Origin of the sequence: Pantoea sp. SM3 (assembly GCF_000963995.1) — a bacterium.
In the GTDB taxonomy this organism is placed as follows: domain Bacteria; phylum Pseudomonadota; class Gammaproteobacteria; order Enterobacterales; family Enterobacteriaceae; genus Pantoea; species Pantoea rwandensis_B.
Genome location: NZ_JZRD01000022.1, coordinates 1 through 57,671, shown reverse-complemented (window position 1 = coordinate 57,671; position 57,671 = coordinate 1). Strand labels below are relative to the sequence as shown.

53 protein-coding genes and 1 riboswitch (1 of these 54 running past the window's edge) are annotated in these 57,671 nt (G+C 53.1%); of the genes, 30 read left to right on the top strand and 23 right to left on the bottom strand.

The features are described from left to right. Positions 1-802: the 5' portion of a glycine C-acetyltransferase gene (locus VI01_RS14385; protein ID WP_045815713.1), read on the bottom strand. 407 nt of this gene lie to the left of the window's left edge; the window shows 802 of its 1,209 coding nt (coding positions 1-802); its start codon is at positions 800-802; its stop codon lies off the left edge, out of view. Positions 803-1,033: 231 nt separating this feature from the next. Between VI01_RS14385 and rfaD the strand changes: the two genes are divergently transcribed. The 5 genes from rfaD to VI01_RS14360 are packed head-to-tail and all read left to right on the top strand — an operon-like array spanning position 1,034 to position 6,036. After that, the gene (rfaD, locus tag VI01_RS14380; RefSeq protein ID WP_045815712.1) at positions 1,034-1,966 is read left to right on the top strand and encodes an ADP-glyceromanno-heptose 6-epimerase; all 933 of its coding nucleotides are present in this window, start codon (positions 1,034-1,036) and stop codon (positions 1,964-1,966) included. A 17-nt stretch (positions 1,967-1,983) separates the two neighbouring features. After that, the gene (gene rfaF, locus VI01_RS14375) at positions 1,984-3,027 is read left to right on the top strand and encodes an ADP-heptose--LPS heptosyltransferase RfaF (protein ID WP_045815711.1); all 1,044 of its coding nucleotides are present in this window, start codon (positions 1,984-1,986) and stop codon (positions 3,025-3,027) included. 2 nt (positions 3,028-3,029) lie between these two features. Continuing rightward, complete coding sequence (gene rfaC, locus VI01_RS14370; RefSeq protein WP_045815710.1) at positions 3,030-3,992, top strand: lipopolysaccharide heptosyltransferase RfaC; 963 nt, start codon at positions 3,030-3,032, stop codon at positions 3,990-3,992. Further along, positions 3,993-4,901, top strand: coding sequence for a hypothetical protein (locus tag VI01_RS14365; RefSeq protein WP_045815709.1), 909 nt, complete (start codon positions 3,993-3,995; stop codon positions 4,899-4,901). It begins immediately after the preceding gene. Then, entirely contained in the window at positions 4,879-6,036 is a 1,158-nt protein-coding gene (locus VI01_RS14360; RefSeq protein WP_045815708.1) for an O-antigen ligase, read from the top strand. Before VI01_RS14365 ends, VI01_RS14360 begins: the two co-directional genes overlap by 23 nt. Positions 6,037-6,160: 124 nt before the next feature. Here the strand turns inward: VI01_RS14360 and VI01_RS14355 are convergent, their stop codons facing one another. Beyond that, a complete protein-coding gene (locus VI01_RS14355) occupies positions 6,161-7,060 on the bottom strand; it encodes a divergent polysaccharide deacetylase family protein (protein ID WP_045815743.1) in 900 nt (299 codons plus the stop codon). A 3-nt stretch (positions 7,061-7,063) separates the two neighbouring features. After that, the gene (gene envC / locus VI01_RS14350) at positions 7,064-8,365 is read right to left on the bottom strand and encodes a murein hydrolase activator EnvC (RefSeq protein WP_045815707.1); all 1,302 of its coding nucleotides are present in this window, start codon (positions 8,363-8,365) and stop codon (positions 7,064-7,066) included. 249 nt (positions 8,366-8,614) lie between these two features. Here envC and VI01_RS14345 point away from each other — a divergent pair, with 249 nt between their 5' ends. From VI01_RS14345 to cysE, 5 genes are all read left to right on the top strand, one after another. After that, positions 8,615-9,046, top strand: coding sequence for a rhodanese-like domain-containing protein (locus VI01_RS14345; RefSeq protein ID WP_034823789.1), 432 nt, complete (start codon positions 8,615-8,617; stop codon positions 9,044-9,046). A gap of 17 nt (positions 9,047-9,063) precedes the next feature. Continuing rightward, the gene (gene grxC / locus VI01_RS14340; protein WP_007885328.1) at positions 9,064-9,318 is read left to right on the top strand and encodes a glutaredoxin 3; all 255 of its coding nucleotides are present in this window, start codon (positions 9,064-9,066) and stop codon (positions 9,316-9,318) included. Positions 9,319-9,357: 39 nt separating this feature from the next. Next, the gene (secB, locus tag VI01_RS14335) at positions 9,358-9,822 is read left to right on the top strand and encodes a protein-export chaperone SecB (protein WP_034823785.1); all 465 of its coding nucleotides are present in this window, start codon (positions 9,358-9,360) and stop codon (positions 9,820-9,822) included. Then, the gene (gene gpsA / locus VI01_RS14330) at positions 9,822-10,841 is read left to right on the top strand and encodes an NAD(P)H-dependent glycerol-3-phosphate dehydrogenase (protein WP_045815706.1); all 1,020 of its coding nucleotides are present in this window, start codon (positions 9,822-9,824) and stop codon (positions 10,839-10,841) included. The genes secB and gpsA overlap by 1 nt, the downstream gene beginning before the upstream one ends. Before the next feature lie 67 nt (positions 10,842-10,908). After that, the gene (gene cysE / locus VI01_RS14325) at positions 10,909-11,724 is read left to right on the top strand and encodes a serine O-acetyltransferase (protein ID WP_034823780.1); all 816 of its coding nucleotides are present in this window, start codon (positions 10,909-10,911) and stop codon (positions 11,722-11,724) included. Here cysE and trmL read toward each other — a convergent pair. Genes trmL through cpxR form a run of 3 tightly spaced genes read right to left on the bottom strand, consistent with a single transcriptional unit; the run spans position 11,721 to position 14,301 of the window. Then, positions 11,721-12,194: a tRNA (uridine(34)/cytosine(34)/5-carboxymethylaminomethyluridine(34)-2'-O)-methyltransferase TrmL gene (gene trmL / locus VI01_RS14320; protein WP_038644069.1), complete on the bottom strand. Its 474-nt coding sequence runs from the start codon at positions 12,192-12,194 to the stop codon at positions 11,721-11,723. The genes cysE and trmL overlap by 4 nt on opposite strands. Positions 12,195-12,229: 35 nt before the next feature. Continuing rightward, positions 12,230-13,606: an envelope stress sensor histidine kinase CpxA gene (cpxA, locus tag VI01_RS14315; protein ID WP_034823776.1), complete on the bottom strand. Its 1,377-nt coding sequence runs from the start codon at positions 13,604-13,606 to the stop codon at positions 12,230-12,232. Next, the gene (gene cpxR, locus VI01_RS14310; RefSeq protein WP_007885339.1) at positions 13,603-14,301 is read right to left on the bottom strand and encodes an envelope stress response regulator transcription factor CpxR; all 699 of its coding nucleotides are present in this window, start codon (positions 14,299-14,301) and stop codon (positions 13,603-13,605) included. The genes cpxA and cpxR overlap by 4 nt, the downstream gene beginning before the upstream one ends. Before the next feature lie 150 nt (positions 14,302-14,451). Here cpxR and cpxP point away from each other — a divergent pair, with 150 nt between their 5' ends. The 5 genes from cpxP (at position 14,452) to VI01_RS14285 (ending at position 19,263) form a co-directional block, all read left to right on the top strand. Next, a complete protein-coding gene (gene cpxP, locus VI01_RS14305; RefSeq protein WP_038644071.1) occupies positions 14,452-14,964 on the top strand; it encodes a cell-envelope stress modulator CpxP in 513 nt (170 codons plus the stop codon). A gap of 200 nt (positions 14,965-15,164) precedes the next feature. Next, positions 15,165-16,067 carry a CDF family cation-efflux transporter FieF gene (gene fieF / locus VI01_RS14300; protein WP_045815705.1) on the top strand — a complete coding sequence of 301 codons (903 nt, stop codon included), beginning with the start codon at positions 15,165-15,167 and terminating at the stop codon, positions 16,065-16,067. 207 nt (positions 16,068-16,274) lie between these two features. Further along, positions 16,275-17,237 (top strand): 6-phosphofructokinase, encoded by a 963-nt coding sequence (pfkA, locus tag VI01_RS14295; protein WP_034823768.1) that lies wholly within the window; start codon positions 16,275-16,277, stop codon positions 17,235-17,237. A 147-nt stretch (positions 17,238-17,384) separates the two neighbouring features. Further along, positions 17,385-18,374 carry a sulfate ABC transporter substrate-binding protein gene (locus tag VI01_RS14290; RefSeq protein WP_034823765.1) on the top strand — a complete coding sequence of 330 codons (990 nt, stop codon included), beginning with the start codon at positions 17,385-17,387 and terminating at the stop codon, positions 18,372-18,374. A 130-nt stretch (positions 18,375-18,504) separates the two neighbouring features. Next, positions 18,505-19,263: a CDP-diacylglycerol diphosphatase gene (locus VI01_RS14285; RefSeq protein WP_045815704.1), complete on the top strand. Its 759-nt coding sequence runs from the start codon at positions 18,505-18,507 to the stop codon at positions 19,261-19,263. A 138-nt stretch (positions 19,264-19,401) separates the two neighbouring features. Here VI01_RS14285 and tpiA read toward each other — a convergent pair whose 3' ends face one another. From tpiA to fpr, 3 genes are all read right to left on the bottom strand, one after another. Then, positions 19,402-20,169 (bottom strand): triose-phosphate isomerase, encoded by a 768-nt coding sequence (gene tpiA, locus VI01_RS14280; protein WP_038644077.1) that lies wholly within the window; start codon positions 20,167-20,169, stop codon positions 19,402-19,404. 120 nt (positions 20,170-20,289) lie between these two features. Next, positions 20,290-20,880 (bottom strand): YiiQ family protein, encoded by a 591-nt coding sequence (locus VI01_RS14275; RefSeq protein WP_045815703.1) that lies wholly within the window; start codon positions 20,878-20,880, stop codon positions 20,290-20,292. A gap of 106 nt (positions 20,881-20,986) precedes the next feature. After that, complete coding sequence (gene fpr / locus VI01_RS14270) at positions 20,987-21,733, bottom strand: ferredoxin--NADP(+) reductase (RefSeq protein WP_038644081.1); 747 nt, start codon at positions 21,731-21,733, stop codon at positions 20,987-20,989. A 289-nt stretch (positions 21,734-22,022) separates the two neighbouring features. Between fpr and emrD the strand changes: the two genes are divergently transcribed. Beyond that, complete coding sequence (gene emrD, locus VI01_RS14265) at positions 22,023-23,219, top strand: multidrug efflux MFS transporter EmrD (RefSeq protein WP_038644083.1); 1,197 nt, start codon at positions 22,023-22,025, stop codon at positions 23,217-23,219. On the opposite strand, the gene glpX is transcribed toward emrD, so the two are convergent. The 3 genes from glpX to VI01_RS14250 form a co-directional block, all read right to left on the bottom strand. Then, on the bottom strand, positions 23,209-24,219 hold the full coding sequence (gene glpX, locus VI01_RS14260) for a class II fructose-bisphosphatase (protein ID WP_045815702.1): 1,011 nt from the start codon (positions 24,217-24,219) through the stop codon (positions 23,209-23,211). The genes emrD and glpX overlap by 11 nt on opposite strands. A 96-nt stretch (positions 24,220-24,315) precedes the next feature. Beyond that, complete coding sequence (gene glpK / locus VI01_RS14255; protein WP_045815701.1) at positions 24,316-25,827, bottom strand: glycerol kinase GlpK; 1,512 nt, start codon at positions 25,825-25,827, stop codon at positions 24,316-24,318. A gap of 29 nt (positions 25,828-25,856) precedes the next feature. Then, entirely contained in the window at positions 25,857-26,705 is an 849-nt protein-coding gene (locus VI01_RS14250) for an MIP/aquaporin family protein (protein WP_034823747.1), read from the bottom strand. A gap of 421 nt (positions 26,706-27,126) precedes the next feature. On the opposite strand from VI01_RS14250, the gene zapB reads away from it, so the two are divergent. Then, the gene (zapB, locus tag VI01_RS14245; protein ID WP_034823745.1) at positions 27,127-27,366 is read left to right on the top strand and encodes a cell division protein ZapB; all 240 of its coding nucleotides are present in this window, start codon (positions 27,127-27,129) and stop codon (positions 27,364-27,366) included. Positions 27,367-27,419: 53 nt separating this feature from the next. Here the strand turns inward: zapB and rraA are convergent, their stop codons facing one another. The 6 genes from rraA to priA form a co-directional block, all read right to left on the bottom strand. Continuing rightward, positions 27,420-27,905, bottom strand: coding sequence for a ribonuclease E activity regulator RraA (gene rraA / locus VI01_RS14240; RefSeq protein WP_034823742.1), 486 nt, complete (start codon positions 27,903-27,905; stop codon positions 27,420-27,422). 153 nt (positions 27,906-28,058) lie between these two features. Continuing rightward, complete coding sequence (gene hslU / locus VI01_RS14235) at positions 28,059-29,396, bottom strand: HslU--HslV peptidase ATPase subunit (RefSeq protein ID WP_045815700.1); 1,338 nt, start codon at positions 29,394-29,396, stop codon at positions 28,059-28,061. A gap of 5 nt (positions 29,397-29,401) precedes the next feature. Continuing rightward, positions 29,402-29,938, bottom strand: a complete 537-nt coding sequence (hslV, locus tag VI01_RS14230; protein WP_071845580.1) for an ATP-dependent protease subunit HslV — start codon at positions 29,936-29,938, stop codon at positions 29,402-29,404. 180 nt (positions 29,939-30,118) lie between these two features. Next, positions 30,119-31,009, bottom strand: a complete 891-nt coding sequence (gene ftsN / locus VI01_RS14225) for a cell division protein FtsN (protein ID WP_038644091.1) — start codon at positions 31,007-31,009, stop codon at positions 30,119-30,121. A 171-nt stretch (positions 31,010-31,180) separates the two neighbouring features. Further along, the gene (gene cytR, locus VI01_RS14220) at positions 31,181-32,218 is read right to left on the bottom strand and encodes a DNA-binding transcriptional regulator CytR (protein WP_038644093.1); all 1,038 of its coding nucleotides are present in this window, start codon (positions 32,216-32,218) and stop codon (positions 31,181-31,183) included. Positions 32,219-32,385: 167 nt separating this feature from the next. Next, on the bottom strand, positions 32,386-34,584 hold the full coding sequence (gene priA, locus VI01_RS14215) for a primosomal protein N' (RefSeq protein ID WP_045815699.1): 2,199 nt from the start codon (positions 34,582-34,584) through the stop codon (positions 32,386-32,388). Between the two features lie 360 nt (positions 34,585-34,944). Here priA and rpmE point away from each other — a divergent pair, with 360 nt between their 5' ends. After that, positions 34,945-35,160: a 50S ribosomal protein L31 gene (gene rpmE, locus VI01_RS14210; RefSeq protein ID WP_021506837.1), complete on the top strand. Its 216-nt coding sequence runs from the start codon at positions 34,945-34,947 to the stop codon at positions 35,158-35,160. A 76-nt stretch (positions 35,161-35,236) separates the two neighbouring features. On the opposite strand, the gene metJ is transcribed toward rpmE, so the two are convergent. After that, complete coding sequence (gene metJ / locus VI01_RS14205) at positions 35,237-35,554, bottom strand: met regulon transcriptional regulator MetJ (protein ID WP_034823729.1); 318 nt, start codon at positions 35,552-35,554, stop codon at positions 35,237-35,239. Positions 35,555-35,831: 277 nt separating this feature from the next. Between metJ and metB the strand changes: the two genes are divergently transcribed. The 3 genes from metB to metF all read left to right on the top strand — a co-directional run bounded on the left by metB (position 35,832) and on the right by metF (position 40,540). Beyond that, on the top strand, positions 35,832-36,992 hold the full coding sequence (gene metB / locus VI01_RS14200) for a cystathionine gamma-synthase (protein WP_045815698.1): 1,161 nt from the start codon (positions 35,832-35,834) through the stop codon (positions 36,990-36,992). Between the two features lie 2 nt (positions 36,993-36,994). Beyond that, positions 36,995-39,427, top strand: coding sequence for a bifunctional aspartate kinase/homoserine dehydrogenase II (locus VI01_RS14195; RefSeq protein ID WP_038644100.1), 2,433 nt, complete (start codon positions 36,995-36,997; stop codon positions 39,425-39,427). A 216-nt stretch (positions 39,428-39,643) separates the two neighbouring features. Next, positions 39,644-40,540 (top strand): methylenetetrahydrofolate reductase, encoded by an 897-nt coding sequence (metF, locus tag VI01_RS14190; RefSeq protein ID WP_038644102.1) that lies wholly within the window; start codon positions 39,644-39,646, stop codon positions 40,538-40,540. A 232-nt stretch (positions 40,541-40,772) separates the two neighbouring features. Here the strand turns inward: metF and ppc are convergent, their stop codons facing one another. After that, positions 40,773-43,424: a phosphoenolpyruvate carboxylase gene (gene ppc, locus VI01_RS14185; protein WP_045815697.1), complete on the bottom strand. Its 2,652-nt coding sequence runs from the start codon at positions 43,422-43,424 to the stop codon at positions 40,773-40,775. Between the two features lie 246 nt (positions 43,425-43,670). Then, positions 43,671-44,819 carry an acetylornithine deacetylase gene (argE, locus tag VI01_RS14180; RefSeq protein ID WP_045815696.1) on the bottom strand — a complete coding sequence of 383 codons (1,149 nt, stop codon included), beginning with the start codon at positions 44,817-44,819 and terminating at the stop codon, positions 43,671-43,673. 169 nt (positions 44,820-44,988) lie between these two features. Between argE and argC the strand changes: the two genes are divergently transcribed. From argC to oxyR, 5 genes are all read left to right on the top strand, one after another. After that, positions 44,989-45,993: an N-acetyl-gamma-glutamyl-phosphate reductase gene (argC, locus tag VI01_RS14175; protein ID WP_045815742.1), complete on the top strand. Its 1,005-nt coding sequence runs from the start codon at positions 44,989-44,991 to the stop codon at positions 45,991-45,993. Positions 45,994-46,008: 15 nt separating this feature from the next. After that, the gene (gene argB / locus VI01_RS14170; RefSeq protein ID WP_038644108.1) at positions 46,009-46,782 is read left to right on the top strand and encodes an acetylglutamate kinase; all 774 of its coding nucleotides are present in this window, start codon (positions 46,009-46,011) and stop codon (positions 46,780-46,782) included. A gap of 15 nt (positions 46,783-46,797) precedes the next feature. After that, the gene (locus VI01_RS14165) at positions 46,798-48,015 is read left to right on the top strand and encodes an argininosuccinate synthase (protein WP_038644110.1); all 1,218 of its coding nucleotides are present in this window, start codon (positions 46,798-46,800) and stop codon (positions 48,013-48,015) included. Between the two features lie 76 nt (positions 48,016-48,091). After that, the gene (gene argH, locus VI01_RS14160) at positions 48,092-49,465 is read left to right on the top strand and encodes an argininosuccinate lyase (protein ID WP_045815695.1); all 1,374 of its coding nucleotides are present in this window, start codon (positions 48,092-48,094) and stop codon (positions 49,463-49,465) included. A gap of 264 nt (positions 49,466-49,729) precedes the next feature. Further along, a complete protein-coding gene (gene oxyR, locus VI01_RS14155) occupies positions 49,730-50,647 on the top strand; it encodes a DNA-binding transcriptional regulator OxyR (RefSeq protein WP_034823715.1) in 918 nt (305 codons plus the stop codon). Here the strand turns inward: oxyR and sthA are convergent. After that, on the bottom strand, positions 50,630-52,030 hold the full coding sequence (gene sthA, locus VI01_RS14150) for a Si-specific NAD(P)(+) transhydrogenase (protein WP_038644114.1): 1,401 nt from the start codon (positions 52,028-52,030) through the stop codon (positions 50,630-50,632). The two genes, oxyR and sthA, sit on opposite strands and share 18 nt — an antisense overlap. Positions 52,031-52,224: 194 nt before the next feature. Between sthA and fabR the strand changes: the two genes are divergently transcribed. Next, on the top strand, positions 52,225-52,869 hold the full coding sequence (fabR, locus tag VI01_RS14145; RefSeq protein ID WP_034823706.1) for an HTH-type transcriptional repressor FabR: 645 nt from the start codon (positions 52,225-52,227) through the stop codon (positions 52,867-52,869). An 18-nt stretch (positions 52,870-52,887) separates the two neighbouring features. Further along, on the top strand, positions 52,888-53,244 hold the full coding sequence (locus VI01_RS14140) for a YijD family membrane protein (protein WP_034823705.1): 357 nt from the start codon (positions 52,888-52,890) through the stop codon (positions 53,242-53,244). Between the two features lie 36 nt (positions 53,245-53,280). On the opposite strand, the gene trmA is transcribed toward VI01_RS14140, so the two are convergent. Beyond that, positions 53,281-54,384, bottom strand: a complete 1,104-nt coding sequence (trmA, locus tag VI01_RS14135) for a tRNA (uridine(54)-C5)-methyltransferase TrmA (RefSeq protein WP_045815694.1) — start codon at positions 54,382-54,384, stop codon at positions 53,281-53,283. A gap of 111 nt (positions 54,385-54,495) precedes the next feature. After that, positions 54,496-54,677, top strand: a riboswitch (cobalamin riboswitch). A gap of 69 nt (positions 54,678-54,746) precedes the next feature. Between trmA and btuB the strand changes: the two genes are divergently transcribed. Both btuB and murI read left to right on the top strand, forming a co-directional pair. Beyond that, complete coding sequence (btuB, locus tag VI01_RS14130; RefSeq protein ID WP_045815693.1) at positions 54,747-56,624, top strand: TonB-dependent vitamin B12 receptor BtuB; 1,878 nt, start codon at positions 54,747-54,749, stop codon at positions 56,622-56,624. After that, a complete protein-coding gene (murI, locus tag VI01_RS14125; RefSeq protein WP_045815692.1) occupies positions 56,569-57,420 on the top strand; it encodes a glutamate racemase in 852 nt (283 codons plus the stop codon). Before btuB ends, murI begins: the two co-directional genes overlap by 56 nt. Positions 57,421-57,671 lie beyond the last annotated feature (251 nt).

The window sequence follows — 57,671 nt, the reverse complement described above, 5'->3', positions numbered from 1 at the left end:
AACGCTGGCGTAGCCATTCAACCACCTCTTTTTTCGCAGCCACATAGCCACCGGAAGCACCACCTAGCGCTTTGCCTAATGTGCCAGTCAGGATATCTACGCGATCCATTACGCCGCAGTATTCATGGGTGCCACGCCCAGTTGCACCGACAAAACCGACCGCATGGGAATCATCAATCATCACCAATGCGTCAAATTCGTCGGCCAAATCGCAAATGCCTTGCAGATTGGCAATCACGCCATCCATCGAGAACACACCGTCTGTGGCGATCAGAATATGGCGTGCACCTTTATCACGCGCTTCCTCTAACCGAGCGCGTAACTCAGACATATCGTTGTTGGCATAACGATAGCGCTGGGCCTTACACAGGCGTACGCCATCGATAATTGAGGCATGATTGAGTGCATCAGAGATGATGGCATCTTCCGCACTGAGCAGCGTTTCAAACAGACCGCCATTGGCATCGAAGCAAGAGGAAAACAGGATGGCATCTTCCATGCCGAGAAAGGCCGCCAGTTTTTGTTCCAACTGCTGATGGATATCTTGTGTGCCGCAGATAAAGCGCACGGATGCCATGCCGAAGCCGTGGGAATCCATGCCTTCTTTAGCGGCCTGAATAAGTGCGGGGTGATTCGCCAGACCGAGATAGTTGTTGGCGCAGAAGTTAATCACCGGAGGACTATTAGCGACATGGATCTCAGCCTGCTGCGCCGACGTGATGGTACGTTCTTGTTTGAACAATCCATCGCTACGTGTTGTCTCAAGCTGTTGACGGATTTGCGAATAAAACTGACTGGACATGATTCTGCTCCTCAGATAGCAAAATTTTGGCACATATTACTGATCAGGACGCATCGTGCCGACATTTCCGCCAGAGAAATCTTCGTTTTGCAGCATAGTTCACGCGATGGATGCAAATTGTGCAGCGGTTACGGAGTCATCTGGCTGCCTGCCGCGGGCTGAAATGTTATGATGTTAGGCATTCGTGCGTGAAACCTCCTGTTTCACCCCAACTGTTTAAAGGCAAAGCATATGATTATCGTAACCGGTGGCGCTGGCATGATTGGCAGCAACATTGTTAAAGCGCTGAACGATCGCGGTCTTACCGATATTCTGGTGGTGGATAATCTGAAAGATGGCACCAAATTCGTGAATCTCGCAGATCTGGATATCGCAGACTACATGGACAAAGAAGAGTTCCTCTCTTACATCATGTCCGGCGAAGATCTGGGTCCAATCGAAGCGGTATTCCACGAAGGTGCCTGCTCGGCGACCACAGAGTGGGATGGCAAGTACATGATGGATAACAACTATCAGTACTCGAAAGACTTGCTGCATTTCTGCCTGGAACGCGAAATTCCTTTCCTTTACGCCTCTTCAGCGGCCACTTACGGTGGCCGCAATGAAAATTTCATTGAAGAGCGCCAGTACGAGCAGCCGCTGAACGTCTATGGCTACTCAAAAATGCTCTTCGACCACTACGTGCGTCAGATTCTGCCGGAAGCCGATTCTCCAGTGTGTGGGTTCCGCTATTTCAACGTTTACGGCCCACGCGAAGGTCACAAAGGCGGTATGGCGAGTGTGGCTTTCCACCTCAATACTCAGATCAGCAACGGTGAAAATCCAAAGCTGTTTGAAGGCAGCGACGACTTCCGCCGCGATTTCATCCATGTTGACGATGTTGTTGCGGTAAACCTGTGGTGCTGGGAAAACGGTGTATCTGGTATCTACAACTGTGGTACAGGCCGTGCGGAGTCTTTCCAGGAAGTCGCCGATGCAGTACTGAAGTTCCATCAGCAAGGCCAGATTGAATACATCCCGTTCCCTGAGAAACTGAAAGGCCGCTATCAGGCATTCACTCAGGCGGACCTGACCAATCTGCGCGCAGCGGGTTATGACAAGCCATTCAAAACCGTTGCTCAGGGTGTGGGTGAATACATGACCTGGCTCAATCGTAAAGCATAAGGAAACCGGCACCAGCGATGAAAATTCTGGTCATTGGCCCTTCCTGGGTCGGCGATATGATGATGTCGCAAAGTCTCTATCGCACGCTCAAGGCTGAGCACCCGGATGCGGTCATTGATGTGATGGCACCGGCATGGTGTCGGCCACTGCTGTCACGGATGCCGGAAGTCAATCAAGCGCTGGCGATGCCACTGGGCCATGGTGCTTTGGCACTGGGTGAAAGGCGGCGTTTGGGGAAATCCCTTCAGGTCAGCGGTTATGACCGTGCTTATGTGCTGCCGAATTCGTTCAAATCAGCGCTGGTGCCGTTCTTTGCAGGTATTAAGCACCGTGTCGGCTGGCGCGGTGAGATGCGCTATGGCGTGTTGAACGATGTGCGTGTGCTGGATAAAGCCGCGTTTCCGCTGATGGTGGAGCGCTATGTTGCACTGGGCTACGACAAACCCATCGCCTCCGCTCAACAGTTGCCGCAGCCATTACTGTGGCCACAGTTGCGTGTCGATGAAGACGAGAAGCGCATGACGGCAGCACAGTTTTCTTTGTCGGCCGATCGTCCTGCTATAGGGTTCTGCCCTGGTGCCGAATTTGGTCCAGCGAAACGCTGGCCGCACTATCATTACGCTGCGCTTGCTGAACAACTGATTGGCGAAGGGTATCAGGTGGTGTTGTTCGGTTCCGCGAAAGATCGCGAAACCGGTGACACTATCGTTCAGACGTTATCGGAATCAGCGCGGGTACACTGCAAAAATCTGGCCGGCGATACGCAATTAGAACAAGCGGTAATCTTAATCGCACATTGTGCGGCTATCGTCAGTAATGATTCCGGGTTGATGCACATTGCCGCCGCACTGAACCGTCCTTTGGTCGCCTTGTATGGCCCAAGTAGCCCGGATTTCACACCACCGCTGTCTCATCAGGCGCGCGTAATTCGTTTAATCTCCGGCTATCACAAAGTACGCAAAGGTGATGCCGAAGAGGGTTATCACCAAAGTCTCATTGATATTCAGCCGGCTCGAGTTCATCAGGAACTCAGCACGCTGCTGCATTTGGTGCAGGAGTAGCCATGCACGTTTTGATTGTAAAAACCTCCTCAATGGGGGACGTGCTGCACACGTTACCGGCGCTCACTGATGCGATGCAGGCGATTCCCGGCATTCGTTTTGATTGGGTTGTCGAAGAGAATTTTGCACAGATCCCCAGTTGGCATCCGGCAGTGGATAAAGTGCTGCCGGTGGCGATTCGTCGCTGGCGTAAACATTGGTTTGGCAGTCAGCAGCGTGAAGAGCGCGTCTTGTTCAAACGTGAGCTGCAATCGCGCCAGTATGATTTGGTGATTGATGCCCAAGGGTTGATCAAAAGCGCTGCGCTGGTGACGCGCCTGGCTAAGGGCGTAAAGCATGGACAAGATAGCCGCAGCGCGCGGGAACCCTTTGCCAGCTGGTGGTATGACAAACGCCATGAAATTAATAAACAGCAACACGCGGTTGAACGCACGCGTGAGCTATTTGCGAAAAGCCTGGATTATGCGAAACCGGAGACCCAGGGTGATTATGCCATTGCGGGACATTTCCTTTCTACGCTGCCCAACGATGCGCATCAATACCTGGTGTTTTTGCATGCGACCACCCGCGATAACAAACATTGGCCAGAGGCGCACTGGCGCGAACTTATTGAACGGGTACAGCCGACAGGTCTGCGAGTGAAACTGCCGTGGGGTGCTGAACATGAGCATCAGCGTGCATTAAGAATGGCGGAAGGTTTTGACCACGTTGAGGTGCTACCCAAATTAGCGCTGGAGCAAGTGGCACAGCAGTTGGCGGGGGCACGCGCTGTCGTTTCGGTCGACACGGGTTTGAGTCACCTGACCGCCGCGCTGGACCGCCCGAATATTACGCTGTTTGGTCCAACTGATCCGGGGCTGATTGGGGGGTATGGGAAGAATCAGCATGAGCTACGCGGTGCAGGTGGCACAATGCAGGCTATATCCGCCGTGAGCGTAATGGAAAAATTGCGGGAATTGCTTTGAATGGGATCAATATTTAAACAAATCTATCGTTATACCCATGAACGAGCTTATCGGCACAATGAAAATTTTTGGCCTCATATCAGAATTCAACGTGGAGCAGAAGACCATATTGAACGGCTAGTCTGGCGAAAAAATGAAATAAAAATTGAAGCATTAGATTCATTACGTAAAACCGTTACCAATGATATGACGATACTGGCAACTGGCCCGTCAGTGAATGATCTTGATTTTGAATTACTTTCAGAAACGACATTTATTGGTGTTAATGGCGCTTATCACCTACGAGATAAAGTCGTATTTTCATATTATGTTATTGTCGATCGCGGTTTTGTTGAGAATCGTTTTGATATTGTCGGAAAAGTACTGGGCGACCCTGAGTTGACGCTCTTTACAACAGTTCATTGCCTCAATGATATATTGAATTGCATTGGAGTCGATAAGATAAAGTGTCGTTTGGCTATTATTGAAGATCTGAGTTATAAGATATTTCGAAAATCAGTAGTACCTGCTGAGTATGCTTTGAATTTCAATGATAATAAAGGATTATCAGTCTATCCAACTGATCCATTATCAGGTTTTTCATGGGATATCCGACAAGGTATTTTTGATGCGGGTACAGTGGCCTATTGGGCGTTGCAAATAGCCGTATGGCTCAGTTCAAATCGTATACTGTTAGCAGGGGTTGATATGAATAATTTTTCATCCCCACGGTTTTATGAAAATGAAAATAATAAGCAGAAAAGCTTTTTAGGGGAAAACTTTACTCAAGTGATAAAGCCCGCATTCTTGAATGCCAGCATCGAGCTTAATCATGCAGGGATAAAGGTTTACAATTTGTCTACGAATAGTGGACTGACAGAGGAAATTTTCGAGAAGGCGACGCCAGATGTCATTTTTAAAAAAAACTGAAAGTTTAGAATTTATTGCATCTATTTCTTTTATGGCATTTTTATTTTTAATGACCATATTTACAGGTGTTGGAAAAGTAAATAATTTATTTCATCTGTCGATTACAACGATGATGATATTTTTGTTTTTCCAGCGAAAAAAGCTTAGTCTTCCCGAGCCATATCCCTGGAAGTCAATAGGCGTTATTGCACTATTCCTCATTTATTACAGTATTACGAACTTATGGACAAGTGTTCCAGAGAATATAATTTCAACTCTGAAGCATACCGTTTATCTTCTTTTTTTCGTTTGTATGTTTGATTACTGTATTAAGCGTTATGGTTTGCTGAAGGTTTATGGATGCATTTTTTCCGGGTGTTTTATTGTCCTTGTTTTGACATTTATGTTGGTAGACAAGAGCACGCTACTGACGAATAGACTTGAAAACGGTTTTTTTGCCGCGCCGAAAAATGTCATTGATCTCGGTGGATATTTTGCTCTTGGTATTTTAAGTGCACTGATTATTGCCCGTGAGTCAGGCCGACACTGGATTTACATACCTGCATCGTTGCTCTTTATTGGCTTGATATTGACGCAAAGTCGAGGTCCGTTATTGGCTTTAATGGTTTCTTTAGCTGTTTTACTTGCTAAATATAAACATGTTCACCTTAAACATGTTTTGTATATCATGATTTCAATCGCTACTATTTTATTATTCTTCTACTTTACCGATTATGGCAGTGATTTTTATGCGCGCATTGTTTCCTCTTATGCGCAGAGTTTTATCAGATTTGGAATCTGGAATCATGCCATTTCAGATGCAATGATTCATCCCTATTTCGGTTGGGGGTTTGATAAGCAGCTGACATTTGTAAACAGTATTGGCCAACATGTTATAACCACACACAGTATTTATGTATCGGCTTTCTTAAAAGGCGGTGTGGTGGGTGTGCTATTTATGGCATCACTCATCCTGGTTGGCTTGTATCATGCGTATAGAAAGTATCATCAAGGCATGGGGTTAGAAGCCTCAATTTATCTCTTCTCTTTGATGTTTTTTGTTACTCAGGGGATGTTTGTGATTGGTGGACCTGGAGAAACATGGGTATTATTCTGGTTGCCATTAGCGATAGTATTGTCATCCCGTAAGGCCTAGATCCTAAATAAAAACCACTACCAGATCGCTTGCTATCTGGTAGTGTCATTTTAGACTGAAATGTTTTTCATCATCACTTTATAAACCTGATCAACGTTAATGTTTCAAAACGTTGATGAAGGGGTTAGAAAAGTAAACCTAACTGATTAATTAACTTACTACCTGCCACATTTTCAATCACTATTTCAACAGCTCGACTTTGCGGCACGGGTGTCAGTGGTTTACTAACCTTACACACGCCTGGAGCACGGAACTTCGTTCCCGGAGATTTATCGGTTGTCGGCGGTGTTTTGCCCTGATGCACAGGCTCATTCAGCAACTGACTCGGACGTACCAGCGTAATATCGGCTGGCAGTGATGGCAGCATCTGTTGCAGCACACGAACGGTGGTGGGATGTGGATGACCAATCGCAATGGCATAGCCATCGCGCTGTGCCAGTTTTACGGCACGGGTAAACTGTTCACGGATCGCTGCTTCATTCTGGCTGTCATCAAGGAATACCCGGCGTTTCAGCACCTTAACATGCGTACCTTGTGCTGCGGGAATGGACTGGCTATTACCAATCGTCATGCTATCGAGAAAGTAGTAATTGTACTGATTTAGCACTTGCATCACTTTCTGCATGCCGGGCAGGCTAGAGGTCATTTTGCTGCCCATATGGTTATTCAAACCTACGGCGAAAGGCACTTTACCCGAGGCATCCCGCACAATGCGTGCGATCTCTTCACTGCTCATCTCTGGAGTTAAGGTATCTTTTTCCAACGGTTGTTTACTGAGTGGTGCCATTGGCAAGTGAATCAACACCTCATGACCGCCCTGATGTGCTTTTGTCGCCATCTCACGAGCATGAGGTGCATTCGGCAGTACAGCGACCGAAATCGCAGCGGGCATTTGCAGCACTTTATTCTCTTCAACCGGACGATAACCGAAGTCATCAATCACAATTGAGAGTTTACCTGCCTGAGCCGATAGTGTGAAAAACAGTGCGCAGAACGCCATTGAGAGCTTTTGAGGCTGAAACAACACTTATCTTCCTAACCACGGTAGTGGATTGACGGCCTGTCCCTGACGTCGGATTTCAAAGTAGAGCGAAGGCGTGCCGCGGCCGCCACTGGTACCCACAAGGGCGATAGGCTGTCCTGCCTTCACCTGAGTACCCACGCTCACCAGCGCACTTTGGTTGTAGCCATAAAGACTCATATCGCCTTTACCATGTTCCAATACCACAACCAGACCGTAGCCTTGCAGCCAATCGGCCATCAGTACGCGTCCATCGGCGATGGCTTTCACTTCGGTACCTTCTGGTGCATCAATCACCAGACCTTTCCAGCGCAGTTCACCCTGCATGGATTCACCGAAGCGGTGTTCAATACGTCCATTCACCGGCCACACCGCCTGCCCACCAGGCTTACCGAGGCCTCCGGTGCGTGCCATCAACTCACGTTCGCTTTGTGTGGGTTGATAACTTGATCCCTTGGCTTTTGCCTGCGCCTGACGCTGGCGTACTTTTTCTGCCTCGCGTGCTTCACGTTCGGCACGCTCACGCGCTTCGCGTTCGGCTTTGGCAATTTTATCCTGCAGACGGCTTTCGTTTTCTCGCATCTCAACCAAATCGGCCTGATCTTTTTCCAGCGAGCTTTCCAGTACCGTCAGGGTTTTCTTACGTGCCGCACTGGCGGTTTCCAGTTTGGCCTGCTGCGACTGCTGTTGGGCTAGCAGGGATTTTTGTTGTTCCTGCTTACCTTGCAATGCCTGACGCTGTTCGGCCAACTGTTGCTGAGTTTGTTTGAGATCGTCGATGTTTTTCTGGCGTGCAGCATTAAGGTAGCCGAAGTAGGCAAGAATGCGTTCACTGCGCTGTGCTTCTTCACCGCCCAGCAGCAGCTGTAACCCATTATGCTGGCCTTGTCGGAAAGCCGCATCCAATTGCTGAGCCAGCAGTTTTTCCTGCTGAGCCTGCTGTTTTTCCAGACGAGAAATGGAGGTGGTAATTTGCGTGATTTCGCCGTCGAGCGCGGTCAAACTATTGCGCGTTTCCCGAAGCTGCCGGCTGGCTTGCGCAATCACTTTTTCCTGACTTTGCAGTTGATCGAGAAGTTTGCTGCGCTGTAGTTTCTGCGCTTTAACGCTTTTCTCTTTGTCAGCGATATCCTGCTGAATGGACTTGAGCTGAGTTTTACTGTCATCCGCACTGTGCGCGTAAACGGGCAATAACAGTGCGCCCGCGCAGAGCAAGCTCAGGGAGATTTCGGACCAGCGAAATAACAACGGATGCGCTGGGCCGTTGTGACAGGTCCTTGTGTGTGTAACGGTCGCTTTTCCCTTCATAGTCGATAATTATTCCACGATGAACAGCCGCTTACCAGTTATCCCGGGCGGGTTTTGCTTTACGAAAGATGTCGGTGCCGAGCTTAGCGGCATAAACCTTGACTCAATTTTGCGATTAGAACACTTTTTTTGGAAAATGACGCACAAATCGTAACTCTGCCCGCTTCGCGACTGTACATGCTAAGTGGCGCAGGTATACTCAGAACCCTTGTTTTAGCTTATTAGCCCGGTCTGGAGTCGTTACCCCCCATGCAAGAAATTATGCAGTTTGCAAGCAATCACACCATCCTTAGTCTGGCATGGGTTGTTTTACTCGTTCTGGTGATTGTGACCACCGTTAAAGGAATGTTCTCTAAGGTAAAAACCATCAGCCGTGGTGAAGCAACCCACCTGATCAACAAAGAGGATGCGGTGGTTGTAGACGTGCGTTCGCGCGATGATTATCGCAAAGGGCACATTTCAGGTGCGGTGAATATTGCAGCGGCTGACATCAAAAAAGGGAGCTTTGCCGAACTGGAAAAGCACAAGTCCCAGCCCATAATTGTGGTATGTGCCACTGGTCAGAGCGCAGGTGAGTCAGCCGCTAAATTGAGCGCTGAAGGTTTTGAAAAAGTCTCCGTGCTGAAAGATGGCGTGAGCGGCTGGAGTGGTGAGAATCTGCCGCTGGTACGCGGTAAATAATTCCCAGAGGTAACCGCATGGCTAATGTTGAGATTTACACCAAAGTCACATGCCCTTATTGCCACCGGGCAAAAGCATTGTTGGATCAGAAAGGTGTTTCGTTCCAGGAGATTCCTATTGATGGGAACGCGGCGAAACGTGAAGAGATGATTCAGCGAAGCGGGCGTACGACAGTTCCCCAGATTTTTATTGATGCGCAGCACATTGGTGGCTGTGACGATCTTTACGCGCTGGATGGGCGTCAGGGACTGGATCCCTTACTCCAGGCATAATTTTTCGGTCAGACAATTTAACTCACAGGATTTAGTAACATGTCAGAACATAGCACAAACGAAATGCAGTTCCAGATTCAACGTGTTTATACCAAAGATGTTTCTTACGAAGCGCCAAACGCGCCTCAGGTTTTCCAGAAAGAGTGGGAACCGGAAGTGAAACTGGATCTGGACACCGCTTCATCTCAGCTGGCTGATGAAGTCTATGAAGTTGTTCTGCGCGTTACCGTGACAGCAACCGTTGGTGAAGACACCGCATTCCTGTGCGAAGTTCAGCAGGCGGGTATCTTCACCATCGGCGGTATCGAAGGCACTCAGATGGCACATTGCCTCGGTGCATACTGCCCGAACATTCTGTTCCCGTATGCACGTGAATGCATCACCAGCCTCGTGTCTCGTGGTACTTTCCCGCAGCTCAATCTGGCGCCAGTTAACTTTGATGCCCTGTTCATGAACTATCTGCAGCAGCAAGGTGAAGGCGAAGCGCCACGTCAGGATGCCTGATGACTACCCTCAACGCTTCGATTAGCGTCATCGGTGCCGGCTCGTACGGCACCGCATTGGCCATTACGTTGGCTCGTAACGGCCATCCGGTTCTGCTTTGGGGCCACAATCCGCACAGTGTGGCACAGCTCCAGGCTGACCGATGTAATGCCGCTTTCCTGCCTGATGTACCTTTCCCTGACAATCTTGTTCCTGAAGCCGATTTGGCAACGGTGGTGAGTGCCAGTCGTGATCTGTTGGTGGTGGTGCCCAGCCACGTGTTTGGTGATGTTCTCACCCAACTGAAGCCGCATCTGCGTGCAGATTCCCGAATTGTCTGGGCAACCAAAGGCCTCGAAAAAGAGACTGGCCGTCTTTTGCAGGACGTTGCGCGTGAAATCCTCGGCGATCAAATTCCGCTGGCCGTGGTTTCCGGCCCAACTTTCGCGAAAGAGCTTGCAGCGGGCCTGCCTACAGCGATAGCGCTGGCTGCCACTGACGCACAGTTCGCTGAAGATCTGCAGCAAAAAATGCATTGCGGTAAAAGCTTCCGCGTGTACAACAATCCAGACTTCATCGGCGTGCAACTGGGTGGCGCGGTGAAAAACGTGATTGCGATTGGTGCCGGTATTTCCGATGGCATCGGTTTTGGTGCCAACGCACGTACCGCGTTAATCACACGTGGATTAACGGAGATGAGCCGCCTCGGTGCTGCTCTGGGTGCCGATCCCACCACCTTTATGGGCATGGCTGGGCTGGGCGATTTAGTACTGACCTGTACCGATAATCAATCCCGTAATCGTCGTTTTGGCATGATGCTGGGACAAGGCGAGAGCGTGGATGAGGCGCAGCGCATTATCGGACAAGTTGTAGAAGGGTATCGAAACACCAAAGAAGTCAAAGCATTGGCGGCGAGAATGGGTGTTGAAATGCCCATTACCGAGCAGATTTATCAGGTACTGTATTGCGAAAAATCGGCGCGAGAGGCAGCATTGAGTTTACTTGGCCGTGCAAGGAAGGACGAAAACAGCCAAAGCTGAAGCAGGATGCTCAGCTAAATCACCTGCAGCGCCTCTCAGGCGCTTTTTTTATCGGGAGCACAGAGCAATGTCGTCAGAAGAGTTAGAACTGGTCTGGAACAACATCAAAGCTGAAGCCAGAGCGCTGGCTGATTGTGAACCCATGCTGGCCAGCTTTTATCACGCGACTTTGCTCAAGCACGAAAATCTTGGCAGCGCACTAAGCTACATGCTGGCGAACAAACTCGCCAACCCGATCATGCCAGCCATTGCGGTACGTGAAATCGTTGAGGAAGCGTATCGCGAAGATCCAGAGATGATTGTCTCTGCAGCTTACGATATTCAAGCCGTGCGCCAGCGCGATCCTGCCGTTGATAAGTATTCAACGCCGTTGCTGTATCTGAAAGGCTTCCATGCATTACAGGCTTATCGCATCGGCCACTGGCTCTGGAAAGAGGGCCGCCGCGCGTTAGCCGTCTATTTGCAGAACGAAATCTCCGTTTCCTTTGCAGTGGATATTCACCCAGCAGCCCGTATTGGTCGCGGCATCATGCTCGATCATGCTACCGGTATCGTGATTGGTGAAACCGCCGTAGTGGAAAATGACGTGTCGATTTTGCAGTCGGTAACGCTTGGCGGTACCGGAAAAACCAGCGGCGATCGCCATCCGAAAATCCGTGAAGGTGTGATGATTGGTGCAGGTGCCAAGATTCTCGGTAACATTGAAGTAGGGCGCGGCGCGAAAATTGGTGCGGGTTCGGTGGTACTACAACCGGTGCCGCCGCATACCACGGCAGCCGGTGTGCCTGCGCGTATTGTTGGCAAACCCACCAGCGATAAACCTTCGATGGATATGGACCAACTCTTCAACGGCGCGGGCTTTGAGTACGGCGACGGAATTTAGCTCTTGATCAGCGCGCCAGCATAATCAAGCTGGCGCCACGCTTCATAAACCACCACAGATACCGCATTCGACAGATTCATACTGCGGCTTTCAGCCATCATCGGGATGCGGATCTTCTGCTCTGCTGGCAGCGCGTTCAGTATCTCTGCCGGCAAACCACGGCTCTCAGGACCAAACAACAAATAATCCCCTTTCCGATAGCTCACAGCGCTGTGGGCAGGTGTACCTTTGGTGGTGAGTGCAAACAGGCGCTGTGGTGTTTCAGACTCGATAAACGCAGAGTAATTGGCGTGTTTTTTGAGTGAGGTGTATTCGTGATAATCGAGCCCGGCGCGGCGCAGACGCTTGTCATCCCAGGCAAAGCCCAACGGCTCAATCAGGTGCAACTGGAAGCCTGTATTGGCACACAAGCGAATGATATTGCCAGTATTTGGCGGAATTTCAGGTTCAAATAAAACGATGTTCAGCATAAGGCCCCCGGAAACGAGGGCCGAAGCATAGCAAATTATTGACGAGCGGAGTACAGCGGCAACCAGAGCGTAAGCCGCAGACCCCCTAATGGGCTGTCATCGGCTTTCACCCAACCGCGATGCTGTTGCACGGCCGTTTCTACAATCGCCAGTCCGAGACCGGTGCCACCAGATTCACGGTCGCGTGCTTCATCCGTGCGGTAGAAGGGGCGGAAAATCTGCTCGCGATCTTCAGCGCTGACGCCTGGGCCATCGTCATCAACGTGAACGGTAATACCCTGAATATCCACCGAGAAACTCACGCTGATATGCGTGTGGGAATAACGCAGCGCATTACGCACGATGTTTTCCAGTGCGCTCTCCAGAGCATGCGGGTTGCCGTACAGTGGCCACGGACCTGGCGGATACGGCACATCCATGGTTTTACCCATCTGCTCGGCTTCGAATTTGGCATCTTCCAGTACACCGTTCCACAGCTGGTTTGCCTTCATCGCTTCACTGACTAAGGCATTTTTATGCTGGGTGCGTGAGAGCACCAGCAAGTCGTTAATCATGCCATCAAGCCGCTGGGCTTCCGTTTCGATACGCTGAAGTTCTTTACCTTCACCATTGCGACGGCGCAGTAGGGCAGTAGCCAATTGCAAACGTGTCAGTGGCGTGCGTAATTCATGACTGATATCGGATAACAAACGCTGCTGTGCGGTCATCATGCGTTCCAGTGCGCTCACCATTTGGTTGAAACTTGAACCTGCTGCCAGAAACTCCTGTGGACCAGATTCCAGTTCAGGATGCTGGCGTAAGTTTCCGCTCGCCACTTCATCGGCAGCATGTTTCAGTTTACGCGCAGGACGCGCCAGGCTCCACGCCAGCCATAACAGCAGCGGCGAGCTAATCAGCATGGTCACAATCAGCAGCAATAACGGACGGTCAAACAGTAGATTGACGAAGTCCAGTTGAGAGCTGGTGGCGGGGCGGATCAGGTAGAGCTGATAGTTATCTTCACCATCCTGCACGGCGAACGGGCCCACCATCTCCACACGACCATACTTTTTCTTCTGCGGATGATCGGCATTATCAGACTGGCCGATAAAGTTACGAATCACCTGCATTTCATTATGCTGCGCTCCGATCACCCGGCCTTCGCTGGTCACCAATAACAAGCGTTGGCCGGGTGGGGCCCATTTGTCGATGGCGCGAAAGAGCCTGCGCCACCACATCAGGTCGTTAGGGGGGTCTTGCGATAACTCAGCTTCAACATGCTGTTCAATCATGGTGCCCTGTCGTTGCTCACTTTCCAGCAGTGCGGTCATCTGGCGTGAGTCGAGTTTGGGCACCATCAAAACCAGCATCAACACCAGCGCCAGGGTGAGCCAGAAAATGGCGAAGATGCGGGTGGTCAAACTTCCAATCATGATGCCGAAACCATCAGATAGCCGCGTCCGCGTAGCGTTTTAAACCACGGATGACCATCACGACGTTCCGGCAATTTACGACGCAGGTTTGATATGTGCATATCAATCGCGCGGTCAAACGGCGTCAGGCGTTTACCCAGCACTTCCTGGCTGAGGTGCTCACGCGACACGACCTGACCTAAATGCTGTGCCAGCAAATAGAGCAGCGTGAATTCCGTGCCCGTCAGATCCAGCGTTTCACTATCGAAGCTGGCTTCCTGGCGGCCTGGGTTGAGGCGCAGGCAATCCACTTCCAGCGTGGGTGAACTATTGTCATGCTGTTGTTGTTGTTCGCTCCAGTTTGAACGGCGCAAAATAGCCCGAATACGCGCCACCAGTTCACGGTCATTAAACGGTTTTGGCAGATAGTCATCCGCGCCCAGCTCAAGGCCAAGAACACGATCCAACTCACTACCGCGAGCGGTCAGCATAATGACCGGAGTTTGGTGCTGTTGTCGTAATTCTTTCAACGTATCAATACCGTTCTTCTTCGGCATCATGACGTCGAGTAATAACAAGTCAACGGTGTTATCCAGCAGGTTAAGCGCCTGCTCGCCATCGCTGGCGACAATCACCTCAAAACCTTCCATCTCAAGCAGTTCTTTAAGCAGCGAAGTTAATTCGCGGTCGTCATCAACCAACAGGATTTTATTCATTTATTGTTGCCCTCCGCAGGCAAAATACCGTGTTCCTTGACTTGCAATCCAACGCTTTACGTAGTTTTACACCCCCTGACGGATGTTTGCAGCTATCGCCGTACACTAGCTCTCGTTGAATCGCAAAACGGAACGAACTGGGAGTAAACGATGCGCTACTTAACCGCCGTCGTCATTGCCTCAGCGATGGTTCTCAGTCACGCCAGCGCAGAAGCAGCAGACACGACGACGATTGACGAGATGCATCATAACGGCGGATTGACGACAGGCAGTATGACGCAAAATCCGCAAAGCCACATGTTCGATGGCATTGAGCTGACTGAACAACAGCGGCAACAGATGCGAGACCTGATGCAGCAAGCACGACATGAGCGCCCGGTTATGAGCGTTCAGGATATTGAAACTATGCATGACCTTGTCATTGCAGACAAATTTAACGAATCGGCTATCCGACAGCAGGCAGAGAAACAAGCCCGCGCTCAGATAGAACTGCAAGTTGAGATGGCTCGGGTTCGCAACCAGATGTATCACCTGCTAACGCCTGCACAGCAAGCGACATTGCAGAAGAATTATGAGCGGCGACTTAACGATATGCGTCAGCTCTCAGGATTGCAGCCATCATCACCGCTGCATGCAGTGAGTAGTACCAGCAGTAACCAGTAACATAGTATCCCTGTTTTCCTTGCCATAGACACCATCCCTGTCTTCCCCCGCATGATGCGGGGGTTTTTTTTATCTGCCAATCCTGTGCTGCATCATCACCTTAATATTCAATTCACGCAGCTTACGCTTGCCGATGATAAACTTGAGCCATTATGTGATTAACGGCGTTGCGCTGAGCAGACGCTTCTACGAGGCATGGCATGGATCCCTCCTACGCGAAACTCGTCAACCGCGCGGCACTGGCGGCAACGACGCTGGCGACATTACTTTTGATCGTGAAGGTTTTTGCCTGGTGGCTGACCGGCTCAGTCAGTATGTTGGCCGCCCTGGTCGATTCACTGGTGGATATCGCTGCATCGCTGACAAATTTACTGGTGGTGCGCTATTCACTCCAGCCTGCGGACGCTGATCACACCTTCGGCCACGGTAAAGCGGAGTCGCTTGCCGCGCTGGCACAAAGCATGTTTATTTCCGGCTCGGCACTGTTTTTATTTCTCACTGGTATTCAGCATCTGGCCTCACCCAATATATTACGGGCGCCGCTGGTCGGTATCGTCGTCACTGTGGTCGCCCTTTTTTCCACCCTGTTACTGGTGACTTTCCAGCGCTGGGTGGTGCGTCGGACACGCAGCCAGGCGATACGTGCGGATATGCTGCACTATCAATCTGACGTAGTGATGAATGGCGCGATCCTGGTGGCTTTGGTGTTAAGCAGCTATGGTTTTGTCCGGGCAGATGCGCTCTTTGCGCTGGGGATTGGGGTGTACATCCTCTACAACGCTTTGCGCATGGGCTATGAAGCGGTGCAATCTTTGCTGGACCGTGCATTGCCGGAAGAAGAGAAGCAGGCGATTATCGATTTGGTTAGCGATTGGCCAGGTGTGCGCGGAGCCCATGCACTGCGTACGCGGCAATCCGGGCCCACCCGTTTTATTCAGCTTCATCTGGAAATGGATGACCACCTGCCGCTGGTGCAGGCACATCAGGTAGCGGATCAGATCGAGCAAGCACTGCGGCTTAAGTTTCCCGGTTCGGATGTTATCATCCATCAGGATCCCTGCTCGGTGGTGCCGGAAAATCAGCAAGGTTTTTTCCAGTTTTAGCGTTTAAATATCATGGTGTTGCGTTATAAAAATGACGTAACGCTAACAACTCTGTAAAAAAATAGCGAAAACTTGTCTGACCTGAATCAATTCAGCATCAAGCCTTTGATATACTATCTGCAACTATTAAGCCGCACGATCGTGAGCGGGTTTACACCGGTCGGCAGGCAGGAATAATCCTTAGTTTTGAACAATCCAGAGGTTGTCATGATCAAAAAAATCGGAGTACTGACCAGCGGCGGTGACGCCCCAGGCATGAACGCAGCCATCCGCGGAGTTGTCCGTTCCGCGCTGAGTGAAGGCCTTGAAGTTTTTGGTATCTACGACGGCTATCTGGGATTGTATGAAGACCGTATGATCAACCTCGACCGTTACAGCGTGTCCGATATGATCAACCGTGGCGGCACTTTCCTCGGTTCTGCGCGCTTCCCGGATTTCCGTAATGAGGAAGTTCGTCAGGTTGCCATTGAGAATATGAAGAAGCGCGGCATTGACGCGCTGGTGGTCATCGGCGGTGACGGTTCCTACATGGGTGCCAAACGTCTGACGGAAATGGGTTTCCCGTGCATTGGTCTGCCAGGCACCATTGATAATGACGTTGCCGGTACCGATTACACCATCGGTTACTTCACGGCGCTGGAAACCGTGGTTGAAGCGATTGACCGTCTGCGCGACACCTCCTCTTCGCATCAGCGCATCTCCATCGTGGAAGTGATGGGTCGTTACTGCGGCGATCTGACTCTGGCTGCTTCCATCGCCGGTGGTTGTGAATTCATCGTACTGCCGGAAATTCCTTATACCCGTGAAGAGCTGGTCGAAGAGATCAAAGCGGGTATCGCCAAAGGTAAAAAACACGCCATTGTGGCCATTACCGAACACATCTGTGATATCGACGATTTGGCGCATTACATCGAAGCAGAAACCAAACGCGAAACACGTGCCACTGTGCTTGGGCATATTCAGCGTGGCGGTGCACCATGTGCTTACGACCGTATCCTGGCGTCACGTATGGGTGCCTACTCCATCGAACTGCTGTTGCAGGGCTACGGCGGACGTTGTGTCGGCATTCAGAATGAGAAGATGGTGCATCACGACATCATTGACGCGATTGAAAACATGAAGCGCCCATTCAAGCGCGACTGGCTGGATACGGCGAAAAAACTCTACTAATCAAACTGAATCAGGGCGCGGCCTCCACCGTGCCCTTTTTTATCCCCACTCATATTCCCTCCAGTTATAACCACTTATTTTTAATTCTTTAATCATTGGATTGGTTTATGTCAGTCTTGTTCTATAACGACCTCGGGAGAGCAAGCAATGAACAAGTGGAGTATTGGTGTCACCCTGTTACTGGCTTCCACCAGTGTTTTGGCAAAGGATATCCAGCTGTTAAACGTTTCTTACGATCCAACGCGTGAGCTGTATGAACAGTACAACAAAGCGTTTAGCGCACACTACAAGCAGGAAACGGGCGACAATGTGGTGATCCGTCAATCTCATGGCGGTTCAGGGAAGCAGGCAACCTCTGTGATCAACGGCATTCGTGCTGATGTCGTGACCCTGGCGCTGCAGTCTGACGTGGATGCTATTGCTGACCGTGGTCGGATCGATAAAAACTGGATTAAGCGCCTGCCAGACAACTCCGCCCCTTATACTTCAACCATCGTGTTCCTGGTACGCAAAGGCAACCCGAAGGGCATCCATGACTGGAACGATTTAATTAAACCTGGCGTATCGGTGATCACGCCAAACCCGAAAACTTCAGGTGGCGCACGCTGGAACTATCTGGCCGCGTGGGGCTGGGCGCTGGATCAAAACAACGGTGACCAGGCCAAAGCACTGGCGTATGTGAAGGCGCTGTTCAAGAACGTGGAAGTGCAGGACTCCGGTGCACGTGGCGCGACCAACACCTTTGTAGAACGTGGCATAGGCGATGTGCTGATTGCCTGGGAAAACGAAGCGTATCTGGCGGTGAACAAGCTGGGTAAAGACAAGTTCGAAATCGTTACGCCAAGCGAATCGATTCTGGCAGAACCCACTGTTTCGGTGGTCGATAAGGTGGTGGATGAGCAGGGCACGCGTAAGGTGGCCGAAGATTATCTGAAGTATCTCTACTCACCAGAAGGCCAGACCATCGCAGCGGAAAACTTCTATCGTCCGCGCGATCCTGAAGTCGCGAAAAAGTTTGCCAGCACCTTTGCACCGGTGAAACTGTTCACTATCGACAGCAAGTTCGGTGGCTGGACGCAAGCGCAGAAAGCGCACTTCGCCGATGGTGGCAGTTACGATCAGGTCATGAAACCGTAATCGTCATCGCATCAAACAGAAACGGTCAGCCTGATGCTGGCCGTTTTGCATTGTAGAGCAGTAAAAGTCCGTGACATTGACCAGACGGCAGGCGAGGATGCTGGCAGGTGATGAACAGAGGAATTAGGCCATGCAGGGAAGTCGTCGCACCCTGAAGTTGCTAACCGTTTTACTGCTGGTGCTGATTGCCGGACTGATCGTCAGCGCCTTCCATTTCCAGAAAAACTCTAATGCCCTCTGGCAGATCATCAATGAGAAGTGCGTGCCCAATCTGGTGAAGAGTGGCAATCCCGCCCCTTGCCAGCAAGTGAATACGGCACAGGGTTATGTCACGTTGAAAGATCTCAACGGGCCTTTACAGTATTTGCTAATGCCGATTGAGAAAATCACTGGCATGGAAAGCCCGATCATTCTCGAACCCGCTACGCCAAATCTTTTTGCCGCTGCCTGGCTGCAGCGTAGTCTGCTGGCAAAGAAACGCGGTGCGCCGATTGCTGACAGCGCGCTGTCTCTGGCCATCAACGCGCAATATGGCCGTACGCAGAATCAACTGCACATCCACATCTCTTGTCTGCGACCTGATGTGCGCCAACGGCTTGATGCGTTAAGCCCGAAGCTCAACGAACAGTGGCAGTCAGCTACGCTGCGTAAACATCGCTATTTGATTCGTGCGCTGTCGACGGCTGAATTGGCCCAGCAAAGTGCCTTTATCCGTCTGGCGACTGAAGTGCCTAATGCGCGGAGCGAGATGGGAAAATATGGGATGGCGCTAACGGCATTGCCGGATGGGCGTTTAGCCCTGCTGGCGCTGGAACGTAACTGGTTAATGCTTAACAGCGGTTCTGCAGAGGAGTTGCAGGACCATCAATGCCAGATTTTGAACCATTAATCATGGCTTCCAATCTAAAGCTTCACGGAAACCGATTATCACGTTGGGTGGGTTTGAAATACTGTCTCATCACATACCCTTTAAATCTCTGGCAATAAAAAAGGCGGCTTATCAGCCGCCTTATTACACGCCGAAAACTTAGGCGTTTTTCGCTGCTGCAGCTGCTTTCACGATCACTGCGAACGCATCGGCTTTCAGTGAAGCACCACCAACCAGCGCGCCATCGATGTCTGGCTGAGTGAACAGTTCTGCGGCATTTTTGTCGTTAACAGAACCGCCGTACTGAATGATCACTTGCTGAGCAATCGCCGCATCTTTCTTCGCGATATGGTCACGAATGAATTTGTGCACGGCCTGGGCCTGCGCAGGGGTAGCGGATTTGCCGGTACCAATCGCCCAAACTGGCTCGTAGGCAATGACCACGCCTTCGAACGCAGCCGCACCCTGAGTTTCCAGCACGGCGTCAATCTGGCGTGCGCACACTTCTTCCGTTTTGCCCGCTTCGTTCTCTGCTTCGGTTTCACCGATGCACAGGACTGGCACCAGACCGGCTGCTTTCAGCACAGCAAATTTCTTCGCGATGAACTCGTCGCTTTCTTTGTGGTAAGTACGACGCTCAGAGTGGCCGATGATGATGTATTTCGCGCCGACATCTTTTAGCATTTCTGCGGAGGTTTCACCGGTGAATGCGCCAGACAGGTTAACGTCAACGTTCTGTGCACCCAGTGCAATGTGGCTGCCGGAGATGGCGTGTTTTGCCAGGTCAAGATAGAGAGTGGGTGGAGCAATTGCTACGCCACAACCTTCAACACCAGACAGCTCTTTGCGCAGACCTTCAATCAGCTCGCCTGCCATGTGCTTGCTGCCATTCAGTTTCCAGTTACCCATAACCAGTGGATGTCGCATTCTTTCCTCCGCATAACGCGATTCATGAAATAGCGCTGCCATCGGGCAGCGATGTCTGCCAGACAGTATAGAGATCAAACGTGCCGCTGGCTTTGCTTTTCGTCATTTTTGCCGCGGTGATCAAGGGGCCGCGAGCGCGAGTTTTATCGGCTCAACCGCGAAGGTTAATCCCTTGTCACCGTTATCTGCGACCACAAAACGCAATGCACCCTCAGTACTGGCAAAATAGCGCGCGCCTTTGCCTGCGCTGAGCAGTGCATCAAGCTTTTTCCGTCCATCTGCAGGCGATAAGCCAGGGACAAAAAATCGCAATAATGCCGTCATGTAATCCATCGCACGTGCCTGCGCGGTTTTCATATCCGGGCCGGGAACCGGTAGCCAGGTAATTTGCAGCGTTTTGATTTTTCCGGTGCCCTGTTCCAGCGCAGTAGAAGCATAGAGTGTTTCATTGATCTTGCTGGCGGCGCGTGTCAGGTTGCTTTTATCGTCTCGATTATCAATCGCACGATATTCCTGCAACGGCAGATCTGGATTCGTTGCGTTGTACTTCTCGCGGAACTGCGCGATGGTCATATCGAAGGTGGGGGCACCTGCCAATAGATAAGGGGCGGCAGGCAGGTGATCGCTTCGATCCTGCGATGTCGCATCCTCCGCCCAGGCGGGAAATGTCAGCGCGACGCTCAGCAGCAACGCGACTGGCAGGTTCTTCATTGCTTCGGCCCTAAATCATTCACTTAGCCCACGATTAGAACGGTTTTTACCGACCAAAGTCAAAACCCACACTGGGAAAAGTCTGACAATCTTCACACCGCACGTATTACCAGTAATGCTCGCTGGTCATATGGCCGGGTTTGCGTTTGAAATGTTTGCGCATCTCACGCGTATCTTTCAGCAATTGCTGGGTATCGCGCACCATTTGCGGGTTGCCACACAGCATCACGTGGCTGGTGTCAGCGGTCATCGGCAAACCTACCGCACGTTCAAGTTCACCGCTCTCTATCAGCTGCGGCACACGACCGTGCAGTGAACCGGCGATCTCTTCTCGACTCACCACCGTCTGAATGTGTAATTTGCCCGGATAACGCTGTTGCAGCTGTTGCATCAACGGCAAGAAGCTCAGGTCATCGGCGAAACGTGCCGCATGCACCAGCACAATGTTGTCAAACCGTTCCAGATCTTCGCCTTGCTGCAGAATCGATAAATAGGGACCGATTGCTGTACCGGTTGCCAGCATCCATAGTGTGCTGCAATCGGGAATTTCATCGAGTACAAAGAAACCGGCGGCTTCTTTGGTCACCATCACTTGATCGCCAGGCTGCAATGCCTGCAAACGTGGACTGAGTTTACCCTCAGGCACTGTGACCAGATAGAACTCCAGTAAGGGATCGTGCGGCGCATTCACATACGAGTAGGCGCGTTGCACACGTTCACCATCAATTTCCAGCGCCAGCTTGGCAAACTGCCCGGCGGTAAAGGTATCAATTGGCGCGGTAACGCGCAGGCTGAACAGTGCATCGGTCCAGTTTTTCACTTCTTGTACTTCCGCATTGATCCACTCTGCCATGATCGCTCCTTATTATTGATTATTCAGGCGTGTCACTATCATCGTCAGCCCTGTCGCAGATTTCCAGCCCGGCGGAGAGCAAAGGCTCTCAGCGACAAATGATGCGCACTCCACATCAACTGTAGCGGTCGGGTTACGACCCGGTACGTAATCTTGACACCACTGCGCCCGTCGCTTTGCGCTCACCTCTCGATTTGTCACGCAATCCTGATATTTTTGCCGCCATTAATCGCCAGCAGCCTTTTTTAGTGCTGCTTTTATTTTGTTTCTCAGGCAGACATTTTGTTCCATGTTGATGAATAAAACACAAAACCGCTTCCTGTTATTCATGCTGATCGTGCTGGTGGCGGTCGGACAGATGGCGCAAACCATCTATGTGCCGGCGATGGCGAACATGGCAGAAGCCCTGAACGTGCGCAGTGGCACCATGCAGCAGGTCATGGCCGCATATCTGATGACCTATGGTGGATCGCAACTGATCTACGGTCCGCTGTCAGACAGCTTTGGCCGTCGTCCGGTGATCCTTATCGGTATGACGATCTTTGCCGTGGGAGCATTGATCGCCATGTTTGCGCCATCACTGCAGATTTTGGTGCTGGGCAGTGCGGTGCAGGGTTTGGGTACTGGCGTCGCGGGGGTGATGGCTCGCACCATGCCGCGCGATCTCTATTCCGGTATCGCACTGCGCCAGGCAAATAGCCTGCTGAATATGGGTATTCTGGTGAGCCCGCTGCTGGCTCCGGTCATTGGTGCGCTGCTGACGCATCTGTTTGGCTGGCACGCTTGTTTTGCGTTCCTGCTGTTGCTGTGTGTCGGTGTCACCGCTTCCATGGCGCGCTGGCTACCCGAAACGCGCCCGGTGGATACCCCTGCCACACCGTTTCTGCGTCGCTATGCCACCTTGCTTAGCGACGGGAATTTTATCCGCTATCTGCTGTTGTTGGTCGGCGCGCTGGCAGGCATTGCGGTGTTTGAGGCTAGCTGTGGCGTGTTGATGGGAGGCGTTCTCGGTCTGGATGGCATCACCGTCAGCATCTTGTTTATTCTGCCCATCCCGGCCGCCTTTTTCGGTGCGTGGTTTGCCGGACGCGAGCAGAAATCCTGGCATACGCTGATGTGGTATGGCGTAAACAGTTGCTTGCTGGCTGGGCTGCTGATGTGGATGCCGGCATGGTTCGGCATCATGAATATCTGGACACTGCTGGTGCCTGCCGCACTGTTCTTCTTTGGTGCCGGGATGCTGTTCCCATTGGCGACATCCGGTGCGATGGAGCCGTATGCATGGTTAGCAGGGAGTGCGGGCGCGCTGATTGGTGGCATACAGAATCTTGGTTCTGGCGTGATTGCCTGGCTGTCGGCGCTGCTGCCGCAGCACGATCAGTCGAGCCTCGGGATGCTGATGTTTGTCACGTCGCTGGTGATGCTGCTGTGCTGGTGGCCGCTCTCACGTCATCCGGAGAGCGGCAAACAGGCGATTACAGGATAAACTGATGCAGCGCCGCGTCTTTGCGATCCAGATAGTGGATCGACTGGATGCGGCGGATGGTGCGTGATTTACCGCGCACCAGCAGGGTTTCGCTGGTAGCGATGTTGCCTTTACGTGTAATGCCTTTCAGCAGGTCACCGGTGGTGATACCGGTGGCGGCAAAAATCACATTATCGTTACGCGCCATCTCTTCCAGCTTCAGCACTTCTCCGGCTTTAATGCCCATTTCAGCACAACGTTGCAGCTCCTGCTCGCCCAAACGACGGTTCTCTTCACTGTCGCCTTTGACGTCGTGGCGCGCCAATAGGCGAGCCTGCATGTCGCCATCCATTGCACGGATCACTGCCGCTGACACCACACCTTCTGGCGCACCGCCGATACCGTAAAGTACATCCACTTCGCTGTCAGGCATGCAGGTCAAAATCGAGGCCGCAACATCACCATCCGGGAAGGCAAACACACGCACGCCGAGCTGCTGGAGCTGCGCGATCACCGCGTCATGGCGCGGCTTGGCCAGAATCGACACGGTCAGCTGACTGAGGGGTTTATCCAGAGCGATGGCGATGTTCTTCAGATTGGCGTCGAGCGGCAGGTTGAGATCGATTGCCCCGCGCGCGCCGGGCCCGACAATCAGTTTTTCCATGTACATATCAGGTGCGTGCAGGAAGCTGCCTTTATCGCCCACGGCTAATACTGCCAGTGCGTTGGCCTGACCCATCGCCGTCATGCGTGTGCCTTCGATAGGATCGACAGCGATATCCACCGCATCCCCACGGCCGGTACCGACTTTTTCACCGATATAGAGCATCGGCGCTTCGTCGATCTCGCCTTCGCCAATTACAATCTGACCGTCGATATCAATGGTATTGAGCATAATGCGCATAGCGTGGACGGCTGCACCGTCGGCCGCATTTTTATCGCCGCGTCCTAACCAGTGATAGCCCGCTAATGCAGCGGCTTCGGTCACACGGGAAAATTCAATCGCGAGTTCTCGTTTCATGGTTGCACCTGATAAAAAACAGGCAGGCAGTGTAACACGGAGGGGATAGCAGGGCGGGGAGAAAAACCCGCGGCAGGGTGCCGCGGGTCAGAGGTATTACTCAGCGTCTTCCCACGCTTGCGCACGCGCCACGGCTTTCTTCCAGCCTGCATAGCGCACGTTGCGTTCGGTAGTTTCGATGCTTGGGCGGAACTCACGCTCAACGACCGCTTTCGCACGTACTTCTTCCAGATCGCTCCAGAAGCCTACCGCCAGGCCAGCAAGATAAGCTGCACCCAGCGCGGTCACTTCACGCACTTCAGGACGCTCAACGCGCGTACCGAGAATGTCTGACTGGAACTGCATCAGGAAGTTGTTGGCGACCGCGCCGCCATCCACGCGCAGAGATTGCAGACGGGTGCCCGCATCGTTCTGCATCGCTTCCAGAACGTCACGTGTCTGATAAGCAATCGATTCCAGCGTTGCGCGAATGATGTGATTCGCGTTGGCACCACGGGTCAGACCGAAGATGGCGCCACGGGCATACGGATCCCAGTATGGTGCACCCAGACCGGTAAACGCAGGCACCATGTAGACGCCGTTGGTGTCCTTCACTTTCAGCGCGAAGTATTCAGAGTCAGTTGAATCGCTGATCAGCTTCATCTCATCACGCAGCCACTGAATGGACGCACCGCCGATGAACACCGCACCTTCCAGTGCGTAGTTCACTTCGCCACGCGGGCCGCAAGCAATGGTGGTCAGCAGGCCGTGCGTTGAAGTCACCGCTTCGGTGCCGGTGTTCATCAACATGAAGCAGCCGGTACCGTAGGTGTTTTTCGCCATACCCGGTTGTACGCACAGTTGGCCGTACAGGGCTGCCTGTTGGTCACCCGCGATACCCGCGATTGGAATACGCGTACCGCCTTTACCACCAATGTTGGTCTGGCCGTAGATTTCAGAAGAGCCTTTCACTTCCGGCAGCATTTCGCGCGGAATATCGAGGATCTCCAGCATACGCTGATCCCACTCCAGCTTGTGGATGTTGTACATCATGGTACGAGAGGCGTTGGTGTAGTCGGTGATGTGCACACGCCCCTGGGTCATTTTCCACACCAGCCAGGTATCAACGGTACCGAACAGCAGCTCGCCACGTTTTGCACGCTCGCGCGCACCTTCAACGTTGTCGAGGATCCACTTCACTTTGGTGCCTGAGAAGTAAGGGTTAATCACCAGACCAGTGGTGTGCTGGATGTACTCTTCCAGACCCTCTTTCTTCAGCTTGTTACAGTAGTCCGCTGTACGTGGATCCTGCCAGACGATGGCGTTATAGATCGGCTTACCAGTCTCTTTATCCCACACGATGGCGGTTTCACGCTGGTTGGTGATACCAATCGCGGCAATCTCATCAGAACGGATGTCGGCATGGGCCAGCACTTCGACCAGCGTGGAGCTTTGTGACGCCCAAATATCCATTGGGTCGTGTTCTACCCATCCTGCTTTCGGGTAGATTTGGGTAAATTCGCGCTGCGAGACGGCGACGATGTTCGCGTCATGATCAAGTACCACGGCACGCGAGCTGGTCGTGCCCTGATCGAGCGCGAGAATGTATTTTTTATCAGTCGTAGTCATTTTATTTTCCTGATGATTAACGATGAAACTTACGCTTTACGCTGCTCAGCGCGTGCGACCGGTTTTTCTGTTTTGCTGGCTTCCGCCACATTGACCGGCAGGTTACGGCCAATCAGTGAACGGTAACCGAAGGCTCCGAGGCAAGCACCCACCAGTGGGCCAAAAATCGGAACCAGGAAGTAAGGAATATCTTTGCCGCCGGTAAAGGCCACATCACCCCATCCTGCGATGAAGGCGAACAGTTTAGGACCGAAGTCACGCGCCGGGTTAAGTGCGAATCCGGTGAGCGGGCCCATTGAACCACCAATCACGGCAACCAACAGACCAATTAACAGCGGAGCCAGTGGACCACGTGGTACACCGTTGCCGTCATCGGTCAGCGCCATGATCACAGCCATCAGAACCGCCGTGATCACCATCTCAACCAGGAACGCCTGACCGACACTGATGTGTGGATTAGGGTAGGTTGAGAAGATACCGGCCAGATCGAGGCTCTGCACGCTGCCACGCACCATTTGATGGCTGGCTTCATAATCAAAGAACAAATTGTAGTAGAGACCATAAACCAGCGCCGCCGCACAGAAGGCACCGGCAACCTGCGCCAGGATGTAAGGCAGCACTTTGCGCCCTTCAAAGTTAGCAAACAGGCACAGCGCGACCGTTACCGCTGGATTTAAATGCGCGCCGGATACGCCCGCACTGAGATACACGGCCATGGAGACAGCAAGACCCCAGATAATACAGATTTCCCACTGACCGAATGCGGCACCAGCCAGTTTTAATGCAGCAACACAGCCTGCACCAAAAAAGATGATCAAACCGGTACCGAGAAACTCGGCGATGCATTGACCTTTTAGTGTGTTCGTTGTCTGACTCATAATGGCATTCCTGAAGCGAGGTTAAATTTTATCAGTTTTTGTTCTCAATCCATGAGTCACCCAGCTCTTATGTAGGGCTGATGTGAATTTATCGTTAACGAGCATAAACGAGAAATAGCGAAATCAAAATATGTGTACTCCGTCATAAAAATGCGCGTTTTCGCGTCTTTTACCTTTCTTTAAGGCCCATTAACCCTGCTTTACCTAAGTCCAATATCGTGACCGCGCGCAAAAATGCGCGATCGTGAGCGTTTTTTTAAGCATTAACTGAAAAGTGTTACAGACTGCCCGTGCAGGCCTTGTGTCGCTGGACTTGCGGGGTGTGGCTACATACAATCGGGACATCGTGGCTGGACGCACCATAACAAGGCAGTCCCAGCACCATCAACGCCTTGCAAGAGATTTAGGAGAGGTCATAAAGATGTCATTTGAAGTGTTCGAGAAACTGGAAGCGAAAGTACAGCAGGCGATTGATACCATCACCCTGCTGCAGATGGAAATTGAAGAGCTGAAAGATCAGAATAATACGCTGCGCAACGAAGCCAGCCAGGCTTCCGGCAACCAGGATGCACTGGTGCGTGAAAACCAGCATCTGAAAGAAGAACAGCACGTGTGGCAGGAGCGCCTGCGTGCACTGTTGGGAAAAATGGAAGAGGTTTAAGCGTCTATGCTTAAACCCATGACGGGTGCTGCGGCACCCGTTTTTGTTGTGGCTTACTCGATATCGAGAGCGTCTTCCGACAGAATGATGCCGGTGTTATCGGCATAAAGATGGTCGCCGGAGAAGAAGGTCACGCCGCCAAAGTTAACGCGTACGTCGCTTTCGCCAATCCCTTCGCCCGCCGCACCAACCGGAATCGCGGCAATCGCCTGAATACCAATTTCCAGCTCTTCCAGATCGTCAACCTGACGCACTGAGCCGTAAATCACCAGGCCTTCCCACTCGTTTTGCGCCGCCAGCCGTGCCAGTTGCGCATCAACCAACGCACGACGTACTGAGCCGCCGCCATCAATCACTAACACACGACCCCGGCCATTCTCTTCCAGCAGATCGTAAAGCAGGCCGTTGTCTTCGAAACATTTCACTGTGGTGATTTGCCCACCGAATGAGGTGCGTCCGCCAAAATTGGAAAAGAGCGGTTCAACCACGTTCACTTCTTCATGGTAGATGTCACAGAGTTCGGAAGTATCGTATTTCATGAGGGTATCGTCTGTTTGCCACAGGAGCGGTAAGTATATCGCTATCTGACGATTGTTGGCAAAATCATCACCCGCTAAAAAAAGCGCTGCATCAATATCCTGCGTAAAAAAATGCCCGGCACAGTGGCCGGGCAGCGGATAACGATGGAACCCTTACAGAATAAAGCGGCTGAGATCTTCGTCGGCCACCAATTCGTCCAGATGTTTGCCAACGTAGTCAGCATCAATAGTGATGGATTCGCCGTTGCGATCGCTGGCGTCATAGGAAATGTCTTCCATCAGACGTTCCAGCACGGTGTGCAGACGACGCGCGCCGATGTTCTCGGTGGTTTCGTTCACCTGCCATGCCGCTTCGGCAATGCGACGGATACCGTCTTCAGTGAAATCAACATTCACACCCTCTGTGCCCATCAGCGCTTTGTACTGTACGGTCACAGACGCGTTTGGCTCCGTCAGGATACGTTCAAAGTCATTCACGGTCAGCGCCTGCAGCTCCACACGGATCGGCAAACGACCCTGCAGTTCTGGAATCAGATCTGACGGACTGGCAACCTGGAAAGCGCCTGACGCGATAAACAGAATGTGATCGGTTTTCACCATGCCGTGCTTGGTGGACACGGTGCAGCCTTCCACCAGTGGCAGCAGGTCACGTTGTACACCTTCGCGTGATACATCCGGGCCGCCGGCATTCTGGCCGCCGCGCTTACAGATTTTGTCGATTTCATCGATGAACACGATACCGTGCTGCTCAACGGCTTCGATAGCGTCTTGCTTCAGCTCTTCCGGATTCACCAATTTTGCCGCTTCTTCTTCAATCAGCAGTTTCATGGCTTCTTTGATCTTCAGCTTGCGCGCTTTCTGCTTCTGTCCACCGAGGTTCTGGAACATCGACTGCAGCTGGCTGGTCATCTCTTCCATGCCCGGAGGCGCCATGATTTCAACACCGGCTGCTGATGCGGCCAGATCGATCTCAATCTCTTTGTCGTCCAGCTGGCCTTCACGCAGCTTCTTGCGGAATGACTGGCGGGCTGCAGAAGGTTCGGCAGTGTGCTCGGCCTGACCCCAGTTATTTTTCGCCGGTGGGATCAGGACATCAAGAATGCGCTCTTCTGCCATCTCTTCGGCGCGGTATTTGTTTTTCTCGATCGCCTGACTGCGCACCATTTTGATGGCGGAGTCGGTCAAATCGCGAATAATCGAGTCGACTTCTTTACCCACGTAACCCACTTCGGTGAATTTCGTGGCTTCGACTTTGATGAAAGGCGCGTTGGCGAGTTTTGCCAGACGGCGTGCAATTTCAGTTTTACCGACACCGGTCGGGCCAATCATCAGAATATTTTTTGGCGTCACTTCATGGCGCAGCTCTTCGTCGAGCTGCATGCGGCGCCAGCGGTTACGCAGTGCAATCGCCACGGCCTTCTTTGCGCCGTCCTGGCCGATGATAAAGCGGTTAAGCTCGCTGACAATCTCGCGGGGAGTCATCTCAGACATGATGTTTAGTCCTTAGCCTTAGACGGTAATTCTTCGAAGTTAATGTTGTGGTTGGTGTAAATGCAGATATCGCCAGCGATGTTCAGCGCCTTCTCAACGATATCGTGCGCACCAATGTCGGTGTTCTCCAGCAGGGCGCGTGCCGCTGCCTGGGCGTATGGACCACCCGAACCGATGGCAATCAGGTCATTTTCAGGCTGAATCACGTCACCATTACCGCTGATGATCAGTGAGGAGTTTTCATCAGCCACCGCCAGCAGCGCTTCAAGGCGGCGCAGCATGCGATCGGTACGCCAGTCTTTTGCCAGTTCGACCGCTGCTTTCACCAGATGGCCCTGGTGCATTTCCAGCTTGCGCTCGAACAGTTCAAACAGGGTGAAGGCATCTGCGGTGCCGCCAGCAAAACCGGCGATCACTTTGTCATTGTAGAGACGACGCACTTTCTTCACGTTGCCTTTCATCACGGTATTGCCGAGCGTAGCCTGGCCATCACCGCCAATCACGACTCGGCCGTTGCGTCGTACACTTACTATTGTTGTCACGGGCAGACCCCTTGTTGCAGTGGATAAGGAACTTCGCGCATAGAGCACGGAGTATCATGCAACCAGATATGGGGTAGGTTTGAAGGGTTTCAACCCCGAGATTTGTCTTACTTGAAAGGGCAGGTGCGCTCACCCCCTGTGACTTACAGATGTAAGCTCAGAGGGGGGAGCACTTATCGCTTAGGGTAAAGCGAGCGGAATGCAGCTGCTGTGTCCGGAGCTGTGTAAGCGTTTGACGGTGCTGTCAGCACTGCTGCGATCTTTAAATGGACCGATAACCACGCGATTCCAGCCTCCGCCGGTGGTGATACGGCTCTCGAAACCTTCAAAGGCCAGACCTGCGCGCACAGATTCCGCCTGGTCAGTGCCTTTAAATGAGCCACACTGCACCATCCAGCGCTGCGAAGCGGCTTTCTCTTCCGGTTTTGCTTTTGCCGTTTCCTGCGGTTTCGGCTGTTGCACCGGTTCACGCGTTATCGGCGCTGGCTGTTGTTGTTGACGCGTCGCCTGCTGTTGCTGCAACTGCTGCTGGCGTTGTTGCTGCTGTAACTGTTGCTGCTGGCGCTGCATCTGTTGCTGTTGTTGCTGCACCTGCTGTTGGCGTTGCAGAGTTTGCTGACGCTGTGCCGGAGTTTGTTCGTTCCACGGCACTTCGTTGAGCTGCGTCGGTTGTTGGCGCATATCAGCCTGCATCTGCTCCAGCAATTGGCGCTGCTCATCCGTCAGCTGGGTCTGTGATTGCACACCACCACCAGCAGACGGTTCCGTCGGCGTAGGCACGGTGATTTGGCGATTTTCTAGCTCTTTGATGTATTTCCAGCGCTCTTCTGGCTTAGGTGGAAGGCCGTTGCCGTTGGCTTTATGATTCGGAATGACCTCAGTCTCTTCTTTTTTATGATGAGAGATGAACCATAAACCACCGGCAAAGGTGACCAGCACGGCCACGGCCAGTACGATCATCAACTTTGACGTGCCGGAGCCGCCTTTGCTTTTCTTACTGCGGCCTGCAGCGGGTTTTTTGCGACGCGTCCCTGTTGAACGCCCGCGGCCTACATAATCTCTCTGTGCCACTTTCGTTCTGATACCCTTCAAAAAAATGCCAATGGGCGAAACCCTAAATTAAGACGGGTGTAAATGTTCTGTTAATTGCCCGGCAACGAATGCGTCATGTTACTCAAGGGCTGGAACTTTGACCAGCAGAGTCTGCCTTCAGAATCCGCTGAAAATGCACTGAAGCCTAGACTATTTTTCCCGTTTTGTGGCGGGTGCGGTGCTTCCGCGCACGCGTAATTCCGCGTCGAGTAAACGTGAGCCGTTGTTAACGCGTTTGCCCTGCAGTTCATCCAGCAACAGCAGCATCGCCTCGCGGCCAATGGCAAATCGCGGCTGTGCCACGGTGGTGAGTGGGGGATCGTAATACTGCGCCAGTTCGATATCGTCAAATCCCACTACGGAAAGATCCTGCGGAATGCGCATGCCCAGCTTTCGTGCCTGATTCATCGCACCCAATGCCATCAAGTCGCTGTGGCAGAAAATGGCTTTCGGCGGTTGCGGTAAGCTCATCAGCTGTTTCAACGCACTGGCACCGGCTTCGAAGGTGAAATCACCGTGCACAATCATCGTGGGATCGATAGCGATACTGCTGCGGCGCAGAGCCTGGATGTAGCCTTGTAAACGATACTGACTGAGCGGGATATGTTCCGGCCCGGTAATGCAGGCAATCTGGCGATGACCGAGTTGCAGCAGATGATTGACGGCTTCAAATGCCGCCGTCAGGTTATCAATGTGCACGGTAGGCAGAGCCATTTCCGGGGCGAATTCGTTGCCCATTACCATCGGCGGCAGGTTACGCTGATCTTCAATTCCTGCATCGAACGGCAGTTGTGAACCCAGCAGCACCATGCCGTCGATTTGGCGCGTCAACATCAGGTTGAGGAAGGTTTTTTCCTGCTGATCCTGATGTGCGCAGTCGCCAATCAGAACCAGATAGCCCTCCTGCGCCGCCGTGACTTCAACGCCTCGGATGATTTCACTAAAGAACGGATCGCAGATGTCCGGCACTATCACCAATATGGTTTGCGTTTCGCCGCGTTTAGCATTGCGCGCCAGCCCGTGTGGCGCATAGCCAACATCAATCACCGCTTGTTCTACTTTCTGCCGGGTGGCAGCCGAGACTTTTTCCGGGTTCATCAGCGCGCGAGAAACCGTGGCGGTAGACACGCCGGCTTTCTCGGCCACATCTTTCATGGTGGCAGCAGATGAAGGTTGCTTCTGGTCCAACGTATAACTCCTGACGCGGTACAGCGCATTGATTTTCAGACATTGCCGGGCTTCAACCGGGATGGGCACTATTGATAACCCAACGCCGGGTGAGGTTGTTACTTAATTTGCATAAAAATTGTGACTTGTGCGACTTTTTTCGATCTGGCTCGCAGATGTTATGCGGCCTAACTCTCGGTGGGATCGATATCCAGTGTCCATTTGGTTTTGCGCGCGGCGGGCAGGGTGGAGATCAGCGGTAGCGAACTGCTCAGCAGCTGTTGCAGGCGTTTACGCGAAGGATGCTGTAGCAACAGTTGCCAGCGCCAGCGTCCACTGCGTTTCGGTGCCAGTGCCGGAACCGGCCCCATCAACCACATGGCCTCATCTTTCAGCGGGCTGGCTTCGAGTAAATTGCGCAGCTGCGTGAGGAATTCAGCGGCCTGCGCATTGTCCATGTCCTCCGCGCGGAACAGCGCGTGGCTGGTCCACGGCGGCAGCTGCACCGATTGGCGCTCCAGCAAGGTTTCCTCGGCAAAGGCGAAATAGCCACGATGCAGCAGCGTCTGCAACAGCGGATGCTCGGGATGGTGCGTCTGCAGCAGTACTTCACCTTGTTTACCGGCGCGCCCGGCGCGCCCGGCCACCTGGGTATAGAGTTGAGCAAAGCGTTCGGCGGCGCGGAAATCGGCGGAGAATAAGGCGCCATCGACATCCAGCAGCGAAACCAACGTCACATCGGGGAAATGGTGCCCTTTTGCCAGCATCTGTGTGCCAACCAGAATGCGGGCGCCGCCGCGATGCACATCCGCCAGATGCTGCTCCAGTGCACCTTTGCGGCTGGTGGTATCGCGATCAATGCGCGACACCGGTACGCCGGGAAAGAGTGTGCTGAGCTGCTGTTCAAGCTGCTCTGTACCGACGCCGACCGGCATCAGGTGTGTGGAACCGCACCCCGGACATTGATTGGGCAGCGGGCGCTGGCTGTCGCAGTGGTGGCAGCGCAGCTGGCGATGATGTTGATGCAGCGTGTAATAGCTGTCGCAACGCTGACACTCGGCCAGCCAGCCACAGTCGTGGCACATTAATGCTGGCGAGAATCCGCGACGGTTCAGGAACAGCAATATCTGATTATCGGCCTGCAGGTGCTGGCGCATTTTACCCAGCAATGCGGGCGCAAGTCCGCCTTTAAGCTGCTGGCCTTTAAGGTCGATAAGTTGCTGAAGCGCCGGTTTGGCGTTACCCGCGCGTTTGGTGAGATTGAGCTGTCGATACTTGCCAACGCGAACATTATGCAGGGTTTCCAGCGCAGGCGTCGCTGAACCCATGACAATGGGAATATCTTCTTCGTGGGCGCGAAACACCGCCAAATCGCGCGCCTGATAGCGCCAGCCTTCCTGCTGCTTGTACGAACTGTCGTGTTCTTCATCAATAATGATTACCCCCGGACGCGCCAGCGGTGTGAACAGCGCGGAACGCGTGCCGATGATAATCGCGGTTTCGCCACGGCGCGCTCTCAGCCACACCGCAAGACGTTCGCTGTCGTTGAGTGCCGAGTGCAGCACATCAATCGGCGCATCGAAGCGTTCACGGAAGCGGGCAATGGTTTGCGGTGTCAGACCGATTTCCGGCACCAGCACCAGCGCCTGTTTGCCGCGCGCCAGCACATTCTCTAACACGCTGAGATAGACTTCGGTCTTGCCCGAACCGGTTATCCCCGCCAGCAACCACGCTGCATAATGGTCATCTTCACTGCGCATCGCGCCGACGGCCATCGCCTGATCGGTATTAAGACGCAGGCGATCGCCTTTCACGGCAAAGGTGGTGCGCCAGTCGTGCATCTGCGGCGCATGTTCGCGCAGATCACACAGACCTTTTGCTCGCAGTGATTGCAGTGCCGCGTCAGTCAGGTCCTGTTCGCTGACCTGATGGCGATAGAGGGGCTGCTGGCGCAGTGCTGCCAAAGCTTGCTGCTGCTTCGGCGCACGCTTGAGGCTCTCCATGGCCACTTCACGTCCGGCATCGTTGACCACCCATTGCCAGAGTGGCGCTTCCTGAGCCGGTTTGCCCTGGCGCAGCAGCACGGGTAGAGCATGGTTGAGCACCTCGCCGAGCGGCGAATGGTAATAGCTGGCGGCCCAATTAAGGATGCGCCACAGCGCTGGAGAGAACAGGCTCTGATCGTCCAGCACGTTTTCCAGCGGTTTGAGCTGAGTCAAAGGCAGATCGCTGGTTTCCTTTACAGCCACCACAATGCCGATCATTTTACGATTGCCAAACGGCACGCTGACGCGGGCGCCCACCACCGGCTGCGGCGCATCGGCGGGCAGAAGGTAGTCAAACAGGCGAGGCAGCGGAACGGGCAGGGCAACCTGAACAACGGGCATGTCGATCTCTATCCGATTCTGTAATAAGGAGAAGTAGTGTACACGCTGATGCAACCCTCGTCATACTTCACGCCACAGCCACAGCCACAGCCACAGCCACAGCCCACACCGCATAGCCACATTGGCTGCGCTCGCTCTTTCCATCAGATTGACTGGGATGAGGGCGTTTACCGCCTCCCAATGGCTCGAGTGACTCAGAGAATAAACGGCTGCTATTTGCCTGGTGCGGTCAATTTCTGTATACTATGCCGCCTTTGATGAGATGACTTGTCAAAGATACACTTAATTGTTCAACCGCGTGTGGTGCTGTGCAGGTTCGCCTGGCACGGAGAGCGACACGGCCTTTTATGAGGTTCTCCCATGAAACAAGGTATTCACCCGAAATACGAAGCTGTGACCATCACCTGCTCTTGCGGCAACGTGATCAACACCCGTTCAACCATGACTGGTACCCTGAACCTGGACGTGTGCGGCAAATGCCACCCGTTCTACACTGGTAAGCAGCGTGTTGTTGATTCTGGTGGTCGTGTTGATCGCTTCAACAAGCGTTTCAGCATCCCAGGCAGCAAGAAATAAGATTATTTGCCATCGAATCTTCGGATTCGGCAGCAAGAAAAAACCCAGCCTTGGCTGGGTTTTTTTGTTTCTGGACTCAGTATTCCCAGGTGTCGGGATCGATGCCCATCTCACGCATAATCTGCTTAGCTTCTTCCGGAATCTCATCGCTGCGTTCTTTGCGCAAATCGACATCATTTGGCAGCGGCTGCCCGGTGAAAGCATGCAAAAAGGCTTCGCACAGCAATTCGCTATTGGTGGCATGACGCAGGTTGTTCACCTGACGGCGTGTGCGTTCATCCGTTAAAATTTTCAGCACTTTCAGCGGGATAGAAACTGTAATCTTCTTAACCTGCTCGCTCTTCTTGCCGTGTTCAGCGTAAGGGCTGATATATTCGCCGTTCCATTCAGCCATGGGTTACCTTAATCAATAAAAGTGGAATATGGGGAAATCCGTTGATTATGCCCGATTTTTCGATGCCTGACCGCTTAAACTGCCGGTTTTATGCTTACGCATCGCTTTTCACAGGAAAGCGCGCTGAACACCAGGCGATGACGCGTAATTTTAGCGGGTATTGATGATTTGCTCAATCTATACGCAAAGACATTTAGATGTCCAGATGTATTGACGTCTATGCGCTGAATGTTATCCTGTTGCCACTTCTTATTACACTTCAGGAACAGTAAGCACCATGACGCGTAAACAGGCAACCATCGCAGTACGCAGCGGTTTGAATGATGACGAGCAATATGGCTGCGTTGTCCCACCGATTCACCTCTCCAGTACCTACAACTTCCTCGACTTTAATGAACCGCGTGCACATGACTACTCACGTCGCGGTAACCCCACGCGTGATGTGGTACAGCGCGCGCTGGCAGAACTGGAAGGCGGTGCGGGCGCGGTATTAACCAATACCGGGATGTCAGCGATTCATCTGGTGACCACCGTGTTCCTGAAGCCGGGCGATCTGCTGGTTGCCCCACATGACTGCTACGGCGGCAGCTATCGCCTGTTCGACAGCCTGAGCAAACGCGGTGCTTATCGCGTGAAATTTGTCGATCAGGGTGACAAAGCCGCTCTGGCAGCCGCGCTGGCCGAGAAACCCAAACTCGTGTTGGTGGAGAGCCCAAGCAATCCGCTGCTGCGCGTGGTAGATATCGCGGGCATTTGCCAGGCGGCGCGTGCAGCGGGTGCGATCAGCGTAGTGGATAACACCTTCCTGAGTCCGGCATTGCAAAATCCGCTGGCACTGGGAGCCGATCTGGTGATCCACTCTTGCACCAAATACCTGAATGGTCACTCGGATGTGGTGGCCGGAGCGGTGATTTCTAAAGATCCGGCGATGGCCACGGATCTTGCCTGGTGGGCGAATAATATTGGTGTAACCGGCGCAGCGTTTGATAGCTACCTGCTGCTGCGCGGTCTGCGCACGCTGGCGCCGCGTATGGCAGCAGCACAGCGTAATGCGCTGGCGATTGTTGATTACCTGAAGCAACAACCGCTGGTGAAAAAACTGTATCATCCGTCTCTGCCGGAAAATGCCGGACATGAGTACGCGGTGCGTCAACAACGTGGCTTTGGTGCGATGCTCAGCTTTGAACTCGACGCTGATGAAGCACGTCTGCGCCGCTTCCTGAAAGCGCTGCAGTTGTTCACGCTGGCGGAATCGCTGGGTGGCGTGGAGAGCCTGATTTCGCACACCGCGACCATGACGCATGCCGGCATGTCTGCGGAAGCGCGCGCGGCAGCGGGTATTTCAGAAACGCTGCTGCGTATTTCTGTCGGAATTGAAGATCACGAAGATTTAATCGCCGATCTGGATAATGCATTCCGGATCGCAGCCGAGGAGTAAGCATGACAAGTTCAGCAGGCGCGGGAACGCCGAACAAGCAGTTGCATAAATTTGGTGGCAGTAGCCTGGCGGATGCACGTTGTTATCAGCGTGTCGCCAGCATCATGGCGGATTACAGCCAGCCAGGCGATTTAATGGTGGTCTCTGCCGCAGGCAGCACCACCAACCAGCTGATTAGCTGGCTTAAACTGAGCCAGAGCGATCGCTTATCTGCCCATCAGGTGCAACAAGCTTTACGCCGTTTTCACAGCGAACTGATCGCTGCGCTGTTGCCTGCTGAATTTGCTGAAACGCTGACCGCTGCCTTTATTCGCGATTTGGAACGTCTGGCGGCCCTGCTTGACGGCGCTATCACCGATGCGGTGTATGCCGAAGTGGTGGGGCACGGTGAAATCTGGTCGGCACGCCTGATGGCGGCGGTGCTGAGCCAGCGTGATATCGAGTCTGCATGGCTGGACGCGCGTGACTTCCTGCGTGCCGAACGTGCTGCGCAGCCACAGGTGGATGAAGGCAAGTCCTGGCCATTGCTACAGGCGCTGCTGGCTCAGCATCCTCATAAGCGTTTGGTGGTAACCGGCTTTATCAGCCGTAGCGATGCCGGTGAAACGGTGTTGCTGGGGCGCAATGGTTCGGACTACTCAGCCACCCAGATCGGTGCGCTGGCAGGCGTAAACCGGGTCACCATCTGGAGCGATGTGGCCGGTGTCTATAGCGCCGATCCGCGTAAAGTGTCCGACGCCTGTTTGCTGCCGTTACTGCGCTTGGATGAGGCCAGCGAGCTGGCGCGTCTGGCCGCACCGGTATTGCATACCCGTACGCTGCAGCCCGTGTCGAATAGCGATATCGATCTGCAGTTGCGTTGCAGCTATCAACCTGAGCAGGGCTCAACGCGCATTGAGCGCGTACTGGCTTCCGGTACCGGCGCGCGTATTGTCACCAGCCACGACGATGTGTGCCTGGTCGAGATTCACATCCCAGAAAACCACGATTTCAAAACGCAGCAGAAAGAGATTGATCTGCTGCTGAAGCGTGCGCAACTGCGTCCGTTAGCAATGGGCGTCCATCCTGACCGCCGTCTACTGCAACTTTGCTATACCTCCGAAGTGGTGAACAGCGCATTCAATTTGTTGCAGGACGCTGCGCTGCCGGGTCATCTGCAACTGCGCGATGGCTTAGCGTTGGTGGCGTTGGTCGGCGCAGGCGTGACGCGTAATCCGCTGCACAGCCATCGTTTCTGGCAGCAAATCAAAGACCAGCCGGTTGAGTTTGTCTGGCAGTCAGAAGATCACATCAGTATTGTTGCCGTATTGCGCGTGGGACCGACACAGCACCTGATTCAGGGGTTGCACCAGTCATTGTTCCGCGCGGAAAAACGCATCGGTCTGATGCTGTTTGGCAAAGGTAACATCGGCTCCCGCTGGCTGGAACTGTTTGCGCGTGAGCAGGAGAGCTTATCTGCACGTACCGGTTTCGAATACGTGCTGGCGGGCGTGGCAGATAGCCGCCGCAGCCTGCTGAGTTATGACGGCCTGGAAGCTAGCCGTGCGCTCGCCTTCTTTGATGACGAAGCCGAAGAGCGTGATGAAGAGTCGCTGTTCCTGTGGATGCGCGCTCATCCGTTCGATGATTTAGTGGTTCTGGACGTCACCGCCAGCGCGCCACTGGCACAGCAGTATCTTGATTTTGCCAGCCACGGTTTCCATGTCATTAGCGCGAACAAAGTCGCAGGCGCATCCAGCAGCCAGAGTTGGCGGCAGATTCGTGATGCGTTCGCCAAAACCGGTCGTCACTGGCTGTATAACGCCACGGTAGGCGCAGGATTGCCGGTGAACCATACGGTGCGCGATCTGCGCGAAAGCGGCGACAGCATTCTGGCCATCAGTGGTATTTTCTCCGGCACGCTGTCCTGGCTGTTCCTGCAATTTGATGGCACCGTGCCGTTCAGTGAGCTGGTGGATCAGGCCTGGCAGCAAGGTCTCACCGAACCCGATCCGCGCGTGGATCTGTCGGGGCAGGATGTGATGCGCAAGCTGGTAATCCTGGCGCGTGAAGCCGGTTATGACATCGAGCCGGATCAGGTACGTGTTGAATCGCTGGTGCCGTCGGATTGCGAAGAAGAATCGATTGACCACTTCTTCGAGAATGCCGACGAGTTGAATGACCAAATGCTGCAACGCTTTGAAGCGGCACAGGAGATGGGCCTGGTGCTGCGCTATGTGGCACGTTTCGATGCCAACGGTAAGGCCCGTGTGGGGGTGGAAGCGGTGCGTCCGGAACATCCGCTGGCTTCACTGCTGCCGTGCGATAACGTGTTTGCTATCGAAAGCCGCTGGTATCGTGACAATCCACTGGTGATCCGCGGGCCAGGCGCCGGCCGTGATGTGACAGCCGGTGCGTTACAATCGGATATCAATCGCCTCGCACAGCTACTGTAACCTGCCTTGCAACGCAGACGGTGCCCGCCGTCTGCGCTTTTCACTCTCTCCGCGAACATGAAACTCTTTCAACTTGATTGAATATTTGTCACGCCTGTACATTAATTTTAAGTTGACGCTAACGCGCTAATGGTTCATTTTGTGCATCTGGACGTCTAAACGTATAGATGTTCGCAGGCCGCAAGTTAATCGATATGTGACGACGAGGTAATCTGGATGAGTTTCTTTCACGCCAATCAGCGCGAAGCGTTGAACCAAAGCCTGGCTGAGCTGAACGGGCAAATTAACGTCTCTTTTGAATTTTTCCCGCCTCGTACCAGTGAAATGGAAGAAACCTTGTGGAGTTCGATTGATCGACTGAGCATCCTGAAACCGAAATTCCTCTCCGTAACCTACGGTGCGAACTCTGGCGAGCGCGACCGTACGCACAGCATCATTAAAGGCATTAAAGAGCGCACCGGCCTGGAAGCGGCTCCGCACTTGACCTGCATCGATGCCACGCGTGATGAGCTGCGCACCATCGCGCGTGATTACTGGGATAACGGTATCCGTCACATTGTGGCGCTGCGCGGTGATTTACCGCCGGGCGGCGGCAAGCCTGAGATGTACGGCGCTGATTTGGTCGAATTGCTTAAAGAAGTGGGCGATTTTGATATCTCTGTAGCCGCTTACCCGGAAGTGCATCCTGAAGCGAAAAGTGCGCAAGCGGATTTGATCAACCTGAAGCGTAAGGTTGATGCTGGTGCCAACCGCGCTATTACGCAGTTCTTCTTTGATGTCGAAAGCTATCTGCGCTTCCGCGATCGCTGTGTCGCGGCAGGCATTGATGTCGAAATCGTGCCGGGCATTTTGCCAGTATCGAACTTTAAGCAGTTACAGCGTTTCGCCACCATGACCAACGTGCGCGTGCCGGGCTGGATGAACGCGATGTTTGCCGGATTGGATGACGATCCAGAAACGCGCAAAATGGTCGGCGCTAACATCGCCATGGACATGGTGAAAATTCTGTCGCGTGAAGGGGTGAAGGATTTCCACTTCTACACGCTTAACCGCGCAGAGCTAAGCTACGCTATCTGTCATACGCTGGGTGTGCGTCCAACCTTAACGGCCTGATTTTCTTAAATTGAATTATGAAGGGGCCAATGCGCCCTCTTTTTTATTTGCACCATGTTACCCAGCGGGAAGAGGCGGCAAATGGAGTAAAGCGTTGGGCGCCATGGATGGCGCACGCCGAGCGATCAGGGACGAGACAGCGACTTTACGTAATTGCCGCCTCTTCCCGCGACGCGCACCGCCCAAAAAAAAGGGCCAGATTGGCCCCCTTCATGATTAGCGCATACCGCAACTAGCCCGTATTACGCATACCCGCTGCCACACCGGCAATCGTCACCATCAGCGCTTGTTCAACACGCGCATCTGGCTCATCACCACGCTCTTCCTGCGCACGTGCACGATGCAGCAGTTCAGCCTGCAATACGTTGAGCGGATCGGTGTAAACGTTACGCAGCGCGATAGATTCGGCGATCCACGGCTGGTCAGCCATCAGGTGCGCATCGTTGGCGATGGTCAGCACGGCTTTAATATCCGCAGCCAGCTGATCGCGCAACTGCAGACCCAGAGGCCACAGTGATTTATCCACCAGACGCTGATCGTAGTATTCCGCCAGCCACAGATCGGCTTTCGAGAACACCATCTCCAGCATGCCAAGACGGGTGGCGAAGAACGGCCACTGGCTACACATCGCTTCCAGCTGATCCTGATGGCCTTCATCCATCGCCTTTTGCAGTGCCGCACCAGCACCCAGCCAGGCTGGCAGCATCAAACGGTTCTGCGTCCAGGCGAAGATCCACGGAATCGCACGCAGTGATTCCACGCCGCCGGTAGGACGACGCTTCGCCGGACGTGAACCGAGTGGCAGTTTACCCAGCTCTTGCTCTGGTGTGGCCGAGCGGAAGTACGGTACGAAGTCCGGGTTTTCACGCACATAGCCGCGATACATGGCGCAGGAATGGGCTGACAAACCGTTCATGATCTCTTTCCACTCGCGCTTAGGCTCTGGCGGTGGCATCAGGTTGGCTTCCAGAATCGCACCGGTATACAGCGACAGGCTAGCGATAGTGACTTCTGGCAAACCATATTTGAAGCGAATCATCTCGCCCTGTTCGGTCACGCGCAGGCCGCCTTTGAGGCTGCCCGGCGGTTGCGACAGCAGTGCTGCGTGCGCAGGTGCGCCGCCACGACCGATTGAACCGCCACGTCCATGGAACAGCGTCAGGGTGATGCCGGCTTTATCACAGGTCTTGATCAGCGCATCCTGTGCTTCGTACTGTGCCCAACTGGCGGCCATCACGCCGGCATCTTTCGCCGAGTCGGAATAACCAATCATCACCATCTGTTTGCCGTTGATGAAGCCACGATACCAATCGATATTCAGCAGTTGCGTCATCACGTCATTGGCGTTGTTCAAATCGTCGAGGGTTTCGAACAGTGGCGCTACTGGCATCGCGTAAGGAATGCCGGCTTCTTTCAGCAGCAAATGCACCGCCAGCACGTCCGACGGCGTTTTCGCCATCGAAATCACGTAAGAGGCGATAGAGCCTTGTGGCGCTTCTGCCACCACTTTACAGGTATCCAGCACTTCGCGCGTGTTGTCGCCCGGCTCCCATTGATGCGGCAGCAGCGGACGTTTGGAGTTCAGTTCACGGATCAGGAACGCCTGCTTGTCGGCTTCTGACCAGCTTTCGTAGTCACCCAGCCCCAGATAGCGCGTCACTTCCGCAATCGCTTCGGTGTGGCGGGTGCTCTCCTGACGGATATCAATACGCACCAGCGGCACGCCAAAGCACTTCACGCGACGCAGCGTATCCAGCAACTGACCATTCGCAATGATGCCCATGCCGCACTGTTGCAGAGATTGATAGATAGCGAACAGCGGTTGCCACAGTTGATCGTTTGATACCAGTAGATCGGCAGGGCGCGGCAGGCGCTCGCCTTTCAAACGACGGCCTAAATAAGCTTGCGTGGTCATCAGTTGGCCACGGATGCGCTTCAGAATCATGCGGTACGGTTCCAGCGCTTCCGGATCGCCGCACAGCTCGCGCACTTCATCGCTGCATTCGGACATCGACAGTTCAGAAATCAGCACGCCCACGTCGCGCAGGAACAGATCGGCGGCTTTCCAGCGGCTCAGCTGCATCGCATGGCGTGTGATAGGCGCGGTGACGTTCGGGTTACCGTCGCGATCGCCGCCCATCCACGAGGTGAATTTAATCGGCACGAAATCGACGGGCAACTTAATACCAAAGGTCTCTTCAACTTGCTCGTTCAGCTCGCGCAGGAATGCCGGTACGCCTTGCCACAGGCTATTTTCGACCACGGCAAAGCCCCATTTGGCTTCATCAATCGGGGTTGGGCGGTACTTACGGATTTCATCGGTATGCCAGGCTTGTGCGACCAATTGACGCAGGCGACGCATGACTTGCGTGCGCTCGTAATCGGAGAGATCGCTGTGGTCGAGTTGCTGCAGGCAGCTATTCACTTCACCCAGCATGTGGATCAGCGTACGGCGGGTGATCTCCGTTGGGTGAGCGGTCAGCACCAGCTCCAGTGACAGTTCTTCAATCGCCTGGCGAATCGAACTTTCGCTGATGTCGTTTTGCTGCTTCAGACGCTCAAAGGTCTTCTTCAGGATTTCAGGATTGTTCGCGCCATCGCCGCTGCGGGAAATGGTCTGATACTGCTCTGCCACGTTGGTCAGGTTGAGGAACTGGCTAAACGCACGCGCGACGGGCAGCAGCTCGTCGTTAGAGAGATTTTGCAGCGTGTTCAGCAGTTCCTTACGATCGGTGTCATTGCCTGCGCGGGAGGACTTAGAGAGTTTGCGGATAGTTTCCACCCGATCGAGGATGTTCTCTCCCAGTGCATCCTTTATCGTATCCCCGAGCAGTTTGCCGAGCATACTGACATTACTTCGCATTGCGGAATATTGTTCGTTCATTTGACCCTGACACCCTTATCGTCTTGAAAGTACCCTTACACCCAACGGGCATAACATCGTCTTTTATCTAGCCACGGTTCTTCCTGTTCGTCAATTGACTTAAATTGACGATAATTCGCTGCTAACTACCGGAAATTCATAGAATTAACTTGAGGGGAAGCGAGATAAGTTATTCTTATTATCAAATCCCGAACAATGACCGGGCAATTTACTGTTTTAACAGTGAATTGCCCCATCTATTGTTAATCAGTGACAAAAATGCTGAACAACCTGCGTGATAAGCGCATGAGTTGGCTTAATAAATGCGGTATCGATAAATTCATCTGGCTGGTGGGCCTGATTGATCGATCCCGGGCCTAAAACCAGCGTTGGACACAATTGCTGGATAAATGGCGCTTCGGTGCAATAGTTCACCACTTCAGTCGGCACACCCAGCAGTTTCTCCACCACTTTTACCAGCTCATGATCGGCGGGGCATTCGTAGCCAGGAATCGGCGGATGCAGTTCACCTACCGTCAAACGCCCCGGCCAGCGTTCGCTCACTGGCGCCAATGCTTCATTCAGCAAGCCATCCAAATCGCTCAGAGTTAAGCCCGGCAGCGGGCGAATATCCATGTGCAATTCGCAGCAGGCGCAGATACGGTTTGCAGCATCGCCACCGTGAATGTGACCAAAGTTCATGGTCGGATAAGGAATCGCAAATCCATCGTGGTTATAGCGATTTTTCAGGGTATTGCGCAGTTGCATCAGCTGGGTAATGGATTCGTGCATCAGCTCAATGGCGTTCACACCGCGTGAAGGATCGCTGGAGTGGCCTGACTGACCCTGAATACGAATCACGTTTGACAGATGGCCTTTGTGCGCGCGCACGGGCTTCAGTGAGGTCGGCTCACCAATGATGGCGCAATCCGGACGCAGCTGAGTGGATTCGGAAAAGTACTTTGCACCGGCCATGGTGGTTTCTTCATCGGCGGTGGCGAGGATGTACAGTGGCTTGCTCAGTTTGGTCACGTCAACGTCACGCAGGGCATCCAGAATAAAAGCAAAGAAACCTTTCATATCTGCGGTACCCAAACCGTACAGCTTGTTGTCGTGCTCGGTTAGGGTGAAAGGATCGCGCGTCCAGCGGCCATCATCATACGGAACGGTGTCCGTATGACCGGCCAGCAGCAGGCCACCCGCACCCAAGCCGCTGCGTGCCAGCATGTTGAATTTATGACGCGTCCCCGGGACTGGCTGGACTTCAACACTGAAGCCTAAATCGCGGAACCAGCCCGCCAGCAAATTGATTAAAGTTTCATTGCTCTGATCCAGCGCGCTGTCGGTGGCGCTGATCGATGGTGTGGCAATCAGCTGGCGGTAGAGTTCGATAAAAGGTGGTAATTTTGTCTTCACTGTTGACGGTCCTTGGGTTAGGATGTATCAATATTCATGCATTAATAGTGAATAAAAATACAATAACGTCGCTTGCAAGTGAAGAGTAAAATCATCTGCAAACGGCATCGTGGGCAACGGGGCAAAGCCGCGACCCGGAATGAGTGACTGTAAAAAGGGTTACAGCCTGATGTTGAATACGCTGATCGTTGGTGCCAGTGGTTATGCTGGCGTAGAGCTTGCCACTTACCTGAATCGCCATCCGCATATGAACATAACCGCTTTGGCGGTTTCAGCGCAAAGCCCGGACGCCGGAAAATTACTCTCCGATCTGCATCCGCAGCTGAAAGGCATTGTCGATTTGCCGCTGCAGCCGCTGAGTGAGGCTTCCGAGTGGGCAGACAAAGTCGATGTGGTATTCCTCGCGACCGCGCATGAAGTCAGCCACGATCTGGCACCCGAATTCCTCAAAGCAGGCTGTGTGGTGTTCGACCTTTCCGGTGCGTTCCGTGTCAACGATGATGCTTTCTATACTCAATATTATGGTTTCAGCCATCAGCATCAGGATTGGCTGGATAAAGCCGTATACGGCCTGGCCGAATGGCAGCATGAAAAAATCAAAGATGCGCAGCTGGTGGCGGTACCCGGTTGTTATCCCACGGCGGCGCAGCTGTCGTTAAAACCACTGGTCGAAGCGGGACTGCTTAACGATGCACAATGGCCGGTGATCAATGCTACCAGTGGTGTGAGCGGGGCGGGGCGTAAAGCCAACGTCGGCACCAGCTTCTGCGAAGTGAGCCTGCAGCCGTATGGCTTGTTCAACCATCGTCATCATCCTGAAATCGTGGCACACCTCGGTACGCCCGTGATCTTCACCCCGCATCTGGGCAGCTTCCCGCGCGGAATTCTTTCGACCACCACCTGCCGCCTGAAAGCAGGCGTGACGCAGCAGGATGTGGCGGATGCCTTCCACAAGGCGTATCACGACAAACCCTTGGTTCGCGTGTATGAAAAAGGTGTGCCGGCGCTGAAAGCAGTTGTCGGTTTACCGTTCTGCGATATCGGTTTTGCCATGCAAGGCGAACATCTGATTGTGGTGGCTGCTGAAGATAACCTGTTGAAAGGCGCCTCTTCGCAGGCGGTTCAATGCTTAAACATTCGTTTCGGCTTCCCCGAAACGCTGTCACTGATTTAACGGACGGAAACTGCCATGAATCCATTAATCATTAAACTGGGCGGCGTGCTGCTGGATAGCGAAGAAGCGCTGGCCCGCTTGTTTGATGCGCTGCTGGCCTACCGCAATGAACATCAGCGTCCGCTGATCATTGTGCACGGCGGCGGCTGCCTGGTTGACGAGCTGATGAAGAAGCTCGCTCTGCCAGTGAAAAAGAAGAACGGTTTGCGCGTGACGCCAGCCGATCAGATTGACATTATTACTGGTGCCCTGGCGGGTACAGCGAACAAGACCTTGCTGGCCTGGGCGAAGAAGTATGGCATTGGTGCCGTTGGCTTATGCCTCGGTGATGCGGGGCTGGTGAACGTGGCGCAGTTCGACGAGGAACTTGGCCATGTGGGCAACGCGACGCCAGGTAATCCAGCGCTGGTAAATACCTTGTTGAGCGCGGGCTATATGCCGGTGATCAGCTCCATCGGTATTACTGACGGCGGCGATCTGATGAACGTCAACGCTGACCAGGCGGCGACCGCGCTGGCTGCGACTATTGGTGCTGATTTAGTACTGCTTTCAGATGTCAGCGGTATTCTCGATGGCAAAGGTCAACGCATCGAAGAGATGACGGCCGAGAAAGCACAGCAGCTGATCGATCAGGGCATTATTACTGATGGCATGATCGTTAAAGTGAACGCGGCACTCGATGCCGCACGTACTTTAGGTCGTCCGGTTGATATCGCCAGCTGGCGCCATGCTGAACAGCTGCCAACCCTTTTCAACGGCGTGTCGATTGGCACCCGGATTCTCGCATAATCAAGGATTTAAGACATGAGCACGCAAAACATCAAAAAAATCGTTCTGGCCTATTCTGGCGGTCTGGATACTTCGGCCATCATTCCATGGTTGAAAGAGAATTACGGCGGTTGTGAAGTGGTGGCATTCGTGGCCAACATTGGCCAGGACCCAGCCGATCTGGAAGGCGTTGAGAAGAAGGCGCTGCAGTCTGGTGCATCTGAGTGTCACGTTGCTGACCTGCGTGAAGAGTTCATCAGCGAATACGTTTATCCCGTGCTGCAAACCGGTGCGCTGTACGAAGGCACTTACCTGCTGGGCACCTCAATGGCTCGTCCTATCATCGCGAAAGCGCAGGTTGAACTGGCACTGAAAGTGGGTGCAGACGCACTGTGCCACGGTGCGACCGGTAAAGGTAACGACCAGGTGCGTTTCGAAACCACCTACACTGCACTGGCGCCACAGCTGAAAGTGGTTGCGCCATGGCGTGAGTGGGATCTGCGTTCACGTGAAGCGCTGCTGGATTACCTGAAAGTGCGTAACATCCCAACTACGGCATCACTGGAAAAAATCTACAGCCGTGATGAGAACGCGTGGCACATCTCTACTGAAGGTGGCGTGCTGGAAAGCCCAGCGAATGCACCGAACAAAGATTGCTGGGTGTGGACCGTAGATCCACTGGAAGCGCCAGATCAGCCAGAGAACGTCACCGTGACCGTTGAGAAAGGTCGTGTGGTGGCGGTAAATGGCGAGAAGCTGAGCCCGTTCCAGTGTCTGGAAAAACTGAACGTGCTGGGCGCAAAACACGGTGTGGGTCGTATCGACATCGTGGAAAACCGTCTGGTCGGTATCAAATCTCGTGGCTGCTATGAAACCCCTGGCGGCACCATTATGGTCAACGCGCTGCGTGCGGTTGAGCAGCTGGTACTGGATCGTGATAGCTTCAAATGGCGTGAGCAGCTGGGCCACGAAATGTCATACGTGGTTTACGACGGTCGCTGGTTTGCACCGCTGCGTAAATCTATCCAGGCTGCTGCCGAATCCCTGGCAGAAGAGGTGAATGGCGAAGTGGTCCTGCAGCTGTATAAAGGCCACGCCACTGCGATTCAGAAAACCTCGGCGAACAGCCTGTACTCTGAAGAGTTCGCCACCTTCGGCGAAGACGAAGTGTACGATCACAGCCACGCGGGCGGCTTCATCCGTCTGTTCTCTCTCTCTTCACGCATTCGTGCACTGAACGAGCAGAAGAAGTAACACCGCAGCAGATAACACATTTTGCAAGGGCGGCTTCGGGCCGCCCTTTCTTTAACAGAATTCAGGAGTATGAGAGATGGCACTTTGGGGCGGACGTTTTTCGCAGGCAGCAGACCAACGGTTCAAACAGTTTAATGACTCACTGCGTTTTGACTATCGTCTGGCGGAGCAGGACATCACCGGTTCGATAGCGTGGTCGAAAGCGCTGGTCACCGTCAATGTGCTGAGCAGCGAAGAGCAGCAGCAACTGGACGTCGCATTGAATGAACTGCTGGCAGAAGTGCGCGCCAATCCAGAACAGATTCTGCAAAGCGATGCCGAAGATATCCATAGCTGGGTCGAGGGCAAGCTGATCGACAAAGTGGGTGCCCTGGGCAAAAAACTGCACACCGGCCGTAGCCGTAACGACCAGGTGGCTACCGATCTGAAACTGTGGTGCAAAGAGCAGGTTGCAGTATTACTGGATGCGACGCGTGAGCTGCAATCGGCCTTGGTCGCGACGGCAGAAGCCAACCAAGACGCAGTGATGCCAGGCTATACGCACCTGCAGCGTGCGCAGCCGGTGACTTTTGCACACTGGTGCCTCGCCTATGTAGAAATGCTGGCGCGTGATGAAAGCCGTCTGCAGGATACGCTGAAGCGCTTAGACGTGAGCCCGCTGGGCTGTGGCGCACTGGCCGGTACCGCGTATGAAATCGATCGCCAGCAGCTGGCGGGTTGGTTAGGCTTCGCATCTGCCACACGCAACAGCCTCGATACCGTGTCTGATCGTGACCACGTGCTGGAGCTGCTGTCGGATGCCTCAATCGGCATGATTCACCTTTCACGTTTCGCAGAAGACCTGATTTTCTTCAACACTGGCGAAGCGGGCTTCCTTGAGCTGTCTGACAAAGTAACGTCAGGCTCATCACTGATGCCGCAGAAAAAGAACCCGGATGCACTGGAACTGATTCGCGGCAAATGTGGCCGTGTACAAGGCTCACTGACCGGCATGATGATGACACTGAAAGGCTTGCCGCTCGCCTACAACAAAGACATGCAGGAAGACAAAGAAGGCCTGTTCGATGCACTCGATACCTGGGTTGATTGTCTGCACATGTCGATACTGGTGCTGGACGGCATTCAGGTGAAACGCCCACGTTGTCAGGAAGCGGCCGAGCAGGGTTACGCCAACTCCACTGAACTGGCGGACTATCTGGTGGCCAAAGGCGTTCCGTTCCGTGAAGCGCACCACATTGTCGGTGAAACCGTGGTTGAAGCGATCAAGCAGGGCGTGGCGCTGGAAGCGTTAAGCCTGGCGCAATTGAAGCAGTTCAGTGCGGTGATTGAGGATGACGTCTATCCGATTCTGTCGCTGCAATCCTGCCTCGACAAGCGTAATGCACAGGGCGGTGTGTCGCCTCAGCAAGTCGCATTTGCCATCGCTGAAGCGAAAAAGCGTTTGGCATAAAAAAAGAGCGGGCTCCTTTTCGGTAGCCCGCCAACCTCTAGCTTCAGAAATACATATTGTTATAGGCACATCATCAAGGGCTGGCACTCCCGGCCAACACTATGATTTTTCGAGCTCATCGCAGGTGATGCTCGATGTCATCTCAACTTCATTTTCAACATTGCTTGCTATGGCCGGTATTATTCCTGTTCATCGCTTGATAGGGCTAATCGTTCATTGCTATTCTATCTATCGCCACGGGCTATCGTGGTTTGGAGGAAATCAATGAACATTCGTGATCTGGAGTATCTGGTTTCGCTTGCGGAGCATCGCCATTTCCGGCGTGCAGCTGATGCTTGTCATGTCAGCCAACCTACCTTAAGCGGGCAGATTCGTAAGCTGGAAGATGAGCTCGGTGTGATGCTGCTGGAGCGAACCAGCCGGAAGGTATTATTTACCCAGGCTGGATTGTTGCTGGTGGATCAGGCGCGAACCGTGCTGCGCGAAGTGAAAGTGCTGAAGGAAATGGCGAGTCAGCAGGGCGAGGCGATGTCCGGTCCGCTGCATATTGGCCTGATTCCGACAACGGGCCCGTATTTGTTGCCGCAAATCATCCCAATGCTGCACCAGACTTTCCCCAAACTCGAAATGTACCTGCATGAAGCGCAGACGCAGCAACTGCTGGCACAGCTCGATAGCGGCAAACTGGATTGTGCCATTCTGGCGCTGGTGAAAGAGAGTGAAGCCTTTATTGAGGTGCCGCTGTTTGACGAGCCGATGAAGCTGGCGATCTACAAGGATCATCCATGGCACGATCGCGATCGTGTGCCGATGTCTGATCTGGCGGGTGAAAAGCTGCTGATGCTGGAAGATGGCCACTGCTTGCGCGATCAAGCCATGGGCTTCTGCTTTGAAGCCGGTGCGGATGAAGACACCCATTTCCGCGCAACCAGCCTGGAAACGCTACGCAACATGGTCGCGGCAGGAAGCGGCATTACTTTGCTGCCATCGCTGGCGGTGCCGAATGAGCGTGTGCGAGATGGCGTGTGCTATTTGCCGTGCTACAAGCCGGTGCCACAACGCACGATTGCTCTGGTATATCGTCCAGGATCACCTCTGCGCAGCCGCTATGAGCAGCTGGCAGAAGCAATCAAAACCCATATGCAGGGTTATCTGGATACGTCGTTAAAACAGGCGGTTTAAGCCGTTGAGCGCCGCAACGCGATAGGCCTCGGCCATTGTCGGATAGTTGAAGGTGGTATTCACGAAATACTCAATCGTGTTGCCGCCGTTCTTCTGCTCCATGATGGCTTGCCCGATGTGAATAATTTCTGCTGCACGCTCGCCAAAGCAGTGAATGCCCAAAATCTCTTTGGTTTCACGATGGAACAGAATCTTCAGGCTGCCCACGTGCATCCCCACAATCTGCGCACGAGCCAGATGTTTAAACTGCGCACGACCCACTTCGTAAGGCACTTTCATCGCGGTTAACTGCTGCTCGGTTTTACCCACTGAGCTGATTTCCGGAATGGTATAAATCCCGGTGGGAATATCTTCGATCAGATGTGCAGTGGCTTCACCTTTAATGATCGCCTGCGCGGCAATACGGCCCTGATCGTAAGCGGCGGAAGCCAGACTCGGGTAACCAATCACGTCGCCAACGGCATAGATGTGTGGTTGCGCAGTCTGGTACATGCTATTCACTTTCAGCAGACCACGACCATCGGCTTCTAACCCGACATTTTCCAGCGCCAGTGAATCCGTGTTACCGGTACGACCGTTAGCGTACAGCAGGCAATCCGCTTTCACTTTTTTGCCTGACTTCAGGTGCATGATCACGCCGTCACTCACACCTTCAATCTTCTCAAACTCTTCGTTGTGACGAATCACCACGCCGCTGTTCCAGAAGTGGTAGGAGAGCGAATCTGACATTTCCTGATCGAGGAACGCCAGCAAACGATCGCGCGTGTTAATCAAATCAACTTTGACGTTCAGGCCACGGAAAATCGACGCGTATTCACAACCAATCACACCGGCACCGTAGATGATCACATGGCCAGGTTCATGATGCAGGTTGAGGATGGAGTCGGAGTCGTAAATGCGTGGGTGCGTAAAGTCGACGTCGGCAGGATGATAAGGACGTGAACCGCACGCAATCACGAATTTTTCTGCGGTTAGGCGTTCGCGGGTGCCATCGGGCTGTTCAACTTCGATAGTGTTGGCATCAACAAAATGGGCATCGCCCTGATAAATCTCACATCGGTTGCGTTCGTAAAATCCCTGCCGCATGGCTGTTTGCTGACTGATAACGTTTTCGGTGTGATTCAGAATGTCAGCAAATGAGGAGCGCAGGAGTCGGGTGTGATCGCTATAAAGAGGGTTTTGATTGAACTCGATAATACGGCTGACAGCGTGACGTAGAGCTTTGGAGGGGATGGTCCCCCAGTGAGTACAACCGCCGCCGATATTATGGTAGCGTTCGATCACTGCAATGCGCGCTCCCTGCTTCACCAGGCCCATTGCCGCACCTTCGCCGCCTGGACCTGAGCCAATCACAATGGCATCGTAATCGTAAGACTTTTGCATACCAGTACGTCCTATTTTTCTATCACATTTTTACAACGAGATTCTAACATCTCACCGCGCACATCTGAATTCTAACAGCGAAAAATCCCCAGTTTTGACAAAGCGTGAGGTACACAGGCGGTCACAAACTTTGCGCCACTGTACGCTGAAAAGTTTGTTATAGTGCCTTCCAGATCACTCAAAAGGCCGGGAAAATGGGCGTCAGGGCGCAACAGAAAGAACGTACAAGACGTACGCTGATTGAAGCAGCCTTCAGTCAGTTAAGTGCAGAAAGGAGTTTTGCCAGCCTGAGTTTGCGTGAAGTTGCGCGTGAAGCCGGGATTGCACCGACCTCGTTTTATCGTCACTTTAAAGATGTGGATGAACTGGGTCTGACCATGGTCGACGAAAGTGGCCTGATGTTACGCCAGTTGATGCGTCAGGCACGCCAGCGCATTGCCAAAGGCGGCAGCATCATCAAGACCTCCGTTTCCACATTTATGGAATTTATCGGGAACAATCCCAACGCTTTTCGTCTCTTACTACGCGAGCGCTCCGGAACATCGGCCGCGTTCCGTGCCGCAGTTGCGCGAGAGATTCAGCACTTTATTGCTGAGCTCGCTGATTACCTTGAGCTGGAAAATCGCATGCCGCGCAGCTTTACCGAAGCGCAAGCCGAAGCCATGGTGACAATCGTGTTCAGCGCCGGTGCGGAAGCGCTGGATGTGGATATCGAACAGCGTCGCAAGCTGGAAGATCGCCTGGTGCTGCAATTGCGTATGATCGCTAAAGGCGCTTATTACTGGTATCGCCGGGAGCAGGAACGTCTGGCGGTTACCCTGGAAAAACCCGAAGAGTAATGTGATAAGGATAATGAAATGATTGAGCAAAACCCTCGCGATAAAGGAACCCTGTTACTGGCTTTTATCACCGGTTTAGCGATCAACGGCTCCTTTTCGGTGCTGTTCAGTACGTTTGTGCCTTTTTCGATATTTCCGCTGATCGCCCTTGGCCTCGCGGCCTGGTGTCTGCATCAGCGTTACCTTAACCGCAACATGCCCGATGGCATGCCTTCACTGGCTGCGGCGTTTTTCCTATTGGGTATTTTGGTGTACAGCGCGCTGGTTCGCGCTGAATATCCGGATATCGGTTCCAACTTCATTCCGACCATCCTGATGGTGGCACTGGTGTTCTGGATTGCCACGCGCTTCCGCCGCGCCAGGAACAAGAGCTAAATACAACAACGGGAACCGCAGGGTTCCCGTTTTGTTTTACGCTTTACGCGTGAGCCAGACACCGCATTCCATATGATGGGTGTAGGGGAACTGGTCAAACAGCGCCAGCCGCGACACGTCATGTGTTTGACCTAGTGTGGCGAGGTTATCGCACAGGGTTTGCGGATTGCAGGAGATATAAAGAATGCGCGGATACGCCTGCACCATCTTCACCGTTTCCTCATCGAGTCCACTGCGTGGTGGGTCGACAAAGATGGTCTCGCACTGATAGCTCTTCAGGTCGATCCCTTCCAAACGATTAAAGCTGCGTACGCCATTCATCGCCTGCGTAAACTCTTCCGCCGCCATGCGGATAATCTGCACGTTATCGATATGGTTGGCGGCAATGTTGTACTGCGCTGAGGCCACAGATGGCTTGGCGATCTCGGTTGCCAGTACACGATGGAAGTTGCGCGCCAGCGCCAACGAGAAGTTGCCGTTGCCGCAGTAAAGTTCCAGTAGGTCACCACGCGAACCTTTGGTCACATCCAGCGCCCATTCCAGCATTTGAATGTTCATTGCCGCATTAGGCTGAGTGAAGCTGTTCTCTACCTGACGGTAAATCATCTCTTTGCCCGCTACAGGCAGGCATTCATCAACGTAATCGCGATCGAGGCAGATTTTGGTTTTGGTCGCACGACCAATCAGCTGCACATCAATACCTTCGGCACGCAGCTTGTCACGCAGTATCGTGGCGGCTTCTGTCCACTCCGCTTCCAGCTTGCGGTGGTAAAGCAGCGAGATCACAATCTGATTGCTCATGGTCGACAGGTAGTCGATCTGGAACAGCTTGAAACGCAGCACCGGGTTATCGCGGATCGCGTCGATCAGTTTTGGCATCAACTGATTGATCAATTCGCTCGCCGCTGGGAATTGATCCACACGGATGCGCTGCTTGGTCTCTTGATCAAATATGATGTGATACAGATCGTCGCCATCATGCCAGATGCGGAATTCGGCGCGCATACGATAGTGGCTGACCGGTGAGCGGAACACCTCCACGTCAGGCGCGGCAAAGGGCACCATCATCGCCTGTAAACGGCTGACTTTTTCCGCCAGTTGCGCGTCGTATTGTTCAATTGGGAGTTGTTCGGGTGTCATCGTTCATCCTGGTAATAAGCCTGCTTGCCGGGCGATTGTAGGCATTCACCTGCTGATGTCCAGTTCTGTGAAAAGATGATGGCGAGCAGTCTGGATTCGCGGCCTGCTTAACCGTAGACTGCGACAGCCGGCCTCCTTGAGTTAAAAGGGAATCCAGTGTGAATCTGGAGCTGACGCGCAGCGGTAAAAGAATGTCATGGTGATGGTATCGACAAACACTGTCCTGCGGGATGGGAAGTTTTCACCATTTATGATTCTCAGCCCGAAGACCTGCCGGTGTGTCGTCGCAATCACTACAACTATCGCGTGCTATCGGTTGTAGGCCTGCGGCATCCTGCTTCGTCTTTTGGATGCTTACAACAATGAATAAAAGCAAAACTACGCTGTGTGCCTTCAGTGCAACGGCGCTTTCACTCTGGGCTGCGTATGGCTACGCTCAGGATGATGATACGCAAATCGTCACCGCTAACCGTTTCGCTCAGCCGGTTTCATCGGTGCTGGCTTCAACCTCAGTGGTCACACGTGAAGAGATAGATCAGTGGCAGTCGAAGAACTTGCTTGAAGTTCTTCGTCGTTTACCGGGTGTAGATGTTGCTCAGAATGGTGGTATTGGCCAGAGCGCTTCTATGTATGTAAGAGGCTCTGAAGCACGACATACCTTGATTTTGGTCGATGGTGTGCCTTTTGCTAAGCCAGGCATCACGGGGGTGGCAGATTTTAACCAAATCCCAATCTCTATCATTCAGCGTGTGGAGTTCATACGTGGACCGCGCTCAGCCGTTTATGGTGCAGATGCCATTGGTGGTGTTGTTAACGTTATTACGCAAAACCCAAATAATCAGAACACGCTTGCCGCAGGTTTCGGTTCCAAGGGATATCAGGAATACAGCGGTAGCGTAAATCAAAACGTTACCGATCAGACGCGCCTTACTATTGCAGGTTCATATCAAGCCACTAACGGCTACAACGTTCAGCCGGATTCCACCTCACCCGTTGACCGCGATCGCGATGGTTGGCGCAACAAAGCTTTTTGGGCAGGAGTCGATCACCAGTTTAATGAAGAGTTTTCTGGCTTCTTTCGTGGCTACGGCTATGCCGCTAATTCGGATTATGATGCGGGATATGCTGGCGGTCAGGATGAACAGCAGATTTATAACCATTCTTTTGATACAGGCCTCCGCTTCAACAAAGATGATTATTCATCGCAGCTAATCGCGAGTTACCAGAAGTACAAAATCTATAACTATGTCAGTACGGACGGACGATATGCGGATTCCAATAGTCTTGACGACATGGAACAGCGTAATCTGCAATGGGGTAACACACTTGCGATAGCTCATGGCATGGTCAGTGCGGGCTTGGACTGGCAGCAGCAGAAGCTCACTTCTGTGGGCCAATACCTGACTCCGCGAGATCAAGATAGCTATAAGCAAGACAATTCCGGCGCATATTTGACAGCACAGCAGCAATTCGGCACCGTCACCCTCGAAGGTTCAGCCCGTGGTGATGACAATGAAGATTTTGGCCGTCACGGTACATGGCAAACTGCCGCTGGCTGGGAGTTTATACCGGGATATAAAGCTTCTCTGTCATATGGCACAGGTTTTCAGGCTCCAACATTGGGGCAGTTATATGGCTTAAAACGTTACGGCATCAGTTCTAACCCTGATTTGGCACCTGAAAAATCCAAACAGTGGGAAGCGGCATTAGAGGGGTTAACGGGTCCCGTAAATTGGCGTATTGCTGCTTATCATAATAAAGTGAGTAATCTGATCACTTATGCTTCTGACCCTGTCACATTTGAGGGCGGCTATTACAATGAAAAAGCCGTTACGCTGAAAGGTATTGAAGCCACAGCTGATTTTGATACCAGTTTTATCCATCATCAGATCACACTTGGCTATCTAGACGCGCGTCGCGATTCAGATGGTGAAACATTAGCGCGTCGTGCGCGTGAACAAGCCAAATATCAGCTGGGTTTGACGGTATATGATTTCGACATTGATGTTATCTACCAGTATTACGGAAAGCGTTACGATAACAACACCAATGAATATTCAAGTGTCCAGCGTCGCTTGCCAAGCTATAGCACTGTAGATCTCGCAGTCTCGTATCCGGTCACATCACAACTCACCGTTCGTGGTAGAATTGCCAACCTGTTCGATAAAGATTATGAGACAGCGTATGGCTATCCAACTCCAGGAACGGAGTACTACCTCAGCGCCAGCTACAGCTTCTGATCTGCGTCCCACCGTGCTGGTGTTTGACTCTGGCGTCGGTGGGCTCTCCGTCTATGATGAAGTCCGGCAATTACTGCCGGATCTTCACTATCTGTATGCCTTCGATAATGAAGGTTTCCCCTACGGCGAAAAAACCGAAGACTTTATTGTCGAGCGTGTCGTTGCCGTGGTTGAGGCGATTACCCAACGGTACCCACTTGCCCTCGTCGTGATTGCCTGTAACTCCGCCAGTACCGTCTCATTACCTGCGCTACGTGAGCGATTCGAATTTCCTGTTGTCGGCGTGGTTCCCGCGATTAAACCTGCGGCGCGTCTCACGCGTAATGGTGTAGTGGGGTTGCTGGCGACGCGCGGCACAGTAAAGCGTCCTTATACACATGAGCTGGTGGCGCAGTTTGCGCGCGAGTGCAAAATTGAAATGCTGGGCTCTGCTGAACTGGTAGAGCTGGCGGAAGCGAAACTTCATGGTGAAGAGGTCGCACTCTCTGATGTGCGCCGTGCTGTACAACCCTGGCTTCGCATGAAAGAGCCACCTGACACTGTCGTCCTGGGATGTACGCACTTCCCTCTATTGCGTGACGAGCTGCAAATGGTACTGCCTGAAGGCACGCGGTTAGTGGATTCCGGTGCAGCCATTGCACGCCGCACAGTATGGTTATTAGAACATGAAGCGCCGCACGCCGTTTCTTCTGGTCAGAATATGGCATTCTGCACGCTGATGGATGAGGAGGCGGTGCAATTATCACCGGTTCTACGGCGTTATGGCTTTCCATTGCTGGAAAAACTGGCGATTTAGTGGGGTTTCGACGAAAAAAACAGCACTCAGAATTTAATTTGCATTTAGCGCTTGTCAGCCCAAAAGAAATCCCTATACTGCGCCTCCACTGACACGGAACAACGGCTTACCAAGCGAAGTGTTCAGGAGGTGGTCTTCAAGGCAACCTTCAGAAAAGCAAAAATAAATGCTTGACTGAGAATGCGGAAAGCGTAATATACGCATCCCGCGCCGCTTGAGAAATCGCGGCACTGCTCTTTAACAATTTATCA

What these genes read in the sequence shown, in the direction of transcription:
- rfaD (WP_045815712.1), top strand. Translation starts at nt 1,034, where the DNA reads ATGATTATCGTAACCGGTGGCGCTGGCATGATTGGCAGCAACATTGTT.
- rfaF (WP_045815711.1), top strand. Translation starts at nt 1,984, where the DNA reads ATGAAAATTCTGGTCATTGGCCCTTCCTGGGTCGGCGATATGATGATG.
- rfaC (WP_045815710.1), top strand. Translation starts at nt 3,030, where the DNA reads ATGCACGTTTTGATTGTAAAAACCTCCTCAATGGGGGACGTGCTGCAC.
- VI01_RS14365 (WP_045815709.1), top strand. Translation starts at nt 3,993, where the DNA reads ATGGGATCAATATTTAAACAAATCTATCGTTATACCCATGAACGAGCT.
- VI01_RS14360 (WP_045815708.1), top strand. Translation starts at nt 4,879, where the DNA reads ATGTCATTTTTAAAAAAAACTGAAAGTTTAGAATTTATTGCATCTATT.
- envC (WP_045815707.1), bottom strand. Translation starts at nt 8,365, where the DNA reads ATGAAGGGAAAAGCGACCGTTACACACACAAGGACCTGTCACAACGGC.
- VI01_RS14345 (WP_034823789.1), top strand. Translation starts at nt 8,615, where the DNA reads ATGCAAGAAATTATGCAGTTTGCAAGCAATCACACCATCCTTAGTCTG.
- grxC (WP_007885328.1), top strand. Translation starts at nt 9,064, where the DNA reads ATGGCTAATGTTGAGATTTACACCAAAGTCACATGCCCTTATTGCCAC.
- secB (WP_034823785.1), top strand. Translation starts at nt 9,358, where the DNA reads ATGTCAGAACATAGCACAAACGAAATGCAGTTCCAGATTCAACGTGTT.
- gpsA (WP_045815706.1), top strand. Translation starts at nt 9,822, where the DNA reads ATGACTACCCTCAACGCTTCGATTAGCGTCATCGGTGCCGGCTCGTAC.
- cysE (WP_034823780.1), top strand. Translation starts at nt 10,909, where the DNA reads ATGTCGTCAGAAGAGTTAGAACTGGTCTGGAACAACATCAAAGCTGAA.
- trmL (WP_038644069.1), bottom strand. Translation starts at nt 12,194, where the DNA reads ATGCTGAACATCGTTTTATTTGAACCTGAAATTCCGCCAAATACTGGC.
- cpxA (WP_034823776.1), bottom strand. Translation starts at nt 13,606, where the DNA reads ATGATTGGAAGTTTGACCACCCGCATCTTCGCCATTTTCTGGCTCACC.
- cpxR (WP_007885339.1), bottom strand. Translation starts at nt 14,301, where the DNA reads ATGAATAAAATCCTGTTGGTTGATGACGACCGCGAATTAACTTCGCTG.
- cpxP (WP_038644071.1), top strand. Translation starts at nt 14,452, where the DNA reads ATGCGCTACTTAACCGCCGTCGTCATTGCCTCAGCGATGGTTCTCAGT.
- fieF (WP_045815705.1), top strand. Translation starts at nt 15,165, where the DNA reads ATGGATCCCTCCTACGCGAAACTCGTCAACCGCGCGGCACTGGCGGCA.
- pfkA (WP_034823768.1), top strand. Translation starts at nt 16,275, where the DNA reads ATGATCAAAAAAATCGGAGTACTGACCAGCGGCGGTGACGCCCCAGGC.
- VI01_RS14290 (WP_034823765.1), top strand. Translation starts at nt 17,385, where the DNA reads ATGAACAAGTGGAGTATTGGTGTCACCCTGTTACTGGCTTCCACCAGT.
- VI01_RS14285 (WP_045815704.1), top strand. Translation starts at nt 18,505, where the DNA reads ATGCAGGGAAGTCGTCGCACCCTGAAGTTGCTAACCGTTTTACTGCTG.
- tpiA (WP_038644077.1), bottom strand. Translation starts at nt 20,169, where the DNA reads ATGCGACATCCACTGGTTATGGGTAACTGGAAACTGAATGGCAGCAAG.
- VI01_RS14275 (WP_045815703.1), bottom strand. Translation starts at nt 20,880, where the DNA reads ATGAAGAACCTGCCAGTCGCGTTGCTGCTGAGCGTCGCGCTGACATTT.
- fpr (WP_038644081.1), bottom strand. Translation starts at nt 21,733, where the DNA reads ATGGCAGAGTGGATCAATGCGGAAGTACAAGAAGTGAAAAACTGGACC.
- emrD (WP_038644083.1), top strand. Translation starts at nt 22,023, where the DNA reads ATGTTGATGAATAAAACACAAAACCGCTTCCTGTTATTCATGCTGATC.
- glpX (WP_045815702.1), bottom strand. Translation starts at nt 24,219, where the DNA reads ATGAAACGAGAACTCGCGATTGAATTTTCCCGTGTGACCGAAGCCGCT.
- glpK (WP_045815701.1), bottom strand. Translation starts at nt 25,827, where the DNA reads ATGACTACGACTGATAAAAAATACATTCTCGCGCTCGATCAGGGCACG.
- VI01_RS14250 (WP_034823747.1), bottom strand. Translation starts at nt 26,705, where the DNA reads ATGAGTCAGACAACGAACACACTAAAAGGTCAATGCATCGCCGAGTTT.
- zapB (WP_034823745.1), top strand. Translation starts at nt 27,127, where the DNA reads ATGTCATTTGAAGTGTTCGAGAAACTGGAAGCGAAAGTACAGCAGGCG.
- rraA (WP_034823742.1), bottom strand. Translation starts at nt 27,905, where the DNA reads ATGAAATACGATACTTCCGAACTCTGTGACATCTACCATGAAGAAGTG.
- hslU (WP_045815700.1), bottom strand. Translation starts at nt 29,396, where the DNA reads ATGTCTGAGATGACTCCCCGCGAGATTGTCAGCGAGCTTAACCGCTTT.
- priA (WP_045815699.1), bottom strand. Translation starts at nt 34,584, where the DNA reads ATGCCCGTTGTTCAGGTTGCCCTGCCCGTTCCGCTGCCTCGCCTGTTT.
- rpmE (WP_021506837.1), top strand. Translation starts at nt 34,945, where the DNA reads ATGAAACAAGGTATTCACCCGAAATACGAAGCTGTGACCATCACCTGC.
- metJ (WP_034823729.1), bottom strand. Translation starts at nt 35,554, where the DNA reads ATGGCTGAATGGAACGGCGAATATATCAGCCCTTACGCTGAACACGGC.
- metB (WP_045815698.1), top strand. Translation starts at nt 35,832, where the DNA reads ATGACGCGTAAACAGGCAACCATCGCAGTACGCAGCGGTTTGAATGAT.
- VI01_RS14195 (WP_038644100.1), top strand. Translation starts at nt 36,995, where the DNA reads ATGACAAGTTCAGCAGGCGCGGGAACGCCGAACAAGCAGTTGCATAAA.
- metF (WP_038644102.1), top strand. Translation starts at nt 39,644, where the DNA reads ATGAGTTTCTTTCACGCCAATCAGCGCGAAGCGTTGAACCAAAGCCTG.
- ppc (WP_045815697.1), bottom strand. Translation starts at nt 43,424, where the DNA reads ATGAACGAACAATATTCCGCAATGCGAAGTAATGTCAGTATGCTCGGC.
- argC (WP_045815742.1), top strand. Translation starts at nt 44,989, where the DNA reads ATGTTGAATACGCTGATCGTTGGTGCCAGTGGTTATGCTGGCGTAGAG.
- argB (WP_038644108.1), top strand. Translation starts at nt 46,009, where the DNA reads ATGAATCCATTAATCATTAAACTGGGCGGCGTGCTGCTGGATAGCGAA.
- VI01_RS14165 (WP_038644110.1), top strand. Translation starts at nt 46,798, where the DNA reads ATGAGCACGCAAAACATCAAAAAAATCGTTCTGGCCTATTCTGGCGGT.
- argH (WP_045815695.1), top strand. Translation starts at nt 48,092, where the DNA reads ATGGCACTTTGGGGCGGACGTTTTTCGCAGGCAGCAGACCAACGGTTC.
- oxyR (WP_034823715.1), top strand. Translation starts at nt 49,730, where the DNA reads ATGAACATTCGTGATCTGGAGTATCTGGTTTCGCTTGCGGAGCATCGC.
- sthA (WP_038644114.1), bottom strand. Translation starts at nt 52,030, where the DNA reads ATGCAAAAGTCTTACGATTACGATGCCATTGTGATTGGCTCAGGTCCA.
- fabR (WP_034823706.1), top strand. Translation starts at nt 52,225, where the DNA reads ATGGGCGTCAGGGCGCAACAGAAAGAACGTACAAGACGTACGCTGATT.
- VI01_RS14140 (WP_034823705.1), top strand. Translation starts at nt 52,888, where the DNA reads ATGATTGAGCAAAACCCTCGCGATAAAGGAACCCTGTTACTGGCTTTT.
- trmA (WP_045815694.1), bottom strand. Translation starts at nt 54,384, where the DNA reads ATGACACCCGAACAACTCCCAATTGAACAATACGACGCGCAACTGGCG.
- btuB (WP_045815693.1), top strand. Translation starts at nt 54,747, where the DNA reads ATGAATAAAAGCAAAACTACGCTGTGTGCCTTCAGTGCAACGGCGCTT.
- murI (WP_045815692.1), top strand. Translation starts at nt 56,569, where the DNA reads ATGGCTATCCAACTCCAGGAACGGAGTACTACCTCAGCGCCAGCTACA.